We start from the raw sequence: 56999 nt of genomic DNA, 5'->3' as shown, positions 1-56999 counted from the left end.
CTGCTGCTGGCCGCCGGAGAGGCCCGCGCCCGGCCGGTTGAGCCGGTCCTTGACCTCGTTCCAGAGGTTGGCGCCCTTCAGTGACTCCTCGACGATGCCGTCGACCGTCGACTTGGAGTGCCTGCCGTTGAGCCGGAGGCCGGCCGCCACGTTCTCGTAGATCGACATGGTGGGGAACGGGTTAGGGCGCTGGAAGACCATGCCGATCATCCGGCGGACCGACACCGGCTCCACGTCGGAGGCGTAGAGGTCCTCCCCGTCGAGCATGACCTTGCCCTCCACGCGTGCGCCGGGAATGACCTCGTGCATACGGTTGAGGGTCCGAAGGAAGGTCGACTTGCCGCATCCCGAGGGGCCGATGAATGCGGTGATCGACTGCGGCTCGATCGTCATCGAGATGTCCTCGATGGCCTTGTGCTTTCCGTAGTACGCGTCGAGGCCGGAGACCTGGATCTGCTGGCTCATTTCGACATTCCTCCTATCGGCCTCTGGCCGGCGAGCGCCACCAGCCGATGAGGCGCGCCACCAGATTGAGCAGCATGACGATCAGAATCAGCGTGAGCGCTCCGGCCCACGCGCGGTCGATGGCGGTGTCGGTGGGACGGGCCGCCTGGTCGAAGACGTAGAGAGGCAACCCCATCTGCGGCCCGTTGAAGGGGTCGCTGTTGATGGAGTCGGTGAAGAAGACCGTGAGCAGGAGCGGAGCCGTCTCCCCGGCGACGCGCGCGATGGCGAGCATGATGCCGGTCGCGATGCCGGTGAAGGAGGTGGGCAGGACGATCCTGGTGATCGTCCGCCACTTCGGCACGCCCAGCGCGTAGGAGGCCTCGCGCAGGTCGTTGGGGACCAGCCGGAGCATCTCCTCGGCGGAGCGGACCACCGTCGGCATCATCAGGATCGACAGGGCCAGCGCGCCGGCGAAACCGGAGAACGGCAGCCCCAGCGCCAGGATCCAGAAGGCCAGGATGAACAGGCCGGAGACCACCGAGGGGATGCCGGTCATGACGTCCACGAAGAAGCTGATCGCCCGGCTCAGCCGGGTGCCCTCGCCGTACTCCACGAGGTAGATCGCGGTGAGCAGGCCGACGGGGATCGAGATGAGCGAGGCCAGCAGGACCTGCTCCAGGGTGCCGAGGATGGCGTGGTAGGCGCCGCCTCCGGCGTCCTTGGCGCCGATGTTGCGCATGGAGTGGGTCAGGAACTCCATGTCGAAGCGGGCGAGGCCGTTCTTGATCACCATCCACAGGACCGCGACCAGCGGCACCACGGCGATGGCGAACGACAGGTAGACCAGTGACTGGACGAACCGGTCCTTGAAGCGCCTGCCGGCTGAGATTCGCTGGATCGCGGTCATGCGGCGGCTCCGGAGTACTCCTTGCGGCGGGCGATGATCATGCGGGCGCCCATGTTCACGAGCAGCGTGATGATGAACAGTACGAGGCCCGACGCGATCAGCGCGCCGCGCCCGATCGGGGTGGCCTCGCCGAACCCGTTGGCGATGTTGGCGGCGATGCTGTTGCCCTGGGGGGTGAGGATCTCCAGGCTGATGCCGAACGTCGCCGGGAAGATGAGCGCGACGGCGATGGTCTCCCCCATGGCCCGGCCGAGGCCCAGCATGGACGCGCTGATGACGCCGGGACGGCCGAACGGCAGCACCGCGGTCTTGATCACTTCCCAGCGGGTCGCGCCGAGGGCCAGTGCCGCCTCCTCGTGCATCCGGGGCACCTGGAGGAAGACCTCCCGGGAGATCGCCGCGATGATCGGCAGGATCATGACGGCGAGCACGATCGACGCCGTCAGCATCGAGCGGCCCGTGACGATGTCGCCGCCGAACAGCGGGATGAACCCCAGGTACTCGTGCAGGAACTCCGAGGGCCCCTGCATGAACGGGACGAGGAAGACCACGCCCCACAGACCGTAGACGACGCTGGGGACAGCGGCCAGCAGGTCGATGACGTACCCCAGGATCCCGGCCATGCGCCGGGGCGCGTAGTGGGAGATGAACAGCGCCACGCCGACGGCCACCGGCACCGCCATGATCAGTGCGAGGGTGGCGCTGATCAGTGTGCCGAACGCCAGGGCCGCGATGCCGAAGGACTGGCTGCTGTTCGGCTCCCACGTGAGGGTGGTGAAGAAGCTCCCCTTGTTGGCCTGCAGGGCGGGGATCGCCTCGACGACGAGGAAGACGGCGATGGCCGCCATGATCGCCAGCAGGAGGATTCCGGCGCCTGTGGAGGCGTAGCGGAAGGGGACTTCACCTTGGCTGCGCCGCGAGGCGGATCGGCTCAGGGCCGATCCGCCGTCACGGGTACGGACTGGAGTTGCCATCGGGTTAGGAGATCGCCTCGACGGCGGTCCGGACCTTGGCGAGGACCGTCGCCGGCAGCGGGGCGTAGCCCAGGCCGGTCAGCGCCTTCTGGCCCTCGTCGCTGGCGGTGTAGCCGAGGAAGGACTTCACCAGCTTGGCCTCCTCGGGCGTCAGGCCCTTCTCGCAGGTGATCTCGTAGGTCACCAGGACGATGGGGTAGGCGCCGGCGGCCTTGGTGGCGTAGTCGATGCTCAGCTTGAGGTCGTTGCCCTGGCCGGTGACCTCGGCGGCCTCGACCGTCTTGGCCGCGCTCTCCGGGGTCAGCTCGACGAACTCGCCGGAGCCGTTGGCGACCTTGGCCTTGGACAGGCTGGAGTTCTCGGCGTAGGAGAGCTCCACGAAGCTGATCGAACCGGCGGCGCCCTTGATGGCCGTCACGATGCCGTCGGAGCCCTTGGCGCCCTGGCCCTTGGCCTCGGCGGGCCACGCCTTGGCGGGCTCGTACGGCCAGTCGGCGGTCTTGGACAGGAACTTGGTGAAGTTGTCGTTGGTGCCCGACTCCTCCGAGCGGTGGAACGCCTGGATCGGGGTCGAGGGGAGCTTGGCGTCCGGGTTGTCGGCCTTGATCGCCGGGTCGTCCCACTTGGTGATCTTGTTGTTGAAGATGCCGCCGAGGGTCTTGGGGGAGAGCTGCAGCCCTTCGACGCCGGGGAGGTTGTAGACGACGGCCACCGGGCCGGTCACCATCGGGATGTTGATGGCCTTGCCGGTCTTGCAACGGGCGTCTGCCTGGGCGGGCTCGCCCTTGTCGTCCTTCAGCGCCGAGTCGGAGCCCGCGAAGGCGACCGTGCCCTGGATGAAGGCCTGGATACCCGCACCGGAGCCGCTGGGCTGGTAGTTGACGCTCACACCCGAGTTGGCCTGCTGGAAGTTCTTCTTCCACTCGTCAATGGCGTTCGCCTGCGCCGAGGAGCCCGCGGCGTTGATGGTGCCGCTGAGACCGGCATCCGAACCGGCGGAGGCCGGCGCCTTGGAGGTGTCGGTGCTGGCGGTGTTGTTATCGGTGCCGCACGCAGCGAGCGAAAGCGCGCCGACGAGGGTGACCGCGGCGAGCCGGCCTGCATACTTCACGGTTGGGTTCCTCCCACTAAGTCCTTCAACGTTCAAGACAGTAGGGAGGCGAGATGACTCAAAACCGGTAGGAAGGTGAACGCAAAATGAATGCCTTCGGTCGGAGTCGTGGCGGCCGATTGGGCGAGTCTTGACCTTCCGGCCAGGTCCGGAGCCTTTTCGGGGGACTGGGCAGGTCCGGACGAGAGCTGCGGAGGGGGTTGGGCAGGGCTTCCGTTCAGGTCGGGGGAGAGGGCCGGAAGGGGGCCGGGCGGGGGCCGGGCGGGCATGCGGACCGAGTGGGCCGGAGGCGCCGGAAGCGGCGAAGGTGCGCGGCACGCTCCGGGGGCGTGTGGACGGAGCCGGGGTGCGTGGACGGAGCCGGGCGGTCCGGGCTCGGAAGCTCAGGAGGCCAGGTGGGAGGCCCTGCACGGGACCTTCAGGGGGATTTCTGCCGACCCGGGGAAAAGGGGGCCCGGTCGGCATAGGGAGCTCTGTGCGGGAATCTGAGGGATTACGGACGGCCCGTACCCTCGGGGAGCTCCGTGCGGGAGGAGAGGTTCCCCGCGGGGGAGTCGATGGGGCTCCGCGCGGGATGAGCTCCCGCGTGGGAGATCCGGGGAGCTCCGCGCGGGACGGGCTCCATGTGCGAGCGGGACGGGTTCCGCGGGGGAGCCGGTGGAACTCCACGTGGGGCGGGAAGTCCGGGGCGCTCCGTGCGGGACGGGCTCTGTACGGAAGGGGCCCTATACGGGACAGGGCTCCATGCGGGAAAGGGCTCTATACGGGAAAGGGCTCTATACGGGAAAGGGCTCTATACGGGAAGGGTGAGCGGGCCGCCGCCGAGGCGCTTGAGAACCTCGCTGTGCAGCGAGCCGTTGGTGCACACCAGGCTGCCCCCGTCGAGGCCGGGAACCCCGGACAGGTCGGTCCAGATCCCGCCCGCCTCCTCGACGATCACGGTCAACGCCGCGATGTCCCACGGGGAGAGCTCGGGCTCGGCCGACAGGTCGACCGCGCCTTCGGCGACCAGCATGTGCGACCAGAAGTCGCCGTAGGCGCGGCTGCGCCAGACCGACCTGTTCAGGTCGAGGAACTCGTTGAGCTTGCCGGCCTCCTCCCAGCCGCCGAAGCTGGAGTAGGAGAAGGAGGCGTCCTCCAGCCGGGTGACGGAGGAGACCTGGCAGCGGGTGGCCTTGGTGAGGCTCTTCCCGGTCCACGCGCCGCTGTCGCGGGCGGCCCACCAGCGGCGGCCGAGCGCCGGGGCGGAGACCAGGCCCACGACGACCCGGCCCTGGTCCATCAGCGCGATGAGCGTGGCCCAGACGGGGACGCCCCGCACGTAGTTCTTGGTGCCGTCGATCGGGTCGATCACCCACGAGCGCGCGCCGTACCCGGTCTTGCCGAACTCCTCGCCGATCACCGCGTCGCGCGGCCGGGCCCGGCTGAGCGTGCCCCGGATCGCCTCCTCGACCGCCCGGTCGGCGTCGCTCACCGGTGTGAGGTCCGGCTTGGTGTCGATACGGAGGTCTGCAGCCTTGAACCGGCGCATGGTCAGATCATCGGCGGCGTCGGCCATGACGTGCGCGAGGCGCAGGTCGTCGTTGTAACCCGTCACGGGAGGTAACGCTATCGCCTCAGTGGTGGGTTATAGGAGAGCGGGGAACAAGCCGGGGAATTGTGTCGCGTCACATCAGTCGACCGGATACTGCGTAAATCCTCCGCCGACTTCGACATTACTTGTCAGTAGCGTTCGGGGTGGGGCCTTTGACGTGGGTGCCTTCATGCCGCAGAGCGTCCTCTTCGCGCGGAGACCGGGCATCTCCTCCGGCAAGGTGGAACCGGGGTACGCGGCTAACCGTCCCGTGCCCCGGCGACCGGCGACCGGCGACCGGCGACCGGCGACCGGCGACCGGCGACCGGCGACCGGCGACCGGCGGCGCGGGACGACCGAAGCCCAGGACGACCGGCGACCGCGCGCCTCCGGCTGTCGGTCAGCCCGTGCACCGCGCCGCCGGCCGTCCCGCGCCGCCGGTCGTCCTGGGCTCCGGTCACCGGCCGTCCCGGGCTCCGTCACGCTAATCCTCGTCGGGTGCGCCCTCACGGCTGGCGAGCAGGCGGCGCAGGGAGACGAGCCTGACCGGGTCGGCGTGGCCGGCCGCCACCCAGGCGTCCAGGGCGCACTCCTCGCTGAGATGGGTGCAGCCCTTGGGGCAGTCGACCGTGCCCTCCACGAGGTCGGGGAAGCCGGCGAGGACGGTCTCCACCGAGACGTGGGCCAGGCCGAAGCTGCGCACGCCCGGGGTGTCGATGATCCAGCCGCCCTCGGGGAGCTCCAGAGCCACGGCCGAGGTGGAGGTGTGGCGCCCCCGGCCGGTCACCGCGTTGACATGGGAGACAGCCCGGTTGGCATCCGGGACCAGGGCGTTGACCAGGGTGGACTTGCCCACGCCCGAGTGGCCGACCAGCACACTGATCCGGCCGCTCAGGCACTCCCGGACCTCCTCGAGGGTGCCGCCCTTCTGGAGCACCACGTACGGCACGCCGAGGGGGGAGTAGAGGGAGACCAGCTCGTCGGGCGAGGCGAGATCGGACTTGGTGAGACAGAGCATCGGCTCGATGTCGGCGTCGAAGGCCGCCACCAGCATCCGGTCGATCATGCGCGGGCGGGGCGGCGGGTCGGCCAGGGCCGTCACGATCACGAGCTGGTCGGCGTTGGCGACCACGGGACGCTCGATGCCGTCGGTGTTGTCGGTGTCGTCCGCCGAGCGGCGGAGCATCGAGGTGCGGGGCTCCACGCGGACGACGCGGGCCAGCGTGTCGGACGCGCCGGAGACGTCACCGACCAGGGCTACCCGGTCGCCCACCACGATCCCCTTGCGGCCGAGCTCGCGGGCCTTCATGGCCACCACGATCCGGCCGCTCATCGCGGCGCCCTCCGGCCGGTCCTTCTTACGGCGGCGGCCCTTCTCGCCCACCGACTCCACCAGGCAGGTGTAGCGCCCCCGGTCGACGGCCACCACGAAACCCTGGACCGCGTCCTCGTGCGCGGGACGGATCCGGGTCCGGGGCCGGGAACCCTTGCCCGGCCTGACCCTGACGTCGTCCTCGTCGTATTCGCGCTTTCTCAGTTTCGCCGCCTCGATCCGACCTCGTGCGAACGGTCGTCCGCCGCCGCCGGGCGTCGCCTGCGGGGCGTGCCGTCCGGGTGACCCGTCACCGCGCGCCCTCCAGCATGTCCGCCCACATGGAGGCGAACTCCGGAAGAGTCTTACCCGTGGTGGCGATGTTCTCCACCTGCACTCCCGGCACGGCCAGGCCGATCACCGCGCCGGCGGTCGCCATCCGGTGGTCGTCGTAGGTGTGGAACACGCCACCGGTCAGGGGGCGCGGCCGGATCTCCAGGCCGTCCTCGGTCTCGCTCACGTCGCCGCCGAGGCCGTTGATCTCGGCGGCCAGCGCGGCCAGCCGGTCGGTCTCGTGCCCGCGGATGTGGGCGACACCACTGATCCGGCTGGGGGAGTCGGCCAGGGCGGCGAGGGCGGCGATCGTCGGGGTCAGCTCGGCGACGTCGCGCAGGTCGGCCGCGATGCCGCCGACGCGCCCGGTGCCGGTGACGCTCAGCCCGCCGGGCACGCGCTCGACGGAGGCGCCCATGTCCGCCAGCAGCTGCCGGAGCTGGTCACCCGGCTGGGTCGTCTCCGAGGGCCAGTCGGGGACGGTGACCGTGCCGCCGGTGACCATCGCGGCGCAGAGGAACGGCGCCGCGTTGGACAGGTCGGGCTCCACGGTGAAGTCCCTGGCCCGGATCGGGCCGGGTTCGACCCGCCAGACGTCGGGCTCGGAGTCGTCGACCCGGACGCCGAACTCGCGCAGCATCTGAACGGTCATCCGGATGTGCGGCTGGGAGGGGATCGGCGGGCCGGCGTGCCGTACCGTCAGGCCCTTCTCGAACCGGGCCGCGGTCAGCAGCAGGCCGGAGAGGAACTGGGAGGACCCCGACGCGTCGAGCGTCACCTCCCCGCCGGTCAGCGGGCCCCGGACGGTGAACGGCAGGGCGTCGTTGTCCACCTCGGCGCCGAGGGCGCGCAGCGCTGCCAGGATCGTGCCCATCGGCCGCTTGCGCGCGTGCGGGTCGCCGTCGAAGAACACCTCGCCGTCGCTCAGCGCCGCCATCGGCGGCACGAACCGCATCACGGTGCCCGCGAGCCCCACGTCGATCCGTGCCCCGCCGGCGACCGGGCCGGGGGTGATCGCCCAGTCGACGCTGGAGGCACCCTCGTTGGAGGGGGTCATCGTGGCGCCGAGCGCCCGGAGCGCGTCCGCCATCAGGTCGGCGTCCCGGCTGCGCAGTGCCAGCCGTACCGTGCCCGGTCCGTCGGCCAGCGCGGCGAGGAGCAGCGCGCGGTTGGTCACGGACTTGGAGCCGGGCAGGGGAACGGACGCACGGACGGGTTCGGTCGCGGTCGGTGCGGGCCACAGCGGAGCGGACATGGTCAAAAGCCTACCGGGGTGGTGACGCTGCGCCCTCGAACGCGTGGCAAGGTGGTGATATGTGCGGGAGATACGCGTCTGCGCGGGACAAGCAGGAGCTGCTTGAGGAGTTTCAGGTCGAGGTCGACGAGGCAGCCGAGGAGGAGCTCCGGCCCGACTACAACGTCGCGCCGACCAAACCGGTCTACGCGGTGCTGAGCCGGGTGCCGAAGTCCAGTCCGCAGGGCAGGGCGATCCGGCAGCTGCGGGTGCTCCGCTGGGGCCTGGTCCCGGCCTGGGCGAAGGATCCGTCCATCGGCTCAAGGATGATCAACGCGCGGGTGGAGACGGTCACCGAGAAGCCGTCGTTCCGCAAGGCGTTCGCCGAGCGCCGCTGCCTGCTCCCCGCCGACGGCTACTTCGAGTGGGCCGTGCCGGACGAGGACGGGACGGCGGGGAAGCCGAAGAAACAGCCCTACTTCATCCAGCCGGCCGACGGCGGGATCATGGCCATGGCGGGGCTGTACGAGTTCTGGCGGGACCGGGGCAGGCCCGACGACGATCCGCTCGCGTGGCTGGTGACCTGCGCGATCATCACCACCTCCGCCCTGGACGAGGCCGGTCAGGTCCACGACCGGATGCCGATGCTGATCGAGCGGGACCGCTGGTCGGAGTGGCTCGACCCCGGGGTGCCCGACGCGCAGGGGTTCCTGGTCCCCGCCGGCTCCACCGGGCTGAAGGTGTATCCGGTCTCCACCGCGGTGAACTCGGTGCGCAACAACGGCCCGGAGCTGATCGAGCCGCTGCGTGACGAGGAAGGTGACGGTCAAGCACTCTTCTGAGCGCGCTCCGTATCCGAAAACGCTCCGTGACCGGTGTAAAACCATTGGCAAGTGGGCATCCGCTGATGAAAGCGATATCTCCTGAGGGAGTTACCGCCGCATAAATTCATCCCCTTCGCGCCTGACGGGAGAATCGGGGATCCCTTCACAGGCTGCCCCCACCCTGCGGAGGTGCGGATACGTGAACGACACGACCGCGCGTATGCGTCTGGAGAGCATGCTCGCCGAGCTCGACCGGTCCATCGGGGTCCTGCGGGGAGATCCTCTGGCCGTATGGGACCGGTCCCCGGCTGACGGCGGGTCGGTCCTGACCGACGCGGACCGCAACCGGGCCATGCTGGAGGCGGCCACCCAGCAGCGCCGGTCGGTGCTTGAGGCGCTCAAACGGCTGGACGACGGGCTCTACGGCCTCTGCGCCGACTGCGGCGGACCCGTGCCGGAGGGCAGGCTCGAAGCGCGCCCCGAGGCCGCCCGCTGCGTGCAGTGCCAGTCCAGGCGCGAGCGCAGGCGCTGACCCGCGACGGCCCGGCTCCGCGTGGTCGAGCGGCCCCGCGGAGCCGTGGCCGGGCGCCGGCCCTACCGGCGGCGGGCGCTCGCGACCAGGTGGATGCCCACCGTGTCGTCGTCGTCCGTGTGGGCCTCCAGCTCGGTGTTCACCAGCCAGGTGAGCGCGCGGGAGTCGGAGGCCAGCACGTGGTCGACCGTCGAGGGGGACAGCACGGTGCGGGGCCGTACCCACTCGACCTCCAGGCCCGCCTCGGTGAGCAGGTCGCGGAGCTGCCCGCTGCTGAAGCACCGGGTGATGCTCCCGTCCGGCCATGGCACGAGCATGACCTCGCCGGTCTGGCGCAGATGGGCCCAGTAGTTCTGCTCGGCGAGGATCGCCATGCCCAGCACCAGGGAGTCGACGCAGACCAGCGCCCGCCCGCCCGGGCGCAGCACCCGGGCGACGTCGCCGATCGCGGACTCGGCCATGAGTTCCACCGACATCGCCCGTTCCTCGGCGAGCACGGCGTCCACACTGCAGTCGGGGAGGAAGCGGAGATCGTCGGCGCGGACCTGGCGGACCTTGGAGGCGTCGTGCAGCAGCGGCTGACCCTCCACGGTGCGGCGGAAGTCGACCACCTCCAGCACCCGGTGCCCGGCCCTGGCGGCCTGGGCGGACCAGCGGCCCCTGCCGCCGGACAGGTCGAGGACGGTGGAAGGGCTCTCCGGCAGCCATCGGCTCAGCTGCTCGGCGGCGACCGCGCGATAAAAGGTCCAGTACGGCCCGAGCGTTCCTGAGCCGTTCAGCTCTTCGGCCGGGATGGGCAGCACAAGCGGCTCCTGGCGTCGGGTATCCGGTGGTCTACAGCTACCTGCCGGTACGTATGTTTTTCCCCGTACCGGGTCCTTCGTCACCTTCTATCTTGTGGGAACAGATGACCGGACGGGCGTGTTGCAAGCGGACAACGCACGATCCTTTCGGGAGGTTGGCAAGCCGATGCTCGCGTTGATCGAACCCATCACCCGCCCCGGTGATCGGTCCCTCCCTGATGAGCGGGTATTCTCCGCTCAGTACGGAGTCCCGCGTCAGCAGGGCTCCGGCGATCTTAAGGGGGTGGGTCCGGTCCCTGCGACAGACGAGGAGACTCTGGAGCAGCGGAGCACACGGTTCGAGCGGGATGTGATGCCCTATCTCGACCAGCTCTACTCCGCCGCGCTTCGGATGACCCGGAACCCAGCGGATGCCGAAGACCTCCTTCAGGAGACCTTCGCCAAGGCTTTTGCCTCCTTCCACCAGTTCCAGGAAGGCACGAACCTCAAGGCCTGGCTGTACCGCATCCTGACCAACACTTTCATCAACAGCTACCGCAAGAAGCAGCGGGAGCCCAAGCAGTCGGGCGCCGAGGAGATCGAGGACTGGCAGCTCGCCAGGGCCGAGTCGCACACCTCGGCCGGGCTGAAGTCCGCGGAGATCGAGGCGCTCGAGCATCTGCCCGACAGCGATGTGAAGCAGGCGCTGGCCGCGCTCCCCGAGGAGTTCCGGATCGCGGTCTACCTCGCCGACGTCGAGGGTTTCCCCTACAAGGAGATCGCCGACATCATGGGCACCCCCATCGGGACCGTGATGTCGAGGCTTCACCGTGGCCGCCGCCAGTTGCGGACCCAACTCGAGGACTACGCCCGCGAGCGTGGCCTGGTTCCCGCGGAGGGTGCGAAGTGAGCGAGCGATCCGACGGCAACCGCGGGCTTGGGCGCACCGGCCCGGCGACTCCGGGCGAGGTGATCGCATGAGCTGTGGGAAGCCTCACGCCACCGACTGCCGGGAAGTCCTGGACAAGGTCTACACCTACCTCGACGGTGAGCTCGACGAGAACAACTGCGTCGACATCCGTGAGCATCTGGACGAGTGCGGCCCCTGCCTGGAGGAGTACGGCCTGGAGCAGGTCGTCAAACAGCTGATCGCCAAGCACTGTGGGTGCGACCGGGTTTCGGAGGATCTGCGGGCCAAGGTGCTCACCAGGATCGAGCAGGTCCGCTCCGAACTGACCGGCTGACCTCCTAGGATCTCTCGTACGGCCATGGCCATACGAGCTGGGGGGCAGCATGCGGATACTCGTCACCGGTGGAGCGGGATTCATCGGATCCAATCTGGTGGACCGGCTGCTGGCGGACGGCCACGAGGTCATGGCCGTGGACGACCTGTCCAGCGGGGATCGAGGCAACCTCGTCGCCGCCGCGGAGAGCCCGCTCTTCAGGCTGCACCAGATGGATGTCCGCGACCCGGCGCTGATCGGCCTGGTCGCCGAGTGGAAGCCCGAGGTCGTCTGTCACCTCGCCGCGCAGATCAGCGTGCGCAAGAGCGTGGCCGACCCCGTCCACGACGCCCGGCTCAACGTCGAGGGCACCGCCTCCGTCCTCACCGCCGCACACCACGGCGGCACCCGCAAGGTCGTCTTCGCCTCCTCGGTCGCCGTGTACGGCATGCCCGCGGTCATCCCGGTCCCCGGGGACGCGGCGGTCGACCCGCGCTCGCCGTACGCGGCCTCCAAGCTCAGCGCGGAGACCTACCTGGCCGCCTTCAAGGCCCTCCACGGCATCGACTACACCACGCTGGTGCTCGCCAACGTCTACGGCCCGCGCCAGTCGCCCGACGGTGAGGCCGGGGTGGTCGCCATCTTCACCGACGCCCTGATCAACGGCACGCCCACGGTGCTGTACGGCGACGGCACCCAGACCCGCGACTACGTCTTCGTCGACGACGTGGTGGACGGCTTCGCCCGTGCCTGCGGAAGCGCCGGCAACGGCCGCCGGTTCAACCTGGGCACCGGGGTGGAGACCACCGACCGCGCGCTGCACACCCTGGTGGCCGAGGCCGTGGGCGCCGCCGACGGGCCGGGCCGCGCCGAGGCGCGACCGGGCGACCTGCCGGCGATGGCCGTCGATCCGGCGCCCGCGATCGAAGGGCTGGGCTGGCGCCCCCAGACGGACCTGGCCACCGGGCTGAAGGCCACGGTCGACTGGGCGAGGGCCCGGCTGGCGGCCCGTTAGTCCCGACACCCCGCGATGGCGTGCGGTGATGGCTTGGTTACGCTTTGCTTGCGATTCTCGATCAGTACCTCCGGTCCGGGCCTGCTTCTGTAGCCTGAGTTGCGAAAACGACATGGAGGCAGCGCATGTTGAAGGAAACGGTCAACCCCGCACGTCCGGGGATCTCCTGGACTTGAGCACGCGCTCGTAGGACCCAAGGGTGGCCGCTTTGCGTGGACTGCCGTGGTTTGCCAAGGTCTACCTGGTCGCTGTGATCGGAGCGGCGTTCGCGCTGCTCGGATACAGCGTGGCGGTGAGCGGTCGTCTCGAGCAGCTCGACTGGTCGAACCTGCTGGTGCTGGCCTTGCTGTTCCTGGTGTGCGAGTCGGTGCCGACTCTGCTCAACGTCAAGCAGGCCGCGGTGTCGGTCAGCTTCTCGGCCGCGCTCGCCGCGGTGGTGCTCGTCGGCCCCGAGGGGGCGGCGCTGGTCGGCATGACGGCCGTCTTCAGCGTGCGTCCCGGCCTGCCGCTGGTGAAACGGCTGTTCAACGGCGCCCAGTTCGCCGTCTGCGGTTACGTCGCGGGCCAGGTCTACGAGTGGCTGGGGGGCGGGGTCGGTCTGCCGACCATCGCCGGGTTCGACGACCTGATCGTGCCGTTCGTCGGAGCGGCGGCGGTCTTCGTCCCGCTCAACTTCATCCTGATCGCGCTCGTGCTCGCGCTCACCGGCCAGGCGGACCAGGTGCCGCTGCGGGGGCTGGCCCAGTTCATGGTCTCCTATCTGGGTTACGCCACCTTCGGGCTGCTGATCGCCGGGCTCTGGGCGACGGTCAGCTCGATCTCCGCGGTCCTCGTGCTGCTCCCGCTGTTCGTCGCCCGCTGGGCCTTCGGGCAGTACCACGCCCAGCAGCGCTCCTACGACGCCACGATCGCCGCGCTCTGCCAGGCCGTGGAGACCAAGGACTACTACACCCGTGGCCACTGCACCCGCGTCTCACTGGCCTCCGGCATGATCGCCCATGAGATCGGCATGGGGTCCGAGCGGCTCCGGGCGATCCGCTATGCGGGGATGCTGCACGACGTGGGCAAGCTGGGCGTGCCGACCAAGGTGCTGCAGAAGGACGGCCCGCTCACCGAGGAGGAGTTCGCCGCCATCCAGCTCCACCCGATGCGGGGGCTGGAGATCGTGCGCGGCATCGACTTCCTGGACGAGGCGTTCGCCGGGATCATGCACCACCATGAGCGGCAGGACGGCAAGGGCTATCCCATGGGGCTGGCCGGGGACGAGATCCCGGAGTTCGCCCGGATCATCGCGGTGGCCGACGCCTTCGACTCGATGACCTCCGACCGCTCCTACCGGGGCGCCCGTCCCGTGGAGGTGGCCATGGCCGAGCTCCGAAAGGGCGCCGGCACCCAGTTCGACCCGGTGATGGTCGTCGCGTTCATCAAGGCCGTCGACCGCGACGGCTGGGAGCCCCCGCGCAAGGTCACCACGCCTCCGGCCGGTGAGGCGGAGACCACCACCAAGGACCACGACGACCCGACCATGCCCATCCAGGTGGTGTCGGAGCGGTGAGCCGCCGGGCGAGTGGGAAGACGGACGCGACCATGGGCGCCGGAGCGGTGAGCTGCCGGGTGAGCGGGGCGGGGGAGAGGGCGGACGCGACCATGGGCGCCGGAATGGTGAGCTGCCGGGTGAGCGGGGCGAGTGGGAAGACGGACGCGACCGTGGGCGCAGAACGATGATCGGCACCGGTACCGGCGTCGCCACGCGGGCGTTCCAGCGGCTCGACTCGGGCCAGCTCCTGCTGATCTGCGCGGCCGGTCTGCTGGCGGTGGCGGGGGTGGCGCACACCACCGTCACCGGGCTGCTCGACCCCGAGGTCGCCATCGGCTTCGGCGCGCTGATCGCGGCGGGGGAGCTGGCCAGGCTCACGATGCCGGGCAACCGGGAGGTGGCGCCGATCGGCGCGGCCGCAGCGCTCGGCTACACGCTGCTGCTGGACATGGGCGACGTCCCGGCACGGCACTCGGCGCTCCAGGTCGTCGCGGTGCTGGCGGTCGGCATGGCCGCGGGGGCGCTGCCGCACCTGGCCGTGGGCCGACCGCCCCGGCCGGACGCGATGGCACGCAGGCTGCTGACCGGCGCGCTGCTGGCCCTGGCCTACCGGCCGCTGGCGGGACCGCTGTTCGGCCTGACAAAGGGCCCGGAGGGCGGCTGGTGGCCCGCGCTCGGGGTGATGGCCCTGCTCATCCTGGTGATGGCGATGGTGGACGTGTTGCTGGCTGCCGTGCTCCGGGCCGAGCAGGTGCGTGCGGCCTTCGGCGTGGCCCTCCACGACGAGGCGCGGATGGCCGCGCCGCTGTGGGCCGCCGTCGCGGCCTCCGGCATCCTGCTCGCGCTCGCCTCGCACAGCATGGACCTGGCGGCGCTGCTGGTCTTCGCCGCGCCGCTGCTGGTCACCCAGGTCGCCTTCCGGAAATACGCCGGGATCCGGGCCACCTACCTCCAGACCGTCCGGGCGCTGTCCCGGGTCACCGAGGTCGGGGGATACGTCGAGCCGGGGCACTCGCGCCGGGTGAGCCGCCTGGCGGTCGCGGTCGGGCGGGAGCTCGGCCTGGCCGAGCCCGAGCTGCTGGAGCTGGAATACGCCGCGCTCATGCACGACATCGGCCAGCTCTCGCTGCGCGACCCGATCCCCGGCGGCGCCACGGTGCTCGCCGAGCCCGAGCAGGCCCGGCGTATCGCCGAGCTCGGCGCGGAGGTGATCCGGCAGACCGGGGTGCTGGACCGGGTGGCCGAGATCGTCCGGCGCCAGTGCGACTCCTGCGCCGAGACGCCGCCGCCGGCCAGCCGCATCATCAAGGTGGCCAACGCCTATGACGACCTGGTCGGCGGCTCCACCGACCGGGACCGGGCCGGCGCCGCCCTCGAACGGCTCCGCCTGGGCGCCGGTGGGGAGTATGACCCCCCGGTCGTCGAGGCGATGGCCCGCGTCATCGACAGGCTGACCCCGGCATACCGGATCTGAGGGATCTGCCTTCTTCGAGGGCTCTCCGGGGGTCTCCGGCCGCGTGCGGTTGTGGGTTTCCTACAGATCGTGTTGCCGTGATCGGTGGTTTCGGGCGAACGGTTGTGCCGAGACCCCGGTCATATGGTGGAGCGGTCGAAAGGGGCCCACCAACGTGTTCGAGTCTGTTCTGGTAGCCAACCGTGGCGAAATCGCACGGCGGATCATCCGCACGGTTCAGCGCGTGGGACTGCGAGCCGTCGCGGTGTATTCCGAGGCCGACGCGGATCTGCCGTTCGTGCGGGAGGCGGACGAGGCGATCCTGCTGGGGCCGGCCAATCCGGCGCAGAGCTATCTCGACGCGGCCAAGGTGCTTGAGGCCGCCCGCGTGTCGGGCGCCCAGGCCGTCCACCCGGGCTACGGGTTCTTCTCGGAGAACGCCGGGTTCGCCCGGGCCGTCATCGACGCGGGCCTGACCTGGATCGGTCCCTCGCCCGAGGCGATCGAGCGGATGGGCGACAAGATCAACGCGCGGAACCTGATGGAGGCCGCGGGCGTGCCCGTCGCCGCCGGGACCCGCGAGCCGGTCGCCGACCTGGAGGAGGCCGTGGCGGCCGCCGCCGGGATCGGCTACCCGGTCATGGTCAAGACGGCGGGCGGAGGCGGCGGCATCGGCATGGGTGTCGCTCACGACGAGGCCGGGCTGGCCAAGGCGTTCGAGCAGGCCTCCAGGGCCGCCTCGCGTTTCGGCGGGACGTCGGCGATCCTGCTTGAGCGCTACATCGAGCGCGCCCGCCACGTCGAGGTGCAGATCCTCGGCCTCGCGGACGGCACGGTCGTCGCGCTGGGCGAGCGTGACTGCTCGGTGCAGCGCCGCCACCAGAAGGTCGTGGAGGAGACGCCCTCTCCAGGCATCACCCAAGAGCTGCGCGAGCGCATGCTGGCGGCGGCCGTACGGGCGGGCGAGGCCGTCGGGTATCTCGGCGCCGGCACCGTGGAGTGCCTGGTCGACGCCGACAAGCAGGACTTCGTGTTCCTGGAGATGAACACCCGCCTCCAGGTGGAGCATCCGGTGACCGAGCTCGTGACCGGGGTGGACCTGGTCGAGCAACAGTTGCTGATCGCCGCGGGTGAGAAGACCGCGCCGCCGGTGGCCGCGCAGGGGCACGCGATCGAGTTCCGCGTCTACGCCGAGGACCCCAAGCGGTTCTTCCCGGGACCCGGCAAGATCGACGTGTGGGCGGAACCGTCGGGCGAGGGTGTCCGGGTGGACTCCGGTTACGCCGACGGGAACACGGTCACCCCGTTCTACGACCCGCTCATGGCCAAGTTGTGCGTGTTCGGGCAGACGCGGGCCGAGGCCCTGGAGCGCGCCCGGGCGGCCGTGGCGGACTTCAAGATCGTGGGGCCCAAGAACAACCTCCCGTTCTGCGCGGAGCTGCTGGAGCACCCCGAGTTCGTCGGCGGTGACTACGACACCGGGCTGGTGGCCCGCATGAGGGCCTGAGCAGGTGAGGGTCCGAGCGGGCCGGTCTGGCACAGTTGAATCACAGTGATGGATGGGAGTGTCCGGTGGCTGAAGTACGCGCCGAGATGGTGGCGAATGTCTGGAAAGTCCTCGTTGCTCAGGGAGACACCGTCGAGGACGGCGACACCCTGGTCATCCTTGAGTCGATGAAGATGGAGATCCCGGTCATCGCCGAGGACGATGGCGTGATCACCGAGCTCAAGGTCGCCGAGGGCGATGTCATCCAGGAGGGCGACCTCATCGCCGTCATCGACTGACCCGGCCGTGCGCCCCGGTCGCCCCTGGTCGCCGCCGTCCCGGCTCCCGCCGTCCCGACGGTCGGCGGGAGAGCGTGAGCGGCGGTCGGCGGGAGAGCCTGGCGAGGATCAGCGGGAGAGCTTGGCGAGGAAGCGTTCGCGGTCGACGACCACGCGCTCGACCGTGCCCGTCGCGACGGTGGTCTGCCGGTCGCGGGCGGTGAAGGTGAAGACCAGACGGCGCTCGGCGACCTCGGTGAGCTCGGCGGTGATCTCGACGTGGGTGCCCACCGGGCTGGCGACCAGGTGCTCCAGGGCGACCTTGGTGCCCACGGAGGTCTGGCCGGGCTCCAGGGCACCCGCGACCGCCTGGACGGTGGCCTGTTCGGCGAAGGCCAGCAGGCGGGGGGTGGCCAGGACGGGGACGTCTCCGCTGCCGACTTTCGTCGCGGTGTCCTCCTTCTCGACCATGATGAGAAGCTGTGCGCGCAGGCCGGGAGTCAGCGTCATGGGCGTCAGCATAGGGTGACCGCGTGACCTTCTACTGCGATCACTGTGGCGGGCCGGCGGAAGAGGGCGATCACGCGGGCTGCCTGGCCGCGCGTGCGATGGAGCCGCCGCGTTACTGCGCCCGCTGCCGCCGCCGGATGGTGGTCCAGGTGACCCCCACCGGCTGGTCCGCGCGCTGTGCGGAGCACGGGCTGCTGGGCGGCTGAGCGTTCGGTCCGGGGGGATCGCGTCCCGCCGCGGATCGAGCACCGCTCTCCAGCGGCTAGGTTTATGTTCCTTTTGCGTACTCTTGTGGAGGATTCCGAAGGGCCAGAGTTCCACCGCGGCCCGTGGCAGCCGTCGGCCTGCTCGGTCGGCGTCTTCCCGGCAGTCCTTGGTCGAAAGGCGCGCAAGCTGTACAAGTACGCTCAAAAGTTCTGAGATTTGTGCGATGCTACGGCACGCGTCTTGTTTGTGAGGCATACGGCTTGCAGGGTTTCGTTACGTTGCCGTGACGTTGGCGCGATACAAATCCGCTTTGTTGGAGAACCCTGGGGTGGGAGCGGAGAGGGTTACGGGGGAGTCATGGTGGCCCAAGGCACGACGCTGGCGGGGCGGTACCGTCTGGATACCCGCATCGGCGCCGGCGGTATGGGCGAGGTGTGGCGTGGTGAAGACATCGTCTTGGCCCGCACCGTCGCCGTCAAGGTGCTGCTCCCGGGCCGTACCGACGACCCCGGCTTCCTGGTGCGTTTCCAGGGCGAGGCCCGGGCGATGGCGACGGTCAATCACCCCGGGGTCGTAGACGTCTACGACTACGGAGTTCACGAGGTGCCCGGCGCGGGGGCGACGGCATACCTGGTGATGAAGTTCGTGGACGGCGAGCCGCTGGACCGGCTGCTCGGACGGCTGGGGAGCATCGCCCCCCCGGCCGCGATGGAGCTCATCGCCCAGGCGGCCTCGGCCCTGCAGGCCGTACACGATCAGGGCATCGTCCACCGGGACGTCAAGCCCGGCAACCTGCTGGTGCGCTCCGACGGCACGCTCGTGCTCACCGACTTCGGCATCGCCAGGTCCGACGCGGCCAGCAGGCTGACCGACGCGGGCATGGTGCTCGGCACCGCCGCCTACTGCGCGCCCGAGCAGGCCGAGGGGGCGCCGGTCACCCCCGCGGTGGACATCTACGCGCTGGGCGTGGTGGCCTACGAGTGCCTGGCCGGGCAGCGGCCCTTCGACGGCGATACCCCGGTCACGATCGCGCTCAAGCACATCCGCGAGACGCCGCCGCCGCTGCCGCCGCACGTCCCGCCCGCGATCCGCGCCCTGGTGGAGCGGGCCCTGTCCAAGGACCCGGCCCGGCGTTTCCCCAGCGCCACCGCGATGAGCACCGCCGCGAGGCAGGCGGCGCGCCTCGGGCCGGAGACCGGCGCGACGGCGATGCCGCCGGTCTCCTACGCCCCGCCGGCCGACGCCGCGCGGGAGAGCGGCTGGGAGGGCTCCTCGTCGCCGCAGACGGGCCGGCACGGAGCCGTGCTGCCGGAGACCGGCTGGCACGCTCCGCCGTCCCAAACGGGCCGGCAGGGAGCCGTGCCGCCCACGACGGCGCCCTCCCCCGGCCCGGCCACCGAGGCGGTCGCGCAGGGGCGTGGCCGCCGTGCCGCGAAGAGGCCGCGCCGCAAGGGCGGGATGCTGGCCGTGTCCGCGGCGGCGGGCGTGATCTGCGTCGGTCTCGTCGCGGTGGCGATCAACGGAATGGCGGCCTCCTCCTCGGTGGAGACCGATCCCCACAGAAAGCCCGGCCCGGCGCCCAGCGTGAGCGAGTCGCCGGAGCCGTCGAGGACCAAGCCCATCCGGAGAACGCTGAAGCCGACCCCGACCCTCATCCCGGCCCGTCCCACGCAGGCTACCCGGACGCCGACCCCCACGCCCACTCCGACACCGACGGTCACGCCGACCCCCACGCCGACGCCGACCCCCACGCCGACACCGCTGCCGAAGCGGCGGGTGCCGAGCGTCATGGGCATGACGCCGGAGGCGGCCAAGGAGGCGCTCAAGAAGGCGGGCCTGAAGGTGACGATCAGCGAGAGCGCCGACCTCGACACCTCGCAGTGCGTGGAGGTGGTCGAGCAGCACCCCAGTGCGGGGACCATGTTGAACCCCCGGAAGGCGGTGGAGATCGTCGTGGCCAACAACGGCTGCCCGCCGTCGCCGACGCCGACCCCCACGCCGACCGCGACCCCGGGGCCCTAGATCCCGGTGGTGTTGCGGGGGTAGGCGACGGACGGGTCGGTGGCGATGTTGACCATGTACGGCACGCCGGAGTCGAACGCGCGCAGCAGCGCCGGGCCGATCTGCGACGGGTCGGTGACGAGCTCGCCGCCGCCGCCGAGCGCGGTCACCACCTGGTCGTAGCGGCACTGGGGCTGGAGGTCGGCGGCCACGTCGTAGCCGTAGAGCATCTGCATGGGGTGCTTCTCCAGCCCCCACATGCCGTTGTTGCCGCAGATCATCACGACCGGCAGGCGGTGCCGGACCAGCGTGTCCACGTCCATCAGCGAGAAGCCGGCCGCGCCGTCGCCGAGCAGCAGCACCACCTGCGAGGAGGGGCGGGCCAGCCGGGCGGCGATGGCGTAGCCCAGGCCGGTGCCCAGGCAGCCGTAGGGGCCCGGGTCGAGCCAGTTGCCGGGCTGCTTGGGCTCGACGTACTTGCCCGCGTAGGAGACGAAGTCACCACCGTCGCCGATCACCACGGCGTCGTCGGCGAGGACCTTGGCCAGCTCGCCGTAGATCCGCATCGGGTGGATCGGGTCGGAGTCGGAGGCGAGCAGGCCGGCGTCCGCGGCGACGGCGGACGCCGCGGCCTCCGACAGCCTCGACAGCCACGGCGCGTAGGACTTGGGGGACACACCGGCCTGGTTGCAGGCCGTACCGAGACCCCAGAAGACCAGCGACAGGTCGCCGGCGGCGACGCCGGAGGGCTCCATGTGCGTGGTGAGCTGCGACGGGGCGTCGGCCAGGTGCACGACCCTGGCGAGCGGGGCGCCGTCCTTGCCGCCGAACCAGCCGTAGCCGAGGCGGAAGTCCATCGGGGCGCCCGCCACGATCACCAGGTCGGCCTGGGTGAGCGCCAGCCCCCGGGCCCGGGTGACCAGCAGCTCGTGCCCGGCGGGCAGGATGCCGCGGCCCTGGCCGTTGGGGATGACCGGCAGGCGGAACTCCTCGGCGAAGCTCCGGGCGACCTCCTCGGCGCGGTCCATCCACACGTCCGAGCCCAGCACCAGCACCGGGCGCTCGGCCTCGGCGAGCAGCCGGGCGATCCCGGCGAGGGCGTCGGGGTCGGGCTCCAGGGGTGAGGGGGTCAGCGTCTCGGTGACGTGGTCCGGCGGGGGCGCGGCGGCGAACAGGTGGTCCATGTGGAAGTCGAGGAAGACGGGGCCGCGGTGCGGGGCGAGGGCCGTGCGGAAGGCCATCTCCACGTCCTCGGCCACGGAGTCGGGGCCGGAGCCGGTGAAGGCCAGCTTGGTGATCGGCGCGAACAGCGGCGGGTGGTCGATCTCCTGCAGCGCGCCCGACCCCCAGCGCGACTGCGGCGCCCGGCCTCCCATGACCACGACGGGGGAGCCGTTGAAGTGCGCGGTGGCCACGCCGCTGACGCCGTTGGTGACCCCGGGGCCGGCGGTGAGCACGGCCAGGCCGGGTCTGCGGGTCAGTCTGGCGGTCGCCTCGGCGGCGAAGACCGCGCTCTGCTCGTGCCGCACGTCCAAGATGGGCATGCCCTCGTGGACCGCCCCGTCATACAGCGGGAAGACGTGCCCGCCGGACAGGGTGAACATGGTCTCGATGCCATAGGCCTTGGAGACGGCGACCGCGATGTCGCCTGCGTGCTTTGGGGACTCCATACCGCGCAACCTACCAGTCAGTCACTTAGCCGGACAGGGATTCCTCACCCTGCCCAGATTCCTCCCGCCTAACGCTGCCAGCGCGTATTCGCGCTCGCCCGGCCGCAGGCGGGCCCGGCCGCGGCCACTACGCGGGTGCCGGAACCGGCGGGCACGAGGGCTGTCTCGCCGTGGTCGCGCACGACGACCGCCGGTTCCGGATCGAGGCCGCCGCCGGCCTGCGGCGGCCCGCCTACAGCGGCGGGACCGACCAGCCCTTCTCCGCCCACAGGGGCGCATGCTCGGAGTTGACGAACAACCGGTCCTCCGGGTCCGGGATCCGGTGGTAGCTCTGCGGGTGGAGCAGCTCGGAGGAACTGTCGGACAGGTCGAGGACATACCGGTCGGGTGCCCGGCGCCCGGCCAGGTAGCGCAGCTCGAAGGCGTGCAGCTTCAGCGGGTCCGCCGGGTTCCACAGCCCCAGGCCCGCCTGGCGTGCCTGCCGTACCGACTCCCGGGCCCGGCCCAGCGCCCCCGCCTCCGCCACCGTGCGAGCCGACCCCGGAGCGGGTACGGCCTGCGCCACCCGGTTCTCCTGCCGGACGAAGGGGTCGACGTTCGGCCAGATGAAGTAGGGCATGACGTGCCCGCCGGCGAGCAGCCGCTCGTTGTACGGCGCGGGCCTGGGCTTGAGCTTCTGGTCCCGGTTGACGTAGCAGAGCAGCCTGCCGTACCGGTCGAGGATCTCGTGCGCGAAGGCCAGCCGGAGCTTGAAGGTCTCGCCGGTCAGGCCCTGCTCGGCGATGTCAGAGCTGATCATGTCCTTGAGGGCCTGGGTGGGCGGCCCGCCGAGCTCGGCGTGGTTGCGCGCGGTGGTCGCGTCGAGCCTGCCCAGCAGGTGGTCGTGGAGCGCGGCGCGCAGCGGCAGCGGCTCGAAGCCCGGCGCGAACGGGTCGGCCAGGAAGTCGGTCCAGGCCGGGTGCGAGATCTTGACGAACCCCTTGGGCAGGTCGGGGACGATGGAGCTGCGGGGCAGCTCGAAGCTGACCTCGGGGGCGTCCACGCCGAGCAGGCGCACGCCGAAGTTGCCGTCGGCGGCGATGTTGATCGTGTCGCCGTCGTGCACGAGCTTGTCGACGGGCTGCGGGACTCCTGCGGATCGCGCGAGAAGCGCGTGTCCGACGGTGATACCGGGAACGGGCTGTTCGATCGCCTTGGCCATGTCTCACATGATGAACGCTTGTCCGCGGCGCGTCATGGCTATCGGCTGGTTCAGAGCGTGTCGGACAGGGCCTTGATCGGCATCTTCAGGTCCACCAGCAGGTCGAGGTCCTTGGCGGCGGTGCGGCCGAGGGTGGTCAGGTAGTTGCCCACGATGATGGCGTTGATCCCGCCGAGCATGCCGTCGCGGGTGCCCAGGTCGCCCAGGGTCAGCTCGCGGCCACCGGCGTAGCGCAGGATCGTGCGCGGCAGCGCGAGCCGGAAGGCGGCGATCGTCGTGAGCGCCTCGGAGCCCTCAAGGAGCGGCAGCGACGCGAAGGGCGTGCCGGGACGCGGGTTGAGGAAGTTCAGCGGGACCTCGTCGGGCTCCAGCTCGCCGAGCTGCCCGGCGAACTCCGCCCGCTGCTCCAGGCTCTCGCCCATGCCCACGATGCCTCCGCAGCACAGCTCCATCCCGGCCTCGCGCACCATCAGGCAGGTGTCCCAGCGCTCCTGCCAGGTGTGGGTGGTGACGACCTTTTCGAAGTGCGACCTGGCGGTCTCCAGGTTGTGGTTGTAGCGGTGCACGCCCATCCCGGCGAGCTCGTCGACCTGGGCCTGGGTGAGCATGCCCAGCGAGCAGGCGACGTTGATGTCCACCGCCTCCTGGATCGCCTTGACGCCCTCGCGGACCTGGTCCATCAGCCGCCGGTCGGGCCCGCGCACGGCGGCCACGATGCAGAACTCGGTCGCGCCGGTCTGCGCGGTCTCCCGGGCCGCCTGGACCAGGGACGGGATGTCCAGCCAGGCCGCGCGGACCGGGGAGGAGAACTGCCCCGACTGGGAGCAGAAGTGGCAGTCCTCGGGGCAGCCGCCGGTCTTGAGGGAGACGATCCCCTCGACCTCCACCTCGGGGCCGCACCACTTCATCCGCACCTCGTGCGCGAGCCCCAGAAGGTCGGAGAGGCGGTCGCGGGGCAGTTCGAGGCAGCGCAGGACCTGCGCGGCGTCGAGCCCCCTGCCCTCCTCCAGGACCTGCGTCCGGGCGATCCCGAGAATGTCGCTCATCATGCTCCGCTCTTCCGTCCGCGCTCCGGCCGTCGGCTACGCCATGAGCCTAAAGGTCCTCCGGAAGGCCGAGGGGTCGAATCCGCCACCCAGCACGGGCCCCAGGCCGGCGCGGGCTGTACGGGCGAAGGCCTCCCGGCCGAGAACCCCCGCGCCCTCCGGGAGCACGCCCGCCAGCGGCCGGGCGGCCAGCATCTCCAGATCCGCCACGTTGCACCGCTCGGCCAGGCCGGGCTCGGCCGGCCAGGACCCGATCACCACCCCCACCGGCTCCAGCCCGCGATGGGCCATCGCCTCCAGCGTCAGCGCGGTGTGGTTGAGCGTGCCCAGCGCCGCCCGGGTCACCAGGAGCACCGGCGCGGAGAGCGCCCGGGCCAGGTCGGCCAGGGTCGCCCCCTCCTCGTCGAAGCGGACGAGCAGCCCGCCCGCCCCTTCGACGATCACCAGCCGGTGCGAGTCGGCCAGCTCCCCGATCCGGGCCGCCGCCTGGGCGAGGGAGACCGGCGGCAGGCCCGCCGCGCGGGCCGCCGCGGCCGGGGCCAGCGGGTCGGGGAACCTGGCGAACTCGAACGTCGAGGTGGCTCCGGAGAGCCGGATGACCTCGTCGAGGTCGCCGGGTTCGGTGCCGGTCACCCCGGTCTGGGCGGGTTTCACCACCGCGACCGAGGTGCCCCGCTCCCTGGCGAGCGAGGCCACCGCGGCGGTGACGACCGTCTTGCCCACTCCGGTGTCGGTCCCGGTGACCACGAGGATGCTCACGCACCTCACCTTAGGCGGCGGTCACCCCTCACGGTCCGGGCACCGGCAGGGCTCCGGAGGCTTCAGGGACGGCGCAGGCGGGTGACGAACTTGTATCGGTCGCCGCGGTAGAGGGACTGGGCCCACTCCACCGGATTGCCGTCGGCGTCGAAGGCGTGCCGGGTGAGCAGCAGCATCGGCAGGCCGACGTCGACGCTCAGCACCTGCGCGTCGTACGGCGTGGCCAGCACGGTCTCGATGATCTCCTCGGCGTCTGTCAGCCGCACGTTGTAGGCGTTGTGCAGCGTCTCGTACAGGGAGGAGTGCACCTCCAGCTCGCGCCGGAGGCGGGGGAAGCGCCGGGCCGACAGGTGGGTGGTGTCGATCGACATCGGCTCGCCGTTGGCCAGGCGCAGCCGGTGGATGCGCAGCACCCGGCCGCCGGGGTTGATCGCCAGCCGGCGCGCCAGGGGCTCGTCGGCGGTGATGTAGCTGATGTCGAGGATCTTGGTGTCGGGTTCGAGGCCGACGGTCCGCAGGTCGCCGGTGTAGGACGTCAGCTGGAGGACCTGGGCGACCTTGGGGTGCGCGACGAACGTTCCCTTGCCCTGGATGCGCACCAGGCGGCCCTCGACCACCAGCTCCGACAGCGCCTGCCGCACGGTGGTGCGCGACGTCTCGAAGCGCACCGCCAGGGTCCGCTCGGGGGGCAGCGCGCTGCCCGCCGACAGGGACTTGGTCAGCGCGAGCAGACTACGTTTGACGTCGTAGTACTTGGGAATCCTGGGGGAGTCGTCCGTCACGACGGCACCTCGCCCGACGGCTCGGAAACGGCGTGGCCGGAGGTGCCGTGCCTACCGGCTCGCCCGCTTCGCTCACTCACATGGTCACCTTCATCTCGGCCACGGCGGTGAGTGCACCCCTGATCACCGCTAGATCATCGGAACTCAGATTGGCCCGCGCGGTCAACCGCAGGCAAGAGCGGCCGGCCGGCACCGAGGGCGGCCGGAAACATCCGGCGCGCACTCCGCGTTCCGCACAGATGAGGGCGGCCCGGAGTGCGGCCTCGGGTGGGCCGAGCACGATCGGGACGACCGCACCCGCCGGATCGTTGGTCTCCAGGCCGAGTTCGCGGGCCATCGAGGCCAGCTCTTTCGCTCTGGTTCGCACGCATCCGGGCAGTTCGGGCTGGTTTTGAAGGATATCCACAGCGGTGAGTGCCGCCGCCACGCTGCCCGGGGCCAGGCCGGTGTCGAAGATGAACGACCGGCCCGTGTCTATCAGGGTTTCGATCACCTCCGGGGCGCCGAGCACGGCACCGCCCTGCGACCCCAGGGACTTGGAGAGTGTGATCGTTCTCACAATGTCCGGCTCGGCCGCCAGGCCCGCGGCGTGCACCGCCCCCTGCCCGTGAGGGCCGATGACGCCGATCGCGTGGGCCTCGTCCACGATCAGCAGCGCGCCCTGCCGTACGGCCGCGGCGTGCAGCTCCGCGAGCGGCGCCAGGTCCCCGTCGACGGAGAAGACCGCGTCGGTGACCACGACCGCGTGCTCCTCCTCCCGGCAGGCCAGCGCCTTCTCCACCGCCGCCACGTCCTTGTGCGGGGTGACCACCACGCGCGAGCGCGACAGGCGGCAGGCGTCCACGATGGAGGCGTGGTTGCCCGCCTCGGAGACCACGAGCGCGTCCCTGCCCAGAGCCGTCACGGCCGCCAGGTTGGCCAGGTAGCCGGAGGAGAACACCAGCGCGCCGCCGGCCTGCGTGAAGGCGCGCAGCCGCGCCTCCAGCTCGGCGTGGAGCGCGGTGGACCCGGTGACCAGCCGGGAGCCGGTGGAGCCGGTCCCCCAGGTCCGGGTGGCCGCCGTCGCCGCCTCGACCAGCCGTCCGTCCCTGGCCAGCCCGAGATAGTCGTTGGAGGCCAGGTCGATCAGGCCGTCGTCGTCCGGCGTCCGGACGCGCAGGGCCCGCTTCAACCCGGCCGCCTCCCGCATGCCCGCGGCCGCGCGCAACCGTGCCAGCGGATCTGGGGTCTGCTCCATAGCGGGCATCTTGCCAGCCAGACCCGCCCGATTCGCGTTTGGGCCCGCAAAGAACGCATGATGCACGAGTGCCGACTCTAAGCGACCTGGTGGTTCGTCATACCGCGCTCGACGATGCCGACCTCGAATGGATGCACTCGCTGGTCTCCGACTGGCAGCTCCTGGCCGACCTGTCGTTCGCCGATCTCATCCTGTGGATCCCGCTCAGGGAGGCTCCGGGATGGATCGCCATCGCGCAGATGCGGCCCACCACGGGCCCCACCGTCTATCACGACGACATCGTGGGGATGACGGTGGCCAAGGGGGAGCGGGTGCTCATCGACACCGCCTGGGACGAGCGGCGGATCTGCCGGGAGGGCGACCCCGACTGGTCGAGCGGTGTCCCGGTGCGCGAGGAGACCATCCCGGTACGGCGGGCCGACCACTTCCTGGGCGTGATCCAGCGCTCGACGAACCTGTCGTCCGCGCGCACCCCCTCGCGGCTTGAGCTCACCTATCTGCAGAGCGCCTCGGACCTGGCCCAGATGGTGGCCGAGGGGCGCTTCCCGTTCTCCGGCGCCGAGCCGATCCTGGTCCGCTCGCCGCGCGTGGGCGACGGCCTGCTCCGGCTGGACCGCGCGGGCCGGGTCACCTACGCCTCGCCGAACGCGCTGTCGGCCTACCGGAGGCTGGGCCTCAACGCCGACCTGGTCGGCGCCGAGCTGGGCCGTACCACCGCCACCCTCTGCTACTCCGACGAGCCCATCAACGAGAACCTGATGATCGTGGCGAGCGGCCGGGAACCCCGGGAGACCGAGGTCGAGTCGGGCGGCACGGTGGTGCAGCTGCGGGCGATCCCGCTGGTCGTCGGCGGCGGGCGGATCGGCGCGCTGGTGCTCATCCGCGACGTGACCGAGCTGCGGCGGCGCGAGCGGGAGCTGATGACCAAGGACGCCACCATCCGGGAGATCCACCACCGGGTGAAGAACAACCTGCAGACGGTGGCCGCGCTGCTGCGGCTGCAGGCCCGGCGGCTGCAACTGCCGGAGGGGCGCGAGGCGCTGGAGGAGGCGGTGCGCAGGGTCGGGTCGATCGCGATCGTGCACGAGACGCTGTCCCACACGCCCGACGAGCAGGTGGACTTCGACGACATCGCCGACCGGGTGATCGCCATGACGGGCGAGGTGGCGGCGCCGGAGGCGCAGGTCGTGCCGCGCCGTGTCGGGACGTTCGGGGTGCTGCGTTCGGAGATCGCCACGCCGCTGGCGATGGTCCTCACCGAGCTGCTGCAGAACGCGGTCCAGCATGGGCTGGCACACCGGCCGGGCCGACTTCAGGTGATCGTTTCGCGGGGGGCCGACCGGCTGGACGTGATCGTCTCCGATGACGGGACGGGCCTGCCCGAGGGCTTCGACCTGGAGTCGTCCACCAGCCTCGGCCTGCAGATCGTGCGGACGCTGGTCGTCGGGGAGCTGTCCGGGCGGCTGGCCATCGAGCCCCGCCAAGGCGGCGGCACGGAGGTCACCCTCGGCATTCCCCTCCCCGCGGTCTGAGCCGGGCCGGGGAGGGGACGCACTCTCGGGATCGGGTGTCCGCGCTGTGCGGGATCAGGCGTTCGCGCGGGTGCGGGCGCGGGCCGTGCGGCGCTTGAAGGCGCGACGCTCGTCCTCGCTCAGGCCGCCCCATACGCCGGCGTCCTGCCCGGATTCCAGTGCCCACTTCAGGCATGCTTCACTTACAGTGCACGTACGGCAGACCTGCTTGGCCTCTTCGATCTGCATCAGGGCGGGGCCGGTGTTGCCGATCGGGAAGAACAGCTCGGGGTCCACGTCACGGCAGGCAGCGCGGTGGCGCCAGTCCATGCGTCCACTCCTTCGTAAGAGGAGCCCTTGCTGCGGCTCCGTCGGCTCACTTTGTGAAGACTTTCACTAACCAGCGCGAACGATTACCCGAGCCTGGTTCGGTCCGGGGGCAGGTCCACTCGATCGTCGGTGGCCTGGGAGCGAGGTGGCCGCTCAAAGGTCCTACGTTCCGACGTCAATGTTGAGATTGTCAGCCACGCTCAGTACACGCAAGAGGTTTGGGAGAACGTTTTGCCTGATATGCATGTCGGATGCGTCACACAATGACCGCATGTAACGAGCTAGACCAGGACTTGTAACGCGTTCGGGATAGACCGGAACGTTACTCTCTCGACTTCTCCCAGGTAGTCCCCGTCGAGCTGGAACGCCACGGGGCGCTCGGCGGTCAGGGTGAACTCCCTCTCGTCGTGGAGCTGCACCAGATGGGGGCCGGCGGGCAGCGTGTCGCGGACCCCCATGATCTGGGGGATGAGCCGGATCATCGACGGCAGGCCCAGGCGCTGGAGTCCCAGCAGGTCGAGGCCCGTCTCGAAGCTCGCCCACGGGGTCGGGCAGACCGGCCGGGAGCCCACGTAGGTCCAGGGCGAGGTGTTGGAGATGACCGCCATGAAGATGTTTCCGGCCGCGGGCACGTCCGGGCCCGCGACGGTCATGGCGGCGTGGCGCTTGTCGGTCGAGAGATAGTGGTGCAGCGCGGTGTTCACGTAGCGCGTGGGGGTGGCCTTGCGGCCGGTGCCGCGCATTCCCTCGACCGCCCGGATCACCTCGGCGTCATACCCCAAGCCACTACAGAAGGTGAAATATCGGCTTTCGTCACCCCAGAGCGCCTGCCCCAGCCCGACCGTCCGCCGCCGGCCGTCACGGATCGCCTCAAGCACCGCGCCGGCCGCCTCCACCGGGCTGTTCGGCAGCCCGAGCGCCCGGGCGAAGACGTTCGCGCTGCCGCCGGGGATCACCAGCAGCGCCGGCCGGTCCGCCGCGCTCCCGTCGCTCCCTCTCTTGCCGTCCTCCGCGTCGAGCAGGCCGTTCGCGGCCTCGTTGATCGTGCCGTCGCCGCCGAGCACGGCCACCACGTCGTATCCCGAGGCGTGGGCCTTGCGGGACAGCAGGGCCGCGTGTCCCCGGTACGCGGTCTCCTCGACCTTGAGGTTCATCGTGGCGCTCAGTGCCCTGATGAGCACATCCCGCGTCCGCTGATTGGTCGACGTCGCCTTGGGATTCACCAGGAGCATCGCACGCATAATGCCAGCGTATCCGCCGAAAACGGCATCGTGGCTGCGGAAACCGGATCGAGGTGTCCCGGCGATAGGGTTGGGATGTGTCGAATCGCCCGATGACCCTCACCGTCGCCGCCGCCGTCATGGGGCTGGAAGGCCTCACCACTCTGCTGCTCGGCGGCTACGCCGGGGTCGAGACGGTGATCGGCCGGCCGTCCGATGTGATGAGCTCGCTCTTCGTCGCCGGATTCGGGATTCTCGTCGGCGTGGTCCTGCTCTGGGTGGGGTGGGGCATGCTGCAGACCGAGCGGTGGACGCGGAGCCTGGGCGTGCTGGCGCAGATCTTCGCCACCGTGATCGGCATCACGCTGATCCAGTCCGACCAGCAGACCATCGGCATTCCGCTGATAGCCGTGGCAGTGATCGGACTGGTCGCGCTGCTGTCCCCGCCGACGACGCACGCCCTCTACGGGGACCAGGACTAGTCTTCCGCGGTCAGGCCCTCACGGAGCTGGGCGAGGGTCCTGGCCAGCAGCCGGGACACGTGCATCTGAGAGATGCCGAGCTCGGTGGCGATCTGGGACTGGGTCATGTTGCCGAAGAAGCGCAGCAGCAGGATCCGCTTCTCACGCGGAGGCAGCCGTTCGAGCAGCGGCTTGAGCGACTCGCGGTATTCGACGCCCTCCAGGGAGTCGTCCACGATGCCGAGGGAGTCGGCCACCGCGGGCGCGTCGTCGTCACCGGAGTCGGGCGCGTCGAGGGAGACCGTGGAGTAGGCGTTGGCCGACTCAAGCCCCTCGAGCACCTCCTCCTCGCTCATCTTCAGGAACGCGGCCAGCTCGCCGACGGTGGGCGCACGGCCCTCCCGCTGCGAGAGCTCGCTGATCGCCTTGGTGAGCGAGAGCTTGAGCTCCTGCAGGCGGCGCGGCACGCGGACCGCCCAGCCCTTGTCGCGGAAGTGCCGTTTGATCTCGCCCACGATCGTCGGGGTGGCGTAGGTGGAGAACTCCACCCCCCGGCCGAGGTCGAAGCGGTCGATCGATTTGATCAGCCCGATGGTGGCGACCTGGGTGAGATCGTCCAGCCACTCACCCCGGTTGCGGAAGCGGCGGGCGAGATACTCCACCAGGGGAAGGTGGAGCTCGACGAGCTCGTCACGGATACGCTGGCGCCGCGAGTCGTCGGGGGTCAACTCCGCCAGTTCCGCGAAGAGCAGGCGCGCGCGCACCCGGTCGGGCACCGCGTGGTCGCTGGCGGCCATGGCACGAGTCCTTTCCGTCACGCCGGCCTCGCCGCGCCTCGGCGCTTGCGTAGCACGATCGCCATGCGGTCGGGGGAGTCGGTTACGGCGTCCACGTCGTCGGCCAGGGCGGTGAGCACCATCCACGCGAAGTCGTCGCGCTTGGGCGCGGAACTGCCGACCGTGCTGACCTCGACCCGGACCTGCATGAGCTGCCCGGTGAGCTCGAACTCGGCGATCAGATCGGTGCCGGGGACAGCCTGGGTCAACAACATCGCGCACGCCTCGTCGACCGCGATCCGTAGATCCTCGATCTCGTCGAGCGTGAAGTCCAGCCGTGCGGCCAGTCCGGCGGTCGCCGTACGTAGCACGGACAGATAGGCACTCGCAGCCGGTAGCCGGACGCTCACCACGTCACGGATCCCACCCATACCGACCGCGGGCGTCTCGGTGTGTTCGGTCACGTTCCTCCTCGCAGAGTCGCTGACTGCAACCTACAGCCCCGAGAGGGTGGTTGGCCCAATTGGACTCGCGATCGGGGCGATTTGAACACCTCAAGAACACCCTAAGGCGCCTGAATGGGGCGTCTCAACAGGTCAGGCCCCGTGTGGTCGCACTCCCCACGGGGCCTGTCGTGTTGGCCGCGACGCCGCGCGTCACGGCTCAGACGGTGGCAGCCGGTGCCCCGCCTCGTCGCTCGTCCGCCGGGTCGCCCCGCGCCTCGGCCGAGCTCACCGGCACGCCTGCGCGGTGATCCGCTCAGGCAGCCTTGGTCGCCCAGAAGATCTTGGAGATCTCGTCGATCTTGCCCAGGAGCTCGTCGGCCTTCGCGACGTCGACGGTGCCCTTGCCGCCCGCGGCGCCGGCCAGCTTCGTCGCGTCCCAGAAGAGCTGGTGCAGCTGCGGGTAGGTCTCCAGGTGCGGAGGCTTGAAGTAGTCGGTCCACAGCACCCACAGGTGGTGCTTGACCAGCTCTGACCGCTCCTCCTTGATGGTGAGCGCGCGGGAACGGAAGACCGGGTCCTCGTTCGCCGCGTACTTCTCCATGATGGCCTTCACGGACTCGGCCTCGATGCGAGCCTGGGCGGGGTCGTACACGCCACACGGCAGGTCGCAGTGCGCGGACGCGACGTGCTTGGGTCGCAGAAGTCGTGCGAGCATCGGAAAATCCTTCCTTGATGCTGAGATCAGCATGGTCCAGTACCGACCTTACTCGTCTCCGAAAAACCCGTGTGTGAGGGGGTTGTGCTCGATGAGAGTCCGTGTCGAGGGAGATTCGATGCTGCCCGCGCTGCGGTCCGGGGACTGGCTCTGGGTGCGGCGCGGCGCCCCGGTCCGGCCCGGCGACCTGGTCGTCGCCCGGCTCCCGTCCGACCCGTCGCGGCTGATCGTCAAACGGGCCGCGTGGGAGGCGGACGGGGGATGGTGGCTGGAGAGCGACAACCAGCGGGCCTCCGGCCGCCGCGACAGCTGGGACTTCGGCGCCCTGCCGCCGTCGGCGCTGGTCGGCCGGGTGATGCTGCGCTACTGGCCGTTGACCTTCCGGCGGGCCCGGTAGGCGGCCACGTTCGCCCGGCTGGCGCACCGCTCGGAGCAGTAGCGCCGGGACCGGTTGGAGGAGGTGTCGAGGTAGGCCCTGCGGCAGGGCGGCGCCTGGCAGAGGCCGAGCCGGTCCACCCCGAGGTCGGTGACCATGGTGGCCAGGCCCATCACGGCGCCCACGGCGTACTGGTCGGCCATCCGGCCGCCCTCGGTCAGGTGCATGTGCCAGCGCTCGCCGTCGTGGCCGGAGATCTGCGGCTGGACCGGATGCTGGATCAGCAGCGAGTTGAGCCGGTCGACCACGTCCTGCTCGTCGCCGCCGGCGGCGGCCTCGAACACGGTCACGAGCTCCTCGCGCAGGTCACGCAGGGCGTCGAGATCGCCCCGGGTGATGCGGCAGCCGGGGCGGTAGCGGCCGCCCTCCTCCAGGAGGGCGCGCAGCCCTTCCAGACCGGTCAGTCGTTCGGGGCTGTTGATGAGCAGCACAGCCAGCTCGGCATAAGAGGTCAGGTCCACCGGATGATCCATCGATGTAAGTGATGAACGGGGCTCTGAGTATTACACGTGCGATGAGGCCCGCACCATGTCAACGAAAGTAAGCGACCTCTGTCATCTGCGGCAGTCTCAACATGTGGCACAATCGAGCAACGGGTGACCCCCGTACCCCCTCCAGACGACCGTTCCCAGCGAGCAGGCCCCGAGCGGCTACCGAAGCCGGGCCACGCCCGCGACGGCGTCTCCGAAGGAACCATCCGTCTGTCTGACTGAACTACAGGGGTCGCTGTGGCTGTTACGCCGTCCTCCATCTCCCTCGAAGCCCTCGATCTTGATCCGGCCTTCGCCCTGCACCGCGGCGGCAAGCTGGAGACCCGATCCACCGTCCCGGTCAACGACGCCGACGACCTGGCGCTCGCCTACACCCCCGGGGTGGCCAGGGTCTGCACCGCGATCGCCGAGCAGCCCGAGCTCGTCAACGACTACACCTGGGTGTCCAACGTGGTCGCCGTCGTCTCCGACGGCACCGCCGTGCTCGGGCTCGGCGACATCGGGCCCGCGGCCGCCATGCCGGTCATGGAGGGCAAGGCCCTGCTGTTCAAGCAGTTCGCCAACGTCGACGCGGTGCCGATCTGCCTCGACTGCACCGACGTGGACGCGCTGGTCGAGACGGTGGTACGGCTCGCGCCCTCCTTCGGCGGCATCAACCTGGAGGACATCAGCGCGCCCCGCTGCTTCGAGGTCGAGGACCGGCTGCGCGAGCTCCTGGACATCCCCGTCTTCCACGACGACCAGCACGGCACCGCGATCGTCGTGCTGGCGGCGCTGCGCAACGCGGCCCGGCTGACCGGCCGCTCGCTGGGCGACCTGCGGGCCGTGGTGGCCGGCGCCGGCGCCTCCGGCGTCGCGGTCAGCCGCATCCTGCTCAACGCCGGCATCGGCGACATCGCGGTGTCCGACTCCAAGGGCCTGATCCACCAGGGTCGCGACGGGCTCAACCCGGTGAAGGAGGCGCTGGCGCGCGACACCAACAGGGCCGGTCTCCGCGGTTCCACGGAGCAGGCGCTGGCCGGCGCCGACGTGTTCGTCGGCCTGTCGGGGTCGACGGTCCCGGAGGGGGCCATCGCGTCGATGGCGCCCGGCGCGATCGTCTTCGCGCTGTCCAACCCGACTCCCGAGGTCCACCCGGAGGTCGCCAGGAGGCACGCCCGGGTGGTGGCGACCGGCCGCTCGGACTTCCCCAACCAGATCAACAACGTGCTCGCCTTCCCCGGTGTCTTCCGGGGGGCGCTCGACGTCCGTGCCACCACCGTCACCGAGAACATGAAGGTGGCCGCGGCCGAGGCGCTGGCCGCCGTCGTCGGTGACGACGACCTGTCGGCCGACTACGTGATCCCGAGCCCGTTCGACGAGCGCGTGGCCCCCGCGGTCACCGCCGCGGTCGCCGCGCAGGCCCGCGCCGACGGAGTCGCCCGCCGCTAGGCCGATCGCGCCGGCCTCCGGGCCCCGCGAAGATCTCCAGACGCTTCCGCGACGACCTCCAGGCCCGTCTGAGAAGACGCCCCTTGCCCGATCGGGCAAGGGGCGTCTTCTGGTTTTGGGAAACTCAAAAAACGGTCACGGATCGTGCTATAAAAAAAGCGCTCCGTCACCTATCTGGGCAAGAGTGTGCACGAGGGACGGATACGGGCGCAGGGGGCGCGAGCTGGTTCCAGCGTCCCCGCGGCTTCTCACGGTGAGGAGAGCGATGGAACGCGAGCCCAACCGACTGCTTCAGCGACTCATCGCTGAAGCGGGTTTCACGCACAAGGGGCTGTCCCGCAGGCTCAACGATCTCGGTGTGGTCCGGGGCCTGCCGGGTCTGAAGTATGACCACAGTTCCGTTCTGCGCTGGATCGGCGGCCAACGGCCGAGAAATCCGGTGCCGGGACTGCTCGCAGAGATTTTCGCACACCGGCTCGGCAGGACGGTCAGCTCGGAAGACCTCGGTCTGCCGGTCGTCGCGACACCTCCCGACCTCGGACAGGAGTTCACACACACGTGGCAGGAGGGGATCGCGACCGTGACGGCACTGTGGCGGGGAGATGTTGAGAGACGCAGGTTCCTGATCGACTCGACCTTCGCGATCGGGGCCGGGGCCACCGGCGCCTTGCGCTGGCTGACCCTTCCCCTGGAGGGCCGTCCCGTCGCGGGCGGCGCCCGGCGGGTGGGCATGGCCGACATCGCCGCGATCCGGGAGGTCACCCGGTCCTTCGGCGAGCTGGACAACAGGTTCGGCGGCGGCAGGGTCCGCTCGGCCGTCGTGAAATATCTGGACACGGCGGTCGCGCCGCTGCTCAGCGAGGGCTCCTACGGCGAGGGCACCGGCAGGGCGCTGGCGTCCGCCGCGGCCGAGCTGACCCGGCTGGCCGGGTGGATGGCCTACGACCTGGAGCAGCACGGTCTGGCCCAGCGCTACCTGATCCAGGCGCTGCGCCTGGCCCGGGGGGCGGGGGACCACGGGCTCGGCGGGGAGATCCTCGCCGGGATGAGCCATCAGGCCCTATATATAGGACAGCCGGCCCACGCTCTCGACCTGGCGCGGGCCGCCCAGCTGTCGGCCCGCCGCGCCGGGGTCTACGCCCTGCTGGCGGAGTCGCACGTGCTGGAGGCCCACGGCCACGCCCTGATGGACGACCGGGGAGCGTGCGCCAACTCCCTGCATGCGGCCGAGCTGGCCTTCGACCAGCGCGAGGCCGGTGAGGAGCCCGACTGGATCGCCTACTTCGACGAGGCGTACCTGTCGGCCAAGTTCGCCCACTGCTTCCGCGATCTGGGCGACGGGCCGGGCACCGTACGGCACGCGACGCGGTCGCTGGACATGGACGGGCGCTACGTCCGCGGCCGCATGTTCAACCTCTCGCTGCTGTCGGCGGGGCTGCTCGGGTGCGGCGAGCTGGAGCAGGCCTGCGTGGCGGCCGGCCAGGCGCTGGAGCTGGCCGGGGGGCTGCAGTCGGCCCGGACCCAGTCGTACGCGTCCGACCTGCGGCGGCGGCTGGACCCCTTCGCCGGCGAGCCCGCCGTGAGGGAGCTGAACGAGCGGGCCAGGGAGCTGAGCCCCGCCTGAGGCGACGTCGCGTCTCCGGGGAGTCCGGAGGGGAGGCGCTCGGCGGGAAGCGGGGTCGGCAGGACGGGGCTTTTCTACGGAGAACGCTCCGGGGAGAACGCGTCCTCAACGCGTCCTCGCGGAACACCGCGCAAAAGGCCGAGGGGCCCGGCAGATGCCGGGCCCCTCGGGTGAAGCAGGGTGAGTACGAGGTTTGGACCCCCGGACTCAGGTGATCGTCAGGACTACTTGACGATCGAGCCGGACCACACAGCGGCCGCCTTGTTGTAGATGGTGGCGGTCTCACCGTCGAAGTACGGCGAGGTGATGAGGTCGTAGCGGTTGTTCTTGTCCTGGTCGCCGAAGAGGCTGGTCACGCCGTTGACGTAGCCGAGACGCTTGGCGTTGCTGTACTTGACGAGCCACGGGCCACCGTCGGCGCCGGGGGTGAAGGAGGACTTGAGGCCAACGTGCTCCTCAACCTTCTCCGCGGCGGAGACGTACACCTTGCCCGAGGTCTTGCCGTAGGTCCACTTCGGCGTAACGCCGGTGTAGGCCTTGTTGCCGTCGGGGTGAGCGTCGGCCGGGTAGCCGAACGCGAACACCGTCTGGCCGGTCTTCTGGTTCCAGGTGAAGCCCTGGCCACCAACGGCGTTGCCGAGGGAGCCGGTGTCCTGGATGAAGCCGTCGACGACGTAGAAGGTCGTCTTGTAGTACGACTTGACGTCGGTCTTCTTCACCCAGTACTTGAGGAAGTACTTGGTGATGGTGAAGTTGCCCTTCTCGTCAATCTTGCGGTAGCCCGGGCCGGTGTAGGCCTCGTACTCCGACTTGGTGACGTAGGTGGGCTTGCCGCTCGCCCAGATGGCCTTGGCGCCGCTGACGCCCTGGCCCGTCGGGGCCTTGTCGTAGACGTCCTTGCTGACTTCCTGCAGAGCCAGGACGGCGCCGGGGTAGTTGGAGCCGACCGGGTCCTTGATGGTCTCGGCCTTGGCCCACGCGTCGGAGGTCTCGCCGCCGTGGAGGTCGACCGTCTTCTGGTACTCCTCCGCGGTGATCGCGGTGTCCTTGCTGAACTTGGCGCCGGCGAAAGCGTCGTAGGCAGCCTTGTTGACAACCTTGGGGGTGCCGCCACCGATCTGCACACCGTTGTAAACGGTCACGAACGCGTAGTCGCGGTCGCGGTCGTTGTAGACGCTGTAGTCGTAGTGGGTGTAGGCCTGCTTGCCGACGAAGATGCCGTAAGGGGTCTTGCCCTGGTAGTAAGCGGGGACGAAGACCCACTTGTCCATGACGCTGGCGTTCTTCTTGTCGTCGTAGACGCAGTGACCCGCGGTCGCAACCAGGTTGCGGTACTTCGACTGGATCGAAGTGGCGGAGCACCACTTCAGGCCACCCTCGGAGTCGACGAAGAACACCTTGCCGATGGTGCGCGGCAGGTTGATGTTCTTGATCTTCGCCGCGGTCTTCTTCTCCTCGCCGATGGGGGCGATGGTGCCGGGCTTACCGTCGGGGGTGTAGCCGCCGCCCGCGTTCAGCTTCGGCGTCGCCTTGGTCTCCCAGGTGTAGGGGACGGCCTTGGCGAGGTTGTTGGTGTGCTCGTTGGCCGCGAGCCAGAACTTGGCGACCTCGACGGCGGACGGAGCGTCCTTGGCCATCGTGTCGTAGGCCCAGTCCGGGTTGGCGTTGGCGGTACCGGCCAGACCGGCGGCCAGCATGCCGGTGGCGAGGATGGCGCCGCCGGCGGGGAGGAGGATGCGCTTCAAGGGGTAACTCCTTGGTCTGATGTGGAACGCTTCTTGCGTCCCATGCGTCAGTAAAGGGATAGCCAGAACATACAGGGCTGATCTTGAGGATCGGAAGCCGCTTTGAGGGGTAAGAACCCCAAGCGCCCGGCCGAGATCGTTCTGTGATGTTTGAACGGCTGTGGAGCGGTTGTTGCGACTGCGGGTGATGTGATGCGTTTCCGCAGATAGACATGATCCTGTTGCGAATGTGACCGATGTGGCGTGAGTGCTCCGATACGTTCAGTCACGATGATGATGTGACGCAGATCACATGAGTTCGATGGCACCGATTTGGCGATAGTCACGTCTAACGCGCACGATCCGGGACCTCCGGAGCCCTCGGAAGGCTGAAAATCAGGCCTGAGAGCCCCTGAAAACCTCCGGATCGAGGGCCGGCAAGCCCTCAGGGGGCCGGAATCGGGCCGTGCAAGGGCCTGGGAACCCGGATCCGGGGACTCGGGAGAGCCCGGGAAGCCTGAAATCGGGGGGCCGGCGAGCTCTCGGGGGCCGGAATCGAGACGCGCAAGGGCGCGGGAACCCCGATTCGGGAGTCGTTGAGCCCTCGGGGGGCCGGAAATCTGGACGCGCAAGGGCCTGGGAACCGGGATCCGGGGGCGTGCAAGGGCCCCGGAGCCTTTATTCGGGGGCCGGCAAGCCCTCAGGGAACCGGATTCGGGGGCGGCGGGAGCCGGGGAACCCCGGGATCGGGGACTCAGGAGAGCCCTGGAGCCGTGAGCCGGGGGCGGCGGGAGCCCTGGGAGCCCAACGGGCGAGGCCGTACCGGCCTGCGAGGCCGCGAGCCCCGGGAGAAGCCGTACGGGCCGGGAAACGGGTGCGGGACCCGGCGCATGCGCCGGGTCCCGCGGGTGGAGATGAGCGTCCTGACCCCCTGTGAGGGCCCGGAGGGCTTACTTGCGGACGATCGAGCCGGACCACACGTTGGCGGCCTTCTTGTAGATGTCCGCGGTCTCGCCGTCGAAGTACGGCGAGGTGATGAGGTCGTAGCGGTTGTTCTTGTCCTGGTCGCCGAAGAGGCTCGTGACGCCGTTGACGTAGCCCAGGCGCCTGCTGCTGCTGTACTGCGTCAGCCACGGGCCGCCGTCGGCGCCCGGGGTGAACGCGGCCTTGAGCCCGACGTGCTCCTCGACCTTCTCGGCCGCGGAGACGTAGACCTTGCCGGACGGCTTGCCGTACTGGTACTTGGGCGTCACGCCGCTGTAGGGCTTGTCGCCGTCGGGGTGCGGGGCGGAGGGGTAGCCGAAGGCGTAGACCGGCTTGCCGGTCGACTGGTTCCAGGTGAAGCCCTGGCCGCCGACGTTGTCACCGAGACGGCCGACGTCCTTGAGGCCGCGGTCGAAACCGATGCCGTTGTAGACCGTGACGAAGGCGTAGTCCTTGTCGTAGTCCTCGTAGACGTCGAAGTCGTAGTGCGTCCACGCCTGCTTGCCGACGTAGATGCCCCACGGCGCCTTGCCCTGGTAGTAACCCGGGACGAAGACCCACCTGTCGAGGGTCTGGCCGTTGTTGGCGGTGTCGTAGACGCAGTGGCCCGCTGTGGCGACCAGGTTGCGGTACTTCGACTGGATCGAAGTGGCTGAGCACCACTTGAACTGGCCGTTGGCGACGAAGAACACCTTGCCGATGGTCTTGGGCAGGTTGACGTTCTTGACGAGCGACGGGGTGGGGTTCTCCGCGCCGATGGGGGCGATGGTGCCGGGCCGCCCGTCGGGGGAGTAGCCGCCGCCGGCGCTCAGCCGGGGGGTCGCCGCCTCGGGGGAGTAGGCGGTGGCCTTCTTCAGGGCCACGTAGTTGGAGGCGGCCCAGAACCTGGCCACGGACAGGGCCGACGCGTTGCTGCCGGCCAGCTGGTCGGTTGCCCAGTCAGGCCTGGCCTGGGCGGTGCCGCTCAGGCCGGCGGCCAGCAGGCCGGTGGCGAGTGCGGCGCCACCGAGGGGAAGAAGAGAGTGCTTCAAAGACTTGCTCCTTGCGCTGCAACGTCTCCAGAAACCCTGGAAACTGCGGGACGACAAACAACAAACCTATGTAGGGCGCTACTGGGCAAATGCTGATCTAAGGCTCCCTTAAGGTCCATTTAAGGTGCCCATAAGGTGACTAAAGGTCAGCTCGCGTGCTGGCTGTCAGCCCACCGGTAGATGTTGTAGGTCGAGGCGATGAAGTACGGCGAGGAGATGAGGTCGAACTTGCGGTCGGTGTTGACGTCCCAGGCGAAGCTGTTGACGCCGTTGAGGTAGCCGAGACCGGTGGCGCTGTTGTAGTCGACCAGCCACGGGCCGCCGCTCGCCCCGCCGGTGAATCCGCACTTGAGCGCGATGCCCAGCTCCACCAGATAGGTGGGGGCGGTCCTCCTGGTGGTGCGGCCGCTGCACCACCTCAGCTTCTGGCCGTCGTACGGCCTGCTGCCGTCGATCTGGGGGGCGGCGGGGTAGCCGAAGGCGAGGGCGGCCTGGCCGACGCCGCGCTTGACCACCAGGCCCTGTCCGCCGACGTTGTCCTCCAGCTTTCCCACGGGTTCCATCTCGTAGGTGTTCGGGCTCTTGCCCGGCTTCCAGACGAACCCGTCGTGCACGTTGACGAAGGCGTAGTCGTAGTCGTAGTCGCCGAGGCCGACGAAGCTCTCGTGCAGGTTGAGGGAGTGTCCGACGTAGACCCCGTAGGGGGTCTCACCCTTGTCGTAGCCCGGGATGAAGATCCAGTAGTCGGCGTGCCTGCCCTGCTTGGCGTCGTAGGCGCAGTGCCCGGCCGTGGCGACCAGGCTGCGGCTCTTGGAGGCCACCGACGAGGCGGAGCACCAGAAGTCCCTGTCCCCGATCCGGAAGAACACCTTGCCCACGGTCACGGGGGATTTGACGGTGGCCGGGGAGGACTTCTTCGGGAGGGTGGGCCTGACGATCGGCGAGGTCGAGCCACTGCTGTAGTAGGTCGTCGCGTTCGCTGTCGTGGTCGTGGTCTCACCGCTCGCCGCGGCGGTGGTCGCGGTGGCGCTCCCTGTGGAGGGGGCGGCGGGTGTCGCGGTGGTGGCGCCGCTGCTGGGCTTGATCTCGGGCGTCGCCGGCGTGCCGTCCTGCGCCTGCTTGATCCTGGCCGGGCTCCAGTACTCCGCGATCCGCTTCATGTCCGCGCTCGTCTTGGTGAGCGTGATGGAGGTGATGCTCCCGGGAACCGTCGTGTTGTAGGTGCCGTCGGCGCTCGCGCCCCCGGCGAACGCGGACATGGCGAGCACACCACTGGCGACGAGGGCGCCGAGTGTGGTCGCGAACCGCCGTGCGCGGGGGGACATGAAGGCCGTTTCTTTCGGGGGATCAGGGGCTGAATGAGGACTGCAAGGAGTGATTTTTCCAGATCAACTTAGTTTTAGGCAGTCGGGGAGCTTGATCTGCTTTAACACCGTTACCTGATGAAGTTTGTCCTGCGAGGCATAAGCACTCCGTCAAAGCGTGGAAGAGCCCTGTGCCGGCGGCCCTTCCACGCTCACGACGACCGCGTCCTAGCCGGGGAGCTTCCCGGTCCAGAGGTTGGCGGCGTGCTTGTAGATGCCGTAGGTCTCACCGTTGAAGTACGGGGTGGTGACCCGGTCGTAGCGGTTGTTCTTGTCGCTGTCGACCGTCAGGCTCACGACGCCGTTGAGGTAGCCGGTCCGCTTGCTGCTCTTGTACTGCAGCAGGAACGGGCCGCCGCTGGCCCCCGGGGTGAAGGCGCACTTGATCGCCTGGTGCTCCTCGGCCTTGTACGCCGGGACGACGGGGGCGGCGCTGGTGGTGCCGTAGCACCACTTCATGGTGTGCCCGGAGTAGGGCTTGTTGCCGTCCGGGTGGGCGGCGGTCGGGTAGCCGAAGGTGAAGACCTTCTTGCCCAGCTTCTGGTTCCAGGTGAAGCCCTGGCCGCCGACGTTGTCCCCGAGACGGCCGGCGGAGGCCACGGTGGTGATGTAGTGACGGAAGATCACGTACTTCACGGACGCGGTCTTCTTGATGTACTTCACCACGTAGTAGTGGGTGATGGTGTAGTTGCCCTTGGCGTCGATCTTCTTGTAGCCCGAGCCCTTGTAGGCGTCGTACTCGGACTTGGTGACGGGCTCGACGCGGCTCTCCAGCTTGGAGCCGCTCTTGGGCCACGCCTCCTGGTCCAGCGTCTTGCCCTTGAGGGTGACCTTGTCGTCCTTCAGCCCGTAGACGTCGCCGTCGACCTTCTCCCAGGCCCACTTGTCGATCTCGGACGCGACGGCGAGGGCACCCTTGAACTGCGGGCCGACCTCGTCCTCGGAGGAGACGTTCTCGACCTTGCCGAGGCCGCCCTTCTGGGTCCACCTGTCGTAGGTCTCGAAGTCGACGGTCTTGGCGTCCTCGCGGCCCACACCGCCCTTGTCGATGTGCGCCTTGTAGGTCTTGTAGTCGACCTCCTTCTCCGCCTGCTGCTTGACGCCGTCATAGACGTTGACGAAGGCGTAGTCGTAGTCGTAGTCCTCGAAGACGGTGAAGTCGTCGTGGGTGTTGACCTTGGCGCCGACGTAGATGCCCCAGGGAGCCTTGCCCTGGTAGTAGCCGGGGATGAACACGAAGTTGTCGAACGGCTTGTTCGTGTCGGTGTCGTACACGCAGTGGCCCGCCGTGGCGACCAGGTTGCGGTACTTCGACTGCACCGAGGTGCCGGAGCACCAGCGCTCCTGGCCCTTGCCGTCAACGAAGAAGACCTTGCCCACGGTGATCGGCAGGTTCAGGTTCTTCGACTTGCCCGCGGACTTGCCGCCCTCACCGGTGGGGGCGATGGTGCCGGGCTTGCCGTCGGCGGCGGCCTTGGCGGCGCCGGTCTTCGTCAGCTTGGCGGAGACGGTGGAGTCGGAGATGTAGCTCTTCGCCGACTTGAGCTTGGAGGAGGTCCAGTAGCCCGCGATGGCCTTCGCGTTGCCGGACGAGGTGAGCGACGACGACTTGACGTCGGGCGCGGGCGCGGCCTGGGCAGCGCTTGCGAGGGGGGCGCCGATCATGGTGGTGGCCACGAGGGCACCACCGAGGGGGAGGACCAGGCGCTTGGCTCGGGTGTTCAATCTAGCTCCTTCTTTGTCACGGGCCGCTCGGGACGGCCCATGCATGCGTAAAGAGACAAGAGGAGACCGTACTAGGCAAAGAACGGTTAAAGTGCTACAAATCGGGCAGAGGGCCGGACCGATATGGGTTTGTTACCAAAACCGTGGAACCGAACTTTCAAGATCCGCGTCTGATCTACCCATGCTTGACCGGATCTGCGCCCAGGGGCATTACAAGTCCATGACCTGCGAAAACGTGGGAGTCGGTCGTTGTCGGGGCGGTGCGGGTGAGGGAGGCTGAGCGGGCACTCCGTCACCTGTGGAATCGGGGGATTTCATGCGACGACTCTTGTACGCGGCTACCGCAGGGCTCTTCGTGTTCTCCAGTACGGCGGCCGCCGCGCCGCCGCCGTTGCCGAACGGGCCCGGTCTGTCCGTCGGGCACCCGGCCTCGTCGTGGAGCGGTCCGGGCAGGCCCGGCCCCGGCGGTCCGGGTCCGAACTGGCCCGGTCCTGGCGGCCCCGGTGCTCCCGGTCCGAACTGGCCCGGCGCCGGTGCTCCCGGCCCGAACCGGCCGATTCCTGGTGGTCCGGGTCCGATCGGGCCCGGCCCCGGCGCTTCGGGTCCGAGCAGGCCGGTCCCGCCACGCCCGGTCCCGCCACGCCCGATTCCACCGCGTCCGATCCCACGTCCCCACTGGTCCGCTCCGCAGTGGCCCGCCCCGACCTGGCACGGTCCGAGCTGGCCCGGCTCCAACTGGCCCGGCCCGGGGCTGCCCGTACCGGTCAGGCCGATCGCGCAGCTGCTGCCGCCCGGCAGCACGAGGGCGTTCGTGCTGAGCGTCGCGCAGGGGGAGAGCGTGACCGCGGAGGCCCGCCACATCCTGCTCGTGTGCGACCCGCCGTACGGCACGCACTCCTCGCCGGTCGCGGCGTGTGAGTCCCTGGCCCGGGTGGGGGGCGACTTCGCCCGGCTCAGGCCGTTGCCGAACCTGATGTGCACGATGAGTTACGAACCGGTCACGGTGGCGGCGGACGGCGTCTGGAACGGGCGGACCATCCATTACCGGCAGACCTTCGGTAATTCCTGCTCGCTGGCCGGCGCGACCGGCCCGATCTTCTTGTAGGAGCCGGCGGGCTCCGTGGGCGCGGTGGCGTGGAGGGGCCCGGTCCGAAGACCGGGCCCCTCGTCGCGCCGGGCCGGCCGCATGGCCTCACGGCCGGCCGTGAGGTGCGGCTACTTGGTCCAGCGGTTGGCCGCGACCTTGTAGACCTGGTAGGTGTCCCCGTTGAAGTACGGCGAGGAGATCCTGTCGTAGCGGTCGTTCTTGTCGGTGTCCCAGGCGACGCTGTTGACGCCGTTCAGGTAGCCGGTCCGCGTGGAGCTCTTGTACTTCAGCAGCCACGGGCCGCCGCTGGCGCCCGCGGTGAAGGCGCACTTGAAGCCGACGTGCTCCTGGAGGTTGTACTTCGGAGCGGCAGGCATGGCGCCGGTCGTGCCGAAGCACCACTTCATGGTGCGGCCGGTGAAGGGCTTGTCCCCGTCGGGGTGCAGGCCGGCCGGGTAGCCGAAGGAGAAGACCTTGTTCTTGACCTTCTGGTTCCAGGCGAAGCCCTGGCCGCCGACGTTGTCGCCGAGCCGGCCGACGTCCTTGACGACCGGCTTCCACGTGCCGTCGGTGCCCTTCTCCCAGTTCACCTTGAACCCGGAGTGGACGTTGACGAAGGCGTAGTCGAAGTCGTAGTCCTCCTTCACCACGAAGTCGTCGTGGGCGTTGAACCACTTGGCCGCGTAGATGCCGTAGGGGTTCTTGCCGTCCCACGCCTGGTTGCCGTCCCAGTAGGACGGGATGAAGATCCAGTTGTCGTAGAACCGGTTGGTCTTCACGTCGTAGACGCAGTGGGCCGAGGTGGCGACCAGGTTGCGGTACTTGCTCTGGACGGAGGTGCCGGAGCAGTACTTCCAGCTCCCCGGGTCCAGGGGGTTGGCGCCGGGCAGGGTGAAGAAGACGCGGCCGACGGTGTTGGGCAGGTTGACCTGCTTGCTCTTGATCGACCGGGTGCCCTCCCCGCCGATCGGCGGGACCGCTCCCGCCCGCCCGTCGGGGCCGGCGGCGCTGGAGGCCTTGCCGCCCTTGACGCTGAGGTCGAGGTCGTCGGACGCGTCGGTGGCCTTGCGCATCCGCTCCGGCGACCAGAAGGCGGTGGCCTCGCCGGCCGTCTCCGAGGCGGCCGAACTGACCACGTCGCTGGGGGCCGTACCGGCGTCGGCACGGGTGGTGGCGCCGATCACTCCGGCGATCATGAGAACGCCGGTGAGGGGGATCGTGAGGCGCCGTGCTCGGGAATTCAATGGAGCTCCTTCCGTTCTCGGCGGGGGACGGGACATCCCCTGCCAGGAAAACGATCGGAACGTTACTGAATGGATCAAGAAGTCGGCGAGGAATTGACGGGAAAAAGTCTGAAATGGTTCCCTTCGATGCGATCTCGTTATTTAAATAGCAATTAGTTATAATTTAACCGGTAGGTATTTCTGCAGGTGGACGGGCATGCGAGCCTGTCCGGCCGGCACCCCGGACACCATCGGCAACAATGCTCGCCGACGGTTTCTGGAGTAACTCGGACACCTCCGGACTATTAAACCGAACATCGTTCTGGTTGGATGTCCGCATGAGCGTAGATCCCCGAACTCCCTGCCTCATCGGTGTCGCCCAGCACACGGTCCGCGCGCAGCCGGGGCCGGAACCGCTGGATCTGTGGGAGCTGGTCGCCCGTGAAGCCGCCGCCGACGCCGGGGCGCCCGGTGTGCTGGAGCGCCTCGACTCGATCCAGGTCGTCTACGCCGATTCCTGGCAGTACGACGACCCGGCGGCCAGGCTCGCCGAGCGCCTGGCCGCCGAACCCCGGCACCGGGCCTACTCCAGGGTGAGCGGCACCGCCCCGCAGCTGCTGATCGGTGAGGCGGCCGGCCGGATCGCTGCGGGAGAGATGGACGCCGCGCTGGTCGCCGGGGCGGAGGCGCTGGCCACGCGCAGGGCCCTCCGGAAGGCGGGGGAGCGGGTGGCGTGGAGCCACCCGGCCGTTCCCAAGCCGCCCTACGGATGGGAGCGTCCCCCGCACCCGGACGAGCTGGCCCACGAGCTGTTCCTGCCGGTCCACACCTACGCGATCATGGAAACCGCCCGGCGGGCGGCGAGCCACGAGTCCCTTGAGGAGGAGTCGGCCCACCGGGGCCGGATGATGGCCCCGATGACGCGGGTCGCCGCGGCCAACCCGCACGCCTGGCACCGGGAGGTCCGGACGCCGCGGGAGCTGGTCGTCCCCTCGGAGGACAACCGCCTCGTCGGCTGGCCGTACACCAGGCGCACCGTCGCGGTGCTGGAGGTGGACCAGGCCGCCGCCGTGATCCTGGTCGCCACCGGGCTCGCCGACCGGCTCGGCGTCCCCCGGGACAAGCGCGTCTACCTGCGGGGATGGGCGTACGCCGAGGACACCTGGGAGGTCGCGGCCCGGCCGGAGCCGGGCTCCTCCCCGGCCATGGCGGCCGCGGCCCGGCGGGCCTTCGCGCGGGCGGGGGTCGGTCTCGACGACCTCGGCGCGCTGGACGTCTACAGCTGCTTCGCGATCGCGCTGCGCTCGGCCTGCGCCGCCATGGGACTCGACCCGCTCGACGGCCGGGGGCTGACGGTCACCGGCGGCCTGCCGTACGCGGGCGGGCCGGCCAGCGACTACGTCCTGCACTCCACCGCGGCGATGGCCGGACGCCTGCGCGCGGAGCCGGGTCACGGCCTGGTCACCGGGGTCGGCATGCACCTGACCAAGCACACCTACGCGATCTGGTCCACCGAGCCGGGTGGCGCGCTCGGCGACGGTGAGCCGGTGTACACCGCCGAGCCGGTGCCGATCGTGGCCGGATACGAGGGGCCCGCCACCGTCGCCGGGTACACCGTCGCGCACGGCAGGGACGGCGCGGCCGAGCGCGGCGTCGTCGTCGCCGACCTGCCGGGCGGAGGCCGGGCGCACGCCCACCTCCGCGACCCCGGCCTGATCGCCGAGGCCGAGTCCCGGGAGCTCGTCGGCAGGAAGATCCGCCTGCGCGCCGACGGGCCGGTGAACGTCGCGACCTGGTGACACCGGCGATCCCGATCCGTGACGGGGCAGGTGGGGGGCGGGGGCGTAGGGTGCGGCCATGTTCGCCGTAACCGCCACACAGACCGATCCCGACAACCCGCTCGCCGGGCTCACGCTCGGAGAGCGCCCCGAACCCGAAGTACCCGACGGCTGGACCACCGTCACGGTGCGGGCCGCCTCGCTCAACCACCACGACCTGTGGACGCTCAAAGGCGTCGGCATCCGCCAGGACCGGCTGCCGATCGTGCTCGGCGGCGACGCCGCCGGAGTCGACGAGGACGGCAACGAGGTCATCGTGCACTCGGTGATCGGCAGCGGAGCCGACGAGACGCTCGACCCGAAGCGGTCCCTGCTGTCGGAGCAGTACGACGGCACCTTCGCCGAGCGGGTGGCCGTGCCCCGGCGCAACCTGGTGCCCAAGCCCGCCGCGCTCACTTTCGAGGAGGCGGCCTGCCTGCCCACCGCGTGGCTGACCGCCTACCGGATGCTGTTCGACAAGGCCGATCTGGAGCCGGGCTCGACCGTGCTGGTCCAGGGCGCCGGGGGCGGCGTGGCCACCGCGCTGATCACGCTGGGCCGGGCGGGCGGCTACCGGGTCTGGGCCACCAGCCGGTCGGAGGAGAAGCGGGCGCGGGCGCTCGGCCTCGGCGCCGACCAGGTCTTCGAGAACGGCGCCCGGCTGCCCGAGCGGGTCGACGCGGTGATGGAGACCGTCGGCCAGGCGACCTGGGACCACTCGCTGAAGGCGCTGCGCCCCGGCGGCCGGATCGTGGTCTCCGGGGCGACCAGCGGCGCCGTCCCCCCGGCGGACCTGAACCGGGTCTTCTTCCTGCAGCTTTCGGTGGTCGGCTCGACCATGGGCACCCGCGACCAGCTGGCCCGGCTCGCCCGGTTCCTGGAGCAGACCGGCGCCCGGCCGGTGATCGACCGGACGCTCCCGCTGACCGGGGCCCGCGAGGGGTTCGCGGCCATGCACGAGGGCGACGTGTTCGGGAAGATCGTCTTCACCGGCGCGGGCTGAGCCGGGCATGCGGGGCCGGTGGCCGGGCGGGCGTGACCGCACGCCGATGTGATCCGGGTCACGTATGTAAGTGATGAGTTACTTCTGTGCCTGCCGGGGGATGAACACCTGTGAGCGACACATTCCCCGGGAGGCCCGGCATGACCGACGCGACCGCGCGCCCCGAACTCGATCCCGAACCCTTCGGCCCCGGCGCTCTGCTCTGGGAGGGCATGGGGGACCAGCGGCTGATGCTCCTGCTCGGCGGCGCTCTCGTCATGCAGGTCATGCACCCGGCCATCGGCGCCGCCGTCGGTGATCAATCGGTCTACCGGACCGACCCCTGGGGGCGGCTGACCCGCTCGCTCACCTCGCTGCAGACCTGGGTGTACGGCGGGCCGGAGGCGATCCGGGAGGGCAGGCGCCTGCGGGAGATGCACAAGGACATCAAGGGAGTCGACGCCCAGGGGCGGAGCTATCACGCGCTGAGCGCCGAGCCGTACGCCTGGGTGCACCTGACCGCCTTCGAGCGGGCCGTCACCATGGCGAAGTACTTCGGGCAGCCCTACTCCCCGCAGGAGGAGCGACGCCTGTATGAGGAGATCATCCATCTCGGCCGGATCCTGCGGGTCCCCGAGCGGATGTTCCCCGCCACCGTCGACGACTACTGGCGCTACTTCCACGACATGGTCGACACCACCCTGGAGAGCCATCCGACGGCCCACGACGTGCTGCGCACCGCGCTCACCGTGGGGCCTCCGCCGATCATGCCCGCGCCGCTGCGAGGGCTGTGGGGTCCGCTCGGACTCACCTCAGGCCGGGTCAACCACTTCGTCACGGTCGGCACGCTGCCGCCCGCCGTGCGCCGGAAGCTGGGGCTGCCGTGGACCGCGCGCGACGAGGTGCGGCTGCGCCGGCTCGGCCGGGCGGTCGCGGCGACCGTGCCGCACCTGCCCGAGCGGGCCAGATACATGCCGATCGCCTACCGGGCCAGGCAGGTCGCACGGGCCCAGGAGCGTCTCGTCCGCGCCATGCGCGTCGCCTGACCGCCGGGGTACGGCCGGCCCGGGCGTACGGGGCGGGAGCCCCGAAAGCAGGAGGGGCGGGCGCGGGCCGTACAGCAGGATCATCGGAGCGCGTCTCGGATGCGCCGGGCGGCGTCGTAGAGCGCGTCCTGCGCGGTGGCCAGGGTCTCCTCGGTCACCTGCGCGCCCGCCGCGTCCGTGCGGAGCTCCTCGACGAATTCGGCCAGCATCTGGCCGAGCCGGGCGTCCCTGTCACGCGATCCGTGCCCGGTGAAGCTGTCGGCCCAGATGCGCTTCCAGTCGTGCTTCCACTCGTGGCTCTGGCGCTGCCACTCCTGCTTCTGCCGCTGCCATTCCTGCTTCTGGCGTTGCCACTCGGCCTTCTGCTCCCGCCAGGCCTCGCGCTGCTCGTGCCTGGCCTGGCTCTGCTCCTGCTTGGAGCCCTGGCGCACGTCGCGCGCCATCTGGGTGAGCTCCTCGCGCAGTGACTTGACCGTGTCGCGCACGTCCTCCTTGACCTCGCGGGCGATGTCGCGGACGGAGTCGGAGATCTCCTGCTCCAGGTCGGCGAGCTCGTCGAGGCGGGTGTTCAGCTCGTCGCGGCCCCGGTCGGTGATGGTGAAGACCTTCTTGCCGTCCAGGACCTCGTGGGTGACCAGGCCCTCCTCCTCCAGCCGGGCCAGGCGCGGATAGATCGTGCCGGGTGAGGGCGAGTAGACGCCGAGGAAGCGGTCCTGGAGCAGCCGGATCACCTCGTAGCCGTGGCGGGGGCTCTCCTCCAGCAGTTTGAGGAGATAGAGCCGGAGCCGTCCGTGGCCGAAGACCGGACTCATGCCTGCTCTCCCTTCAGAAGAGTGACGTCCGCCGAGACGGTGGTCGCCGACAGGGACGCCATGCCGCCGCCGATCCGGCCGGTCAGCGTCCTGGCGCCGGGCTGGTTGGAGCGGCGGAGCTCGGCGAAGGCGGTGTCGAGCCTGCCGGAGGTGGAGCGGATCGTGACATCGGTCTCGACCCCGCGCGGCAGCCGGAGCATGATCTCGCCCGAGACGCTGTTCATCGTCACGTGACCGGTCGGCGGGAGCTCCAGATCGGCGGTGATCCGGCCGGAGACGGTGGTGGCGCGGAGCCGGCGGGGCGTGCCCTGGGCCACGGTCAGTTCGCCCGAGACGCTCTTGAAGGACAGGTCGCCGACCAGGCCGCGGCTCTCCACGTCGCCGGAGACGGTGTCGGCGTGGATCTCGCCGCTCACCCCGTCGAGCACGATCTCACCGGAGACGCTCTTGACCGAGGTGCGGCTCTCGAAACCGGCGACGACGGCCGAGGCGGAGACCACTCCCGCGTTGACCGGGCAGTCCTTCGGCACGGTCAGCGTCAGCGTGGTCTCGCGACGTCCGGGGCGCAGCCAGCCGAGCAGTCCGTCCCAGGTCAGGTCCTTGTATGTGACGGTGAGCGTGCCGTCGTCCTCGTGGGTGACGATCAGTGGCGGGGTGCCGATGTCGGCGACCTCAAGGGTGGGCGGGCCGTCGCTGGCCAGCACCGCCAGCCTGCCCGCCACGATCCGGACGTTGAGTTTGCTCACGGTGTCGAAGGTGAGTTGCTCGGGTTTCTCGATGGTCCACTGCCGCATGTTCGTGACCTCCTTCTACAAGACACGATATGTCGCGTTGTAGGGGAGGTCAAGATATATCGCGACTGTTTCAGTCGTCCTCGTCGTCCAGCCGGGCCAGCCAGGTGGCCAGCCGCTCCACCGGGGTCTCGAACTCCGGGTTCAGGTCGACGAACTCGCGCAGCCGCTCGGCCAGCCACACGATGTTGACCTCCTCCTGGCCGCGGCGCTCGACGAGCTCCTCGATGCCCCGATCGGTGAAATACATCGTTCTCCTCGCAGTAACGGGGAAGTCCCCCACAGAGGCTCCTGTGGGGGACTTCCGAAGGTGGTGCCTAGCTGAAGATCTCTCCCAGCATCTGCTGCAGCTCCGCCTCGTGCGCGGAGTGCGAGCCCGTCGCGGGGGAGGAGTTCGCCTTGCGGGAGACCCGCTTGATCGGACGGCCGCCGAAGGTGTCGGGGTTCTCCGCCAGCTTCAGCGTCAGGAACGGCCACGGGCCCATGTTGACCGGCTCGTCCTGCGCCCACACCAGCTCGACGCCGTCGGCGTAGCGTCCCAGCTCGGCCGCGAGCGGGTTCATCGGGAACGGGTAGAGCCGCTCCAGACGGACGATCGCCACGTCGGTCCGGCCCTGCCTGTCACGGGCCGCCGCCAGGTCGTAGTAGATCTTGCCGGAGCAGAGCACGACCTTGCGCACCTCGGCCGGGTTGACCGTGGTGTCGCCGAGCACCGGCCGGAACGAGCCCGAGGTGAACTCGCTGACCGGCGAGACCGCCGCCTTGTGCCGCAGCAGCGACTTGGGCGTGAACACCACCAGCGGGCGGTGCCGGTTCGACTTCGTCTGCCAGCGCAGCAGGTGGAAGTAGTTCGCCGGCAGCGTCGGCTGGGCCACGGTCATGTTGTCGTAGGCGCACATCTGCAGGAAGCGCTCGATGCGGGCCGAGGAGTGATCCGGGCCCTGACCCTCGTAGCCGTGCGGCAGCAGCAGGGTGACGCCGGAACGCTGGCCCCACTTCTGCTCGCCCGCGGTGATGTACTCGTCGATCACGGACTGGGCGCCGTTGACGAAGTCACCGAACTGGGCCTCCCAGGCGACCAGGGCCTCGGGGCGCTCCACGCTGTAGCCGTACTCGAAGCCGAGCGCGGCGTACTCGCTGAGCAGCGAGTCGTAGACGTAGAACTTGGTGGTGCCCTCGTTGAACGTCTTGAGCGGGGTGTGCTCCTCGCCCGTGACGCGGTCCACCAGCACGGCGTGCCGCTGGACGAAGGTGCCGCGCCGGGAGTCCTGGCCGACCAGGCGGACCGGGTGGCCGTCGATCAGCAGCGACCCGAAGGCGAGGGTCTCGCCCATGCCCCAGTCGATGCGGTCCTCGGCGACCATCTGCCCGCGGCGCTGGATGACCGGCAGCAGGCGCGGATGGATGGTGAAGCCCTCCGGCAGGTTGAGCTGGGTGTCGACGATCCGCTTGACGGTCTCCTCGGAGATCCCCGTCGGGGTGTCCTCGTGCGACCACGGGATGACGGAGTCCACGTCGACCGGGCGGGCGAACTCGCCGGTCGACTCCTTGGACGCCGCACGGGTCTCGGCGAAGGCGTTCTCCAGCTTGGCCTGGTAGTCGCGGAGCGCGCCCTCGGCCTCCTCCACCGTGATGTCGCCCCGGCCGATCAGCGCCTCGGTGTAGAGCTTGCGGGTGGAGCGCTTGGCGTCGATCAGGTCGTACATCAGCGGCTGGGTGAAGCTCGGGTTGTCGGACTCGTTGTGGCCGCGGCGCCGGTAGCAGATCAGGTCGATGACGACGTCCTTGCGGAACGCCTGGCGGTATTCGAACGCCAGCTTTCCGACCCGGACCACGGCCTCGGGGTCGTCCCCGTTGACGTGGAGGATCGGGGCCTGGATCATCCGCGCCACGTCGGTGGCGTACACGCTGGAGCGCGAGGACGCCGGCGAGGTGGTGAAGCCGACCTGGTTGTTGACCACGATGTGGACCGTGCCGCCGGTGCGGTAGCCCCGCAGCTGCGACAGGTTCAGCGTCTCGGCCACCACGCCCTGGCCGGCGAAGGCCGCGTCGCCGTGGACGAGCACGGGCAGGACCGTGAAGCCCTCCTCGCCCCGCTCCAGCAGGTCCTGCTTGGCGCGGACCACGCCCTCAAGGACCGGGTCCACCGTCTCCAGGTGCGAGGGGTTGGCCACGACCGAGGTCTTGAGCTTGCTGCCGTCGGGTGAGACGAAGTCACCGGTGGCGCCCAGGTGGTACTTGACGTCGCCGGAACCGTGCGCCGTCCGCGGGTCGATGTTGCCCTCGAACTCGCCGAAGATCTGGCCGTAGGACTTGCCCACGATGTTGGCCAGCACGTTGAGGCGGCCGCGGTGGGCCATGCCGATGACGGACTCATCGAGGTTCTCCTCCGCGGCGGCGGAGAGCACCGAGTCGAGCAGCGGGATCAGCGACTCGCTGCCTTCGAGCGAGAAGCGCTTCTGGCCGACGAACTTGGTCTGCAGGAACGTCTCGAACGCCTCGGCGGTGTTGAGCCGCTCCAGGATGCGCAGCTGCTCCTCGCGGTCGGGCTTGGCGTGGGGACGCTCCACCCGGGCCTGGATCCAGGCGCGCTCCTCGGGGTTCTGCATGTGCATGTACTCCACGCCGATGGTGCGGCAGTAGGAGTCACGCAGCACGCCGAGGATCTCGCGCAGCCGCATCAGAGGACGGCCGCCGAAGCCGCCGGTGGCGAACTCGCGCTCCAGGTCCCACAGGGTCAGCCCGTGGGACTTGATGTCGAGGTCGGGGTGCTTGCGCTGCTTGTACTCCAGCGGGTCGGTGTCGGCCATCAGATGGCCGCGGACCCGGAAGGCATGGATCAGCTCGATGACCCTGGCCGACTTCGCCACGTCGTCGTCGTGCGTGGTCGAGATGTCCTGGACCCAGCGGACCGGCTCGTAGGGGATCCGGAGGGCTTCGAAGATCTCGTCGTAGAAGCCGTCCTCGCCCAGCAGGAGCCGGTGGACCTGGCGCAGGAAGTCACCCGACTGGGCACCCTGGATGATCCGGTGGTCATAGGTGCTGGTGAGCGTCATGACCTTGCTCACCGCGAGCCGGGAGAGCGTCTCGGGAGAGGCGCCCTGGTACTCCGCGGGGTACTCCATCGCGCCGACACCGATGATCGTGCCCTGCCCCGGCATCAGACGCGGCACCGAGTGGACGGTGCCGATCGTCCCGGGGTTGGTCAGCGAGATCGTGGTGCCGGAGAAGTCGTCGACGCCGAGCTTGCCTGCCCTGGCCTTGCGCACGACCTCCTCGTACGCCACCCAGAACTGGCGGAAGTCCATGCCCTCGGTCGCCTTGATCGACGGCACCAGGAGCTGGCGGGTGCCGTCGCTCTTGGCGACGTCGATGGCCAGGCCGAGGTTGACGTGCTCCGGCTTGACCAGCACGGGCTTGCCGTCGGCCTCGGCGTAGGAGTGGTTCATCTCCGGCAGGGCCTTGAGGGCCTTGATGACCGCGTAACCGATCAGGTGCGTGAACGAGACCTTGCCGCCGCGACCGCGGGACAGATGGTTGTTGATCACGATGCGGTTGTCGATGAGCAGCTTCGCCGGGACCGCGCGGACGCTGGTCGCCGTCGGGACCTCGAGGCTGGCCTCCATGTTGGCAGCCGTCCTGGCGGCGGCGCCGCGCAGTCGGACTTCCTCGGCACCGGCGGGCAACTGCGTCTCCTGCTTGGGCTTGTCCGCCGGGATGGCCTTGGCCTTCGGCGCGGTGGTCACCGGTGTGGCGGCCGGGGTCGCCGGAGCCGCAGCCGGGGTTGGAGTGGCGGGCGCGGCTTTGGCCGCCCCCGGGGGCGCGGCTCTGCCGGACCCGGAATCAGGGGTGTAATCAGCGAAGAAGTTCCACCAGGCGCGGTCCACAGACTCGGGATCCTGGAGGTACTTCTGGTACAGCTCGTCGACAAGCCATTCGTTTTGACCAAAGGCTGCCAGCGGGTTTGTCCGCGACGACTCAGACGACACGGCGGAAATCGCCCTCTTCCGCAGATCGGCGTTGATGATAGAGAACTTGTCCAAGGCTACTCGCCTGGACCCGGACCTGCGCCAGTCTGGCCGCAGCTCGCCGACCGATCCTCCCAGCACAGTCCAAAACGGTCACCCCCGGGGGGTCTATATGGGGGGTGTGGGCCTGGTCACCCATGCGCTATGAGCCGTGACTCGACCCGGATGCCCGGAGTGACGATCTTGAGCGACTCGACCAGTTCGTCCCCCGCCGCGCGCAGCTCCTCCAGCGACATCGGCGCCAGCCGCTCCAGCAGGAACAGCGCGTCGACGGTCTCCTCGGTGATCCGGGTGCGCACGCACTGCCGCCAGTTCCAGCGCCGGCAGGTGGCGCCCCTGTCGTCGCGCCAGACCACCTCGCCGATCTCCGGGTGGTCGATGCCGGGCTCGCCCTTCTCGACGACCTCGAACGGCTCCTCGCCCGTGGCGCGGATCAGCCGGGCCGTACCCTCGTAGTGGGCCAGGTCCTCCCCGCCGATCGGCAGCCCGTGCCTGACGCTGATCGCGTTGTAGGCGTCGACCACCAGGTTGATCTCCGGCAGCGGCATCCGCCTGACCAGCGCGTCCACCGACGGCCTGGTCCGCTGCGGCTTCGCCCCGAAGGCCCGGTAGGCCTCCCGCCACGCCTCGACCTTCGGGTCCTCGGCGCTCACCGCGCTGTCGGCCGCCCCGGCCAGCCAGGCCCGGGACCTGTCGTCGGTCGGTCCGTTGCGCAGGCCGTACACGCCCATGACCAGGACCGCGAAGTCCGGTCTGAGCGCGGTTACGGCGGGGTCCACCCAGATGTCCTCAATCACGTACCACAGTTTAGGCCGTACACACGCCCCGGCCGAGGACACGCCGTGCGCATCGAGGCGTTGGACGAGCCGTCGATCTCCGACCGCTTCTCGCCGGCGGCTCGACCAGGTCAGGCGGCTGCGTGAGGCTTGAACGTGACGTTCAGCTCGGCGTCCAGTGCTTTCGCCAGGCGTCGTAGGAGCGCCAGGGTAGGGGTGACCCCGCCGGTCTCCAGGCGAGACACCTGAGGCTGCGTCATGCCTGCCCGCTCGGCCAGTTCGGCCTGTGAAAGGCCGAGTTCCGTGCGGCGGTTGTAGACCTGCTGCCCGAGGAGCAGTGCCTCACGAGCTTCCTGGTAGGCGTCCGCGCGGCGCTCGGCGCCGGTCCGCTCCCACTTGCTGTGATTCATGGCCTCAGTCCTTCCAGATGCGGTCGTATGTATTCGAGGCGGCTGTATGGCGGCTCTCACATTCAGCCTGTGCTCGATGGGCGCGTTCGATCTGACCGGTCTCTTTTCGGCGGGTTTTGGGGAAGACGGTCAGGAGAACGGCCCTGCGTCCCGGAGCGAGCCAGTAAGTGATCCGGACCTGGCGGTGCGGGAGGGAGAGGCGTAGCTCCCTGAGCTTGCCGCCCAGATGCTTGGAGTACGGCTCGCCCAGTGTCTCCGCCTGCTCGGCGAGAAGGTCGGCCAGGGCTTCGACTTTCACGTAGTCACGCTCGGACAGTGATTCGAGCCATAGCTGGATCTCGGGCTCGATCTCGATGGCATACAGACTCACGGATCGTAACGCTATATGCATTGGATTGTATAATCTGAGATACGCCGGAACCGGTAAGGAGTTCGGTGTTTCTTCGGGAGGCATTGACGGCGGCCGTCTGAGGGACGGCCGCCGTCGGGGATGTCCGGCGGTCTGGGACTACCCGCAGAGCGCCCCGTTGAGGAGGAAGCGCTCGGGGGCGGGGTTGGCGCCGGGGGCGCTCCTGCCGGTGAAGCCGAAGGTGACCGAGCCGCCCGGCTTGATCTTCTTGTTCCAGCTCAGGTTCCCGGCCGTGGCCGTCGCCCCCGTCTGGGTGATGGACGCGCCCCAGCCGTCGCCGACCCGCTGGCCGCCGAGGAAGGACCACTTCAGGGCCCAGCCGTCGACGGCCTCCGTGCCGGTGTTCCGTACGGTGACCTGGGTGGTGAAGCCGTCGGGCCACGCGCCGTGCCGGGTGTAGGTCACCTCGCAGGGGGCCGTGGGGGTGGTGTCGGCGACGAAGGCCGAGATCCAGGCGAGCGGGGAGTTCCAGTTGATGGTGAGCTCGTTGGTGGACCACGACTCGATGTCGTCGATATAGCAGAACTGGGGCTTGCAGCCGCGGAGTTTGGCCTGGGCCACCGGGTCCTGGATGGCGGAGTTCGGGCCGCCGGCCAGGGTGCCGCGCGGCGGGCCGGGCAGGGCCGGGTCGAGCTGGTGGGCGTACCAGCGGCTGTGCTGGTTGCGGGAGGCGACCTCGCCGTAGCCGGTCACGTAGGACTGGTTGAGCGCGTTGCGGCCCAGGATGTAGTCCATCCCCTCCAGCACCCCGTCGCGATACTTCGCCCGGCCGCTCAGGTCGTGCGCGGTGGCCATCACGACCATGTTGTTCAGCACGAGGTTGTTGGAGCCCCAGTCGAAGTCCGGCGGGTTGTACGGCAGGCCGTACGGATGCGCCTTCTGCACGGCGAGATACTTGTCGGCGCCCGCCAGGAC

Annotated in this window: 54 protein-coding genes (2 of these 54 cut by a window edge); 20 read left to right on the top strand and 34 right to left on the bottom strand. The window is 69.8% G+C overall.

Features of this window, described 5'->3' with window-relative positions:
- The 7 genes from pstB to aroA form a co-directional block, all read right to left on the bottom strand.
- Positions 1-465, bottom strand: the 5' portion of a protein-coding gene (pstB, locus tag SROS_RS40215; RefSeq protein WP_012894711.1) for a phosphate ABC transporter ATP-binding protein PstB. 312 nt of this gene lie to the left of the window's left edge; only the first 465 of its 777 coding nucleotides appear in the window; it begins with the start codon at positions 463-465; its stop codon lies beyond the left edge, outside the window.
- A 13-nt stretch (positions 466-478) separates the two neighbouring features.
- Positions 479-1354, bottom strand: a complete 876-nt coding sequence (gene pstA / locus SROS_RS40210; protein WP_012894710.1) for a phosphate ABC transporter permease PstA — start codon at positions 1352-1354, stop codon at positions 479-481.
- On the bottom strand, positions 1351-2328 hold the full coding sequence (gene pstC, locus SROS_RS40205) for a phosphate ABC transporter permease subunit PstC (RefSeq protein WP_012894709.1): 978 nt from the start codon (positions 2326-2328) through the stop codon (positions 1351-1353). The genes pstA and pstC overlap by 4 nt, the downstream gene beginning before the upstream one ends.
- Positions 2329-2332: 4 nt before the next feature.
- On the bottom strand, positions 2333-3439 hold the full coding sequence (gene pstS / locus SROS_RS40200; RefSeq protein WP_012894708.1) for a phosphate ABC transporter substrate-binding protein PstS: 1107 nt from the start codon (positions 3437-3439) through the stop codon (positions 2333-2335).
- Between the two features lie 793 nt (positions 3440-4232).
- A complete protein-coding gene (gene hisN / locus SROS_RS40195) occupies positions 4233-5036 on the bottom strand; it encodes a histidinol-phosphatase (RefSeq protein WP_012894707.1) in 804 nt (267 codons plus the stop codon).
- Positions 5037-5496: 460 nt separating this feature from the next.
- Entirely contained in the window at positions 5497-6549 is a 1053-nt protein-coding gene (gene rsgA / locus SROS_RS40190) for a ribosome small subunit-dependent GTPase A (RefSeq protein WP_012894706.1), read from the bottom strand.
- Positions 6550-6634: 85 nt separating this feature from the next.
- Positions 6635-7912 (bottom strand): 3-phosphoshikimate 1-carboxyvinyltransferase, encoded by a 1278-nt coding sequence (gene aroA, locus SROS_RS40185; RefSeq protein ID WP_012894705.1) that lies wholly within the window; start codon positions 7910-7912, stop codon positions 6635-6637.
- A 59-nt stretch (positions 7913-7971) separates the two neighbouring features.
- On the opposite strand from aroA, the gene SROS_RS40180 reads away from it, so the two are divergent.
- Positions 7972-8733: an SOS response-associated peptidase gene (locus SROS_RS40180; RefSeq protein WP_012894704.1), complete on the top strand. Its 762-nt coding sequence runs from the start codon at positions 7972-7974 to the stop codon at positions 8731-8733.
- 181 nt (positions 8734-8914) lie between these two features.
- Positions 8915-9247, top strand: coding sequence for a TraR/DksA family transcriptional regulator (locus tag SROS_RS40175; protein ID WP_012894703.1), 333 nt, complete (start codon positions 8915-8917; stop codon positions 9245-9247).
- A 62-nt stretch (positions 9248-9309) separates the two neighbouring features.
- Here SROS_RS40175 and SROS_RS40170 read toward each other — a convergent pair whose 3' ends face one another.
- On the bottom strand, positions 9310-10050 hold the full coding sequence (locus SROS_RS40170; protein WP_012894702.1) for a class I SAM-dependent methyltransferase: 741 nt from the start codon (positions 10048-10050) through the stop codon (positions 9310-9312).
- A gap of 283 nt (positions 10051-10333) precedes the next feature.
- Here SROS_RS40170 and SROS_RS40165 point away from each other — a divergent pair, with 283 nt between their 5' ends.
- From SROS_RS40165 to SROS_RS40135, 7 genes are all read left to right on the top strand, one after another.
- Entirely contained in the window at positions 10334-10939 is a 606-nt protein-coding gene (locus tag SROS_RS40165; protein ID WP_012894701.1) for a sigma-70 family RNA polymerase sigma factor, read from the top strand.
- A 67-nt stretch (positions 10940-11006) separates the two neighbouring features.
- A complete protein-coding gene (rsrA, locus tag SROS_RS40160; protein WP_012894700.1) occupies positions 11007-11273 on the top strand; it encodes a mycothiol system anti-sigma-R factor in 267 nt (88 codons plus the stop codon).
- Between the two features lie 49 nt (positions 11274-11322).
- The gene (locus tag SROS_RS40155) at positions 11323-12267 is read left to right on the top strand and encodes an NAD-dependent epimerase/dehydratase family protein (protein ID WP_012894699.1); all 945 of its coding nucleotides are present in this window, start codon (positions 11323-11325) and stop codon (positions 12265-12267) included.
- A 199-nt stretch (positions 12268-12466) separates the two neighbouring features.
- Positions 12467-13822, top strand: coding sequence for an HD-GYP domain-containing protein (locus tag SROS_RS40150; RefSeq protein WP_012894698.1), 1356 nt, complete (start codon positions 12467-12469; stop codon positions 13820-13822).
- Between the two features lie 166 nt (positions 13823-13988).
- Positions 13989-15278 (top strand): HD-GYP domain-containing protein, encoded by a 1290-nt coding sequence (locus tag SROS_RS40145; protein WP_012894696.1) that lies wholly within the window; start codon positions 13989-13991, stop codon positions 15276-15278.
- 154 nt (positions 15279-15432) lie between these two features.
- The gene (locus tag SROS_RS40140; RefSeq protein WP_012894695.1) at positions 15433-16764 is read left to right on the top strand and encodes an acetyl-CoA carboxylase biotin carboxylase subunit; all 1332 of its coding nucleotides are present in this window, start codon (positions 15433-15435) and stop codon (positions 16762-16764) included.
- Between the two features lie 65 nt (positions 16765-16829).
- A complete protein-coding gene (locus tag SROS_RS40135) occupies positions 16830-17042 on the top strand; it encodes a biotin/lipoyl-binding carrier protein (RefSeq protein WP_012894694.1) in 213 nt (70 codons plus the stop codon).
- A 108-nt stretch (positions 17043-17150) separates the two neighbouring features.
- Here SROS_RS40135 and SROS_RS40130 read toward each other — a convergent pair whose 3' ends face one another.
- Positions 17151-17531, bottom strand: a complete 381-nt coding sequence (locus SROS_RS40130; protein WP_148269363.1) for a thioesterase family protein — start codon at positions 17529-17531, stop codon at positions 17151-17153.
- 23 nt (positions 17532-17554) lie between these two features.
- Between SROS_RS40130 and bsaP the strand changes: the two genes are divergently transcribed.
- Complete coding sequence (gene bsaP, locus SROS_RS40125; RefSeq protein ID WP_012894692.1) at positions 17555-17737, top strand: biotin synthase auxiliary protein BsaP; 183 nt, start codon at positions 17555-17557, stop codon at positions 17735-17737.
- Positions 17738-18095: 358 nt separating this feature from the next.
- Complete coding sequence (locus tag SROS_RS51855; RefSeq protein ID WP_012894691.1) at positions 18096-19760, top strand: serine/threonine protein kinase; 1665 nt, start codon at positions 18096-18098, stop codon at positions 19758-19760.
- On the opposite strand, the gene SROS_RS40115 is transcribed toward SROS_RS51855, so the two are convergent.
- The 6 genes from SROS_RS40115 to SROS_RS40090 all read right to left on the bottom strand — a co-directional run bounded on the left by SROS_RS40115 (position 19757) and on the right by SROS_RS40090 (position 26443).
- On the bottom strand, positions 19757-21409 hold the full coding sequence (locus SROS_RS40115; protein ID WP_012894690.1) for an acetolactate synthase: 1653 nt from the start codon (positions 21407-21409) through the stop codon (positions 19757-19759). The genes SROS_RS51855 and SROS_RS40115 overlap by 4 nt on opposite strands.
- 232 nt (positions 21410-21641) lie before the next feature.
- A complete protein-coding gene (locus SROS_RS40110; RefSeq protein ID WP_012894689.1) occupies positions 21642-22610 on the bottom strand; it encodes a thermonuclease family protein in 969 nt (322 codons plus the stop codon).
- A 50-nt stretch (positions 22611-22660) separates the two neighbouring features.
- Positions 22661-23659: a biotin synthase BioB gene (bioB, locus tag SROS_RS40105; protein WP_012894688.1), complete on the bottom strand. Its 999-nt coding sequence runs from the start codon at positions 23657-23659 to the stop codon at positions 22661-22663.
- A gap of 33 nt (positions 23660-23692) precedes the next feature.
- On the bottom strand, positions 23693-24415 hold the full coding sequence (gene bioD / locus SROS_RS40100) for a dethiobiotin synthase (protein ID WP_012894687.1): 723 nt from the start codon (positions 24413-24415) through the stop codon (positions 23693-23695).
- 62 nt (positions 24416-24477) lie between these two features.
- Entirely contained in the window at positions 24478-25197 is a 720-nt protein-coding gene (locus tag SROS_RS40095; protein ID WP_012894686.1) for a GntR family transcriptional regulator, read from the bottom strand.
- 76 nt (positions 25198-25273) lie between these two features.
- Positions 25274-26443, bottom strand: coding sequence for an 8-amino-7-oxononanoate synthase (locus SROS_RS40090; RefSeq protein WP_012894685.1), 1170 nt, complete (start codon positions 26441-26443; stop codon positions 25274-25276).
- A gap of 59 nt (positions 26444-26502) precedes the next feature.
- Between SROS_RS40090 and SROS_RS40085 the strand changes: the two genes are divergently transcribed.
- Positions 26503-27966 carry a sensor histidine kinase gene (locus SROS_RS40085; RefSeq protein WP_043653917.1) on the top strand — a complete coding sequence of 488 codons (1464 nt, stop codon included), beginning with the start codon at positions 26503-26505 and terminating at the stop codon, positions 27964-27966.
- Between the two features lie 54 nt (positions 27967-28020).
- Here SROS_RS40085 and SROS_RS40080 read toward each other — a convergent pair whose 3' ends face one another.
- Both SROS_RS40080 and SROS_RS40075 read right to left on the bottom strand, forming a co-directional pair.
- Positions 28021-28275, bottom strand: coding sequence for a WhiB family transcriptional regulator (locus tag SROS_RS40080; protein ID WP_012894683.1), 255 nt, complete (start codon positions 28273-28275; stop codon positions 28021-28023).
- A 281-nt stretch (positions 28276-28556) separates the two neighbouring features.
- Positions 28557-29516, bottom strand: coding sequence for a diacylglycerol/lipid kinase family protein (locus tag SROS_RS40075; protein ID WP_012894682.1), 960 nt, complete (start codon positions 29514-29516; stop codon positions 28557-28559).
- A gap of 77 nt (positions 29517-29593) precedes the next feature.
- Between SROS_RS40075 and SROS_RS40070 the strand changes: the two genes are divergently transcribed.
- Positions 29594-29977: a hypothetical protein gene (locus SROS_RS40070; protein ID WP_148269361.1), complete on the top strand. Its 384-nt coding sequence runs from the start codon at positions 29594-29596 to the stop codon at positions 29975-29977.
- Here the strand turns inward: SROS_RS40070 and SROS_RS40065 are convergent.
- The 3 genes from SROS_RS40065 to sodN all read right to left on the bottom strand — a co-directional run bounded on the left by SROS_RS40065 (position 29974) and on the right by sodN (position 31893).
- Positions 29974-30753, bottom strand: coding sequence for an RNA polymerase sigma factor SigF (locus SROS_RS40065; protein WP_197048491.1), 780 nt, complete (start codon positions 30751-30753; stop codon positions 29974-29976). The genes SROS_RS40070 and SROS_RS40065 overlap by 4 nt on opposite strands.
- Positions 30754-30770: 17 nt before the next feature.
- Positions 30771-31196 carry an ATP-binding protein gene (locus SROS_RS40060; protein ID WP_012894679.1) on the bottom strand — a complete coding sequence of 142 codons (426 nt, stop codon included), beginning with the start codon at positions 31194-31196 and terminating at the stop codon, positions 30771-30773.
- A gap of 295 nt (positions 31197-31491) precedes the next feature.
- Positions 31492-31893 carry a superoxide dismutase, Ni gene (gene sodN / locus SROS_RS40055; protein ID WP_012894678.1) on the bottom strand — a complete coding sequence of 134 codons (402 nt, stop codon included), beginning with the start codon at positions 31891-31893 and terminating at the stop codon, positions 31492-31494.
- 31 nt (positions 31894-31924) lie between these two features.
- Here sodN and SROS_RS51770 point away from each other — a divergent pair, with 31 nt between their 5' ends.
- A complete protein-coding gene (locus SROS_RS51770; RefSeq protein WP_043653914.1) occupies positions 31925-32290 on the top strand; it encodes a S24 family peptidase in 366 nt (121 codons plus the stop codon).
- Here the strand turns inward: SROS_RS51770 and SROS_RS51765 are convergent.
- Entirely contained in the window at positions 32257-32802 is a 546-nt protein-coding gene (locus SROS_RS51765) for a CGNR zinc finger domain-containing protein (protein ID WP_012894676.1), read from the bottom strand. The genes SROS_RS51770 and SROS_RS51765 overlap by 34 nt on opposite strands.
- Positions 32803-33057: 255 nt before the next feature.
- Between SROS_RS51765 and SROS_RS40040 the strand changes: the two genes are divergently transcribed.
- Positions 33058-34251, top strand: coding sequence for an NAD(P)-dependent malic enzyme (locus tag SROS_RS40040; protein ID WP_012894675.1), 1194 nt, complete (start codon positions 33058-33060; stop codon positions 34249-34251).
- Positions 34252-34516: 265 nt separating this feature from the next.
- On the top strand, positions 34517-35875 hold the full coding sequence (locus SROS_RS40035) for an NsdA family TPR-like regulatory protein (RefSeq protein WP_012894674.1): 1359 nt from the start codon (positions 34517-34519) through the stop codon (positions 35873-35875).
- A gap of 224 nt (positions 35876-36099) precedes the next feature.
- Here SROS_RS40035 and SROS_RS40030 read toward each other — a convergent pair whose 3' ends face one another.
- From SROS_RS40030 to SROS_RS40015, 4 genes are all read right to left on the bottom strand, one after another.
- A complete protein-coding gene (locus SROS_RS40030; RefSeq protein WP_012894673.1) occupies positions 36100-37620 on the bottom strand; it encodes a trypsin-like serine peptidase in 1521 nt (506 codons plus the stop codon).
- Positions 37621-38549: 929 nt separating this feature from the next.
- A complete protein-coding gene (locus tag SROS_RS40025; protein ID WP_012894672.1) occupies positions 38550-39614 on the bottom strand; it encodes a trypsin-like serine peptidase in 1065 nt (354 codons plus the stop codon).
- A 146-nt stretch (positions 39615-39760) separates the two neighbouring features.
- A complete protein-coding gene (locus SROS_RS46640) occupies positions 39761-40939 on the bottom strand; it encodes a trypsin-like serine peptidase (RefSeq protein WP_012894671.1) in 1179 nt (392 codons plus the stop codon).
- Positions 40940-41146: 207 nt separating this feature from the next.
- Positions 41147-42703, bottom strand: coding sequence for a trypsin-like serine peptidase (locus tag SROS_RS40015; RefSeq protein ID WP_012894670.1), 1557 nt, complete (start codon positions 42701-42703; stop codon positions 41147-41149).
- 811 nt (positions 42704-43514) lie between these two features.
- Here SROS_RS40015 and SROS_RS51480 point away from each other — a divergent pair.
- The gene (locus SROS_RS51480; protein ID WP_012894669.1) at positions 43515-43808 is read left to right on the top strand and encodes an SSI family serine proteinase inhibitor; all 294 of its coding nucleotides are present in this window, start codon (positions 43515-43517) and stop codon (positions 43806-43808) included.
- A 110-nt stretch (positions 43809-43918) separates the two neighbouring features.
- Here SROS_RS51480 and SROS_RS40005 read toward each other — a convergent pair whose 3' ends face one another.
- Complete coding sequence (locus tag SROS_RS40005) at positions 43919-45034, bottom strand: trypsin-like serine peptidase (RefSeq protein WP_012894668.1); 1116 nt, start codon at positions 45032-45034, stop codon at positions 43919-43921.
- Between the two features lie 317 nt (positions 45035-45351).
- Here SROS_RS40005 and SROS_RS40000 point away from each other — a divergent pair, with 317 nt between their 5' ends.
- The 3 genes from SROS_RS40000 to SROS_RS39990 all read left to right on the top strand — a co-directional run bounded on the left by SROS_RS40000 (position 45352) and on the right by SROS_RS39990 (position 48858).
- Positions 45352-46812 carry an acetyl-CoA acetyltransferase gene (locus SROS_RS40000; protein ID WP_012894667.1) on the top strand — a complete coding sequence of 487 codons (1461 nt, stop codon included), beginning with the start codon at positions 45352-45354 and terminating at the stop codon, positions 46810-46812.
- A 58-nt stretch (positions 46813-46870) separates the two neighbouring features.
- Positions 46871-47833, top strand: coding sequence for a zinc-binding dehydrogenase (locus tag SROS_RS39995; RefSeq protein ID WP_012894666.1), 963 nt, complete (start codon positions 46871-46873; stop codon positions 47831-47833).
- A 140-nt stretch (positions 47834-47973) separates the two neighbouring features.
- On the top strand, positions 47974-48858 hold the full coding sequence (locus SROS_RS39990; protein ID WP_012894665.1) for an oxygenase MpaB family protein: 885 nt from the start codon (positions 47974-47976) through the stop codon (positions 48856-48858).
- Between the two features lie 80 nt (positions 48859-48938).
- Here SROS_RS39990 and SROS_RS39985 read toward each other — a convergent pair whose 3' ends face one another.
- From SROS_RS39985 to SROS_RS39955, 8 genes are all read right to left on the bottom strand, one after another.
- Positions 48939-49670, bottom strand: a complete 732-nt coding sequence (locus SROS_RS39985) for a PadR family transcriptional regulator (protein WP_012894664.1) — start codon at positions 49668-49670, stop codon at positions 48939-48941.
- A complete protein-coding gene (locus SROS_RS39980; RefSeq protein WP_012894663.1) occupies positions 49667-50464 on the bottom strand; it encodes a DUF4097 family beta strand repeat-containing protein in 798 nt (265 codons plus the stop codon). The genes SROS_RS39985 and SROS_RS39980 overlap by 4 nt, the downstream gene beginning before the upstream one ends.
- A gap of 70 nt (positions 50465-50534) precedes the next feature.
- On the bottom strand, positions 50535-50711 hold the full coding sequence (locus tag SROS_RS51475) for a DUF6104 family protein (protein ID WP_012894662.1): 177 nt from the start codon (positions 50709-50711) through the stop codon (positions 50535-50537).
- A 67-nt stretch (positions 50712-50778) separates the two neighbouring features.
- Complete coding sequence (locus SROS_RS39975) at positions 50779-54450, bottom strand: multifunctional oxoglutarate decarboxylase/oxoglutarate dehydrogenase thiamine pyrophosphate-binding subunit/dihydrolipoyllysine-residue succinyltransferase subunit (RefSeq protein WP_043657944.1); 3672 nt, start codon at positions 54448-54450, stop codon at positions 50779-50781.
- 170 nt (positions 54451-54620) lie between these two features.
- Positions 54621-55286 (bottom strand): B3/B4 domain-containing protein, encoded by a 666-nt coding sequence (locus SROS_RS39970; RefSeq protein WP_043653908.1) that lies wholly within the window; start codon positions 55284-55286, stop codon positions 54621-54623.
- 110 nt (positions 55287-55396) lie between these two features.
- Positions 55397-55675, bottom strand: a complete 279-nt coding sequence (locus SROS_RS39965; protein WP_012894659.1) for a helix-turn-helix domain-containing protein — start codon at positions 55673-55675, stop codon at positions 55397-55399.
- A 4-nt stretch (positions 55676-55679) separates the two neighbouring features.
- Positions 55680-56045, bottom strand: coding sequence for a type II toxin-antitoxin system RelE/ParE family toxin (locus SROS_RS39960; RefSeq protein ID WP_245564453.1), 366 nt, complete (start codon positions 56043-56045; stop codon positions 55680-55682).
- A gap of 138 nt (positions 56046-56183) precedes the next feature.
- Positions 56184-56999, bottom strand: the 3' end of a protein-coding gene (locus SROS_RS39955; RefSeq protein WP_043657942.1) for a glycoside hydrolase family 9 protein. It continues 1707 nt past the right edge of the window; 816 of the gene's 2523 nt are visible here — the last part of the coding sequence; its start codon lies beyond the right edge, outside the window — the gene reads right to left on this strand; the stop codon is at positions 56184-56186.

Source organism: Streptosporangium roseum DSM 43021 (assembly GCF_000024865.1).
GTDB lineage: Bacteria > Actinomycetota > Actinomycetes > Streptosporangiales > Streptosporangiaceae > Streptosporangium > Streptosporangium roseum.
Note: the sequence above shows the minus strand (reverse complement) of the source record. Positions and strands in the feature narration are given on the sequence as shown.

Coding starts and splice junctions, on each gene's coding strand:
- pstA (WP_012894710.1), bottom strand. CDS start 1,354: ATGACCGCGATCCAGCGAATCTCAGCCGGCAGGCGCTTCAAGGACCGG.
- pstC (WP_012894709.1), bottom strand. CDS start 2,328: ATGGCAACTCCAGTCCGTACCCGTGACGGCGGATCGGCCCTGAGCCGA.
- aroA (WP_012894705.1), bottom strand. CDS start 7,912: ATGTCCGCTCCGCTGTGGCCCGCACCGACCGCGACCGAACCCGTCCGT.
- SROS_RS40180 (WP_012894704.1), top strand. CDS start 7,972: ATGTGCGGGAGATACGCGTCTGCGCGGGACAAGCAGGAGCTGCTTGAG.
- rsrA (WP_012894700.1), top strand. CDS start 11,007: ATGAGCTGTGGGAAGCCTCACGCCACCGACTGCCGGGAAGTCCTGGAC.
- SROS_RS40155 (WP_012894699.1), top strand. CDS start 11,323: ATGCGGATACTCGTCACCGGTGGAGCGGGATTCATCGGATCCAATCTG.
- SROS_RS40145 (WP_012894696.1), top strand. CDS start 13,989: ATGATCGGCACCGGTACCGGCGTCGCCACGCGGGCGTTCCAGCGGCTC.
- SROS_RS40130 (WP_148269363.1), bottom strand. CDS start 17,531: ATGACGCTGACTCCCGGCCTGCGCGCACAGCTTCTCATCATGGTCGAG.
- SROS_RS51855 (WP_012894691.1), top strand. CDS start 18,096: ATGGTGGCCCAAGGCACGACGCTGGCGGGGCGGTACCGTCTGGATACC.
- SROS_RS40115 (WP_012894690.1), bottom strand. CDS start 21,409: ATGGAGTCCCCAAAGCACGCAGGCGACATCGCGGTCGCCGTCTCCAAG.
- SROS_RS40110 (WP_012894689.1), bottom strand. CDS start 22,610: ATGGCCAAGGCGATCGAACAGCCCGTTCCCGGTATCACCGTCGGACAC.
- bioB (WP_012894688.1), bottom strand. CDS start 23,659: ATGATGAGCGACATTCTCGGGATCGCCCGGACGCAGGTCCTGGAGGAG.
- SROS_RS40090 (WP_012894685.1), bottom strand. CDS start 26,443: ATGCCCGCTATGGAGCAGACCCCAGATCCGCTGGCACGGTTGCGCGCG.
- SROS_RS40080 (WP_012894683.1), bottom strand. CDS start 28,275: ATGGACTGGCGCCACCGCGCTGCCTGCCGTGACGTGGACCCCGAGCTG.
- SROS_RS40075 (WP_012894682.1), bottom strand. CDS start 29,516: ATGCGTGCGATGCTCCTGGTGAATCCCAAGGCGACGTCGACCAATCAG.
- SROS_RS40065 (WP_197048491.1), bottom strand. CDS start 30,753: ATGGCCGCCAGCGACCACGCGGTGCCCGACCGGGTGCGCGCGCGCCTG.
- sodN (WP_012894678.1), bottom strand. CDS start 31,893: ATGCTCGCACGACTTCTGCGACCCAAGCACGTCGCGTCCGCGCACTGC.
- SROS_RS51770 (WP_043653914.1), top strand. CDS start 31,925: ATGGTCCAGTACCGACCTTACTCGTCTCCGAAAAACCCGTGTGTGAGG.
- SROS_RS51765 (WP_012894676.1), bottom strand. CDS start 32,802: ATGGATCATCCGGTGGACCTGACCTCTTATGCCGAGCTGGCTGTGCTG.
- SROS_RS40035 (WP_012894674.1), top strand. CDS start 34,517: ATGGAACGCGAGCCCAACCGACTGCTTCAGCGACTCATCGCTGAAGCG.
- SROS_RS46640 (WP_012894671.1), bottom strand. CDS start 40,939: ATGTCCCCCCGCGCACGGCGGTTCGCGACCACACTCGGCGCCCTCGTC.
- SROS_RS40000 (WP_012894667.1), top strand. CDS start 45,352: ATGAGCGTAGATCCCCGAACTCCCTGCCTCATCGGTGTCGCCCAGCAC.
- SROS_RS39995 (WP_012894666.1), top strand. CDS start 46,871: ATGTTCGCCGTAACCGCCACACAGACCGATCCCGACAACCCGCTCGCC.
- SROS_RS39990 (WP_012894665.1), top strand. CDS start 47,974: ATGACCGACGCGACCGCGCGCCCCGAACTCGATCCCGAACCCTTCGGC.
- SROS_RS39985 (WP_012894664.1), bottom strand. CDS start 49,670: ATGAGTCCGGTCTTCGGCCACGGACGGCTCCGGCTCTATCTCCTCAAA.
- SROS_RS39980 (WP_012894663.1), bottom strand. CDS start 50,464: ATGCGGCAGTGGACCATCGAGAAACCCGAGCAACTCACCTTCGACACC.
- SROS_RS51475 (WP_012894662.1), bottom strand. CDS start 50,711: ATGTATTTCACCGATCGGGGCATCGAGGAGCTCGTCGAGCGCCGCGGC.
- SROS_RS39965 (WP_012894659.1), bottom strand. CDS start 55,675: ATGAATCACAGCAAGTGGGAGCGGACCGGCGCCGAGCGCCGCGCGGAC.